The following is a 55,171-nucleotide window of genomic DNA, read 5'->3' on the forward strand; positions in this document are numbered from 1 at the left end:
GGGGCCGCGCGGTCGGTGGTGTCGCCGAGTCCGAGCTGGCCGGCGTCGTTGGCGCCCCAGCACCACAGCGATCCGTCCACGCGCGTGGCGCACGTGTGTGCCACCCCGGCGGCGACGGAGGCCCAGGTGGTCGCGGCACCCACCGGCACGGGTACGTCCCGGACGGCCAGGTCACCGAGTCCGAGCTGCCCGGCGCTGTTGGCACCCCAGCACCACAGGGTGCCGTCGGAGCGTACGGCGCAGGTGTGCCGGCTCCCGGCAGCGACCGCGGTCCAACCGGCGCCGGTCAGCTGCACCGGCCCGGCGTTGCGAGCGACGGTGTCGCCCAGTCCGAGCTGGCCGTCACCGTTGGCACCCCAGCACCACAGCGAGCCGTCGGTGCGCATGGCACAGGCGTATCCGTTGCCCGCGGTGGGCCGGATCCAGCCGGAGGCCGTGCCGACCCGGGTGGGCGTGCCACCCCAGCTGTACAGATCGCCCGAGCGGAAGCCGGGCGCGGCCCCGAACGTCGACGCGGTGCTGGTGGTGGCCGTGAAAGCGGCATCGACCCGCCCGAGGCCGAGGAAGGCCGCCAGGGCCGCCACGGTCACGGCCGTCGCCATTAGCACGCGTCTCACGCCGCTCCTTCTGTGCTGAGCTGTTCCTGTTCTCTCGTCGGCTGCCGGCAACCGAAGGTGAGAGTTTGCTAGCGGGGCCGCCGTGCCGGGCGGAGGGCGAGGGCGAAGGCGCCGAGGACGGCAGCGCTCTGCCCCGCGAACGGCAGCGGGTTGCCGTCGCGCAGCTCCAGCGCGGCCCGGGCGATCCCGGGGATCAGCAGCCGGCCGATGCCTTGGACGTCGGCGGGTGCCGTATGGAACGTGTCGTCGCTGCCGTTGGCGTCGCCCCGGGTGATCAACAAGCCGTTCTCGTCGATCCCCGCGACGCGGTGGATGCGGGTCTGCCCGGGGTGCCGCGGGTCGGGGACGATCACCACCTGACCGACGTCCGGCTGCCAGTCCCGCGGCGGCGCCGAGGTGACGGCCACGTCGCCGCGGTGCAGCGCGGGGCTCATCGAACCACTCGTCACCACCGTGGGCGTCCAGCCCCAGATCGCCGGGAACGCGCTCCAGACCATGAGCGTGCCCACGCCGGCCAAGGCGGCGACCGCGGCCAGCCGCAGCACGACCGCGGCCAGCCGCAGCCCCACGGCGAACCTGCCGGTCACGGTCAGCTCTCCGCTTCCCAGGTGAAGGTGGCCGCGGCCGAGGCGCCCTGCGCACTGTCCGGCGTCGCGGCGTTCACCGTGTACGAGATGTGGTACGTCTCCGCGTGCGCGGGCCCGGCGGGGGCGAACGAACCGGCGCCGGAGGCGAAGTCGGTGCTGCTGCTCCCGAACGCGGCGAGCGTGCCGGTGAACGCCGTACCGGACGGGGTGAAGCCGGCGCAGCTGCCGGAACCGCCGCCGCTGCCCTCCTCGATCACCAGATCCACGTAGGGGGCCAGGGCGCCGGAGACGGCGCTGCTGTACATCTTGACCGAGGCGGACAGGCTGCCACTGTAGGTGACGGTGATGCACTTCTCGCCGGTGGAGCCGGGCCGCAGGTTGGTCGCGGTGAACATCGCCGTGCCGCTGTCGTCGTCGCTCAGCGCGACCGTGCCGGCGTCCCAGCCGTTGGCGCTGTTGCCGGTCTGGGCAGTGAACGCGGCGCTCGAGGCCTGCCACATGACACCGGAGCTGACCGCGATCCCACCGGCCACGGTGAGACCCACCGCTACCATCTTCATACCGCCAAGCTGCATTAACGTTTCCTCTCACCGGCGCCGGAACTTCGGCGTTGCCCTCGCCGTAGCAGTTCGGCGGCGTTGCTCAGGACAGGCTCAAGCCGTCGTCAGATTCGTGGCAAGCCCGCCGGGGCGGTGGAGCATAGTGGTCCCTTGTGACAGAGACACCAGCGCCGAGTTGCCCCACCCACACCCGGCTCTACGATGCCGGTGCCGTGATCGCCGAGGGCTTCGACCCGGCCGAGATCTCCGAGAGGTTGCGGTCCCATCCCGGCGCGGTGCTCTGGCTGGACCTCTTCGATCCCGACGAGGCCGATCTCAAGGCCGTCGCCGCCGAGTTCCGGCTGCATCCGCTCGCCGTCGAGGACGCCGTCCACGACCATCAGCGGCCCAAGGTCGACCACTATCCCGGGCACCTGTTCATGAACGTCTACGACGTGCGGGTCGACATCGACGCGCCCGGGCCGCGGATGCACAAGACCGAGATCAGCGCGTTCATCACCGAGCGGGCGCTGATCACCGTCCGCAAGTCGGAGAGCGACAACAGCGGGCTCATCCGGCGCTGGGACGCCGACGCCGGGATCGCGCCGGCCGGCGGTGTCGGCTTTCTCGTCTACGGCCTGCTCGACCTCATCGTGGACGGCCAGTTCACCGCGGCCCGTCGGCTCGACGAGGCGATGGACAAGACCGAGGACAAGCTGCTCGAGGAGGGCGGCGCGCCCCGCAGCGTACGAATGTACGGCTTCGCCCTGCGCAAGACCCTGGCCGCGCTGCGCCGGCCGGTCGAGCCGATGGCCGGGCTCATCGCCGACGTCATGCGCGCCGACCTCAACCTGGTCGACGAGCACCTCGCGCCGTACTACCGCGACATAGACGACCACGCCCAGCGCGCCACCGACACCATCGATCACGCCCGCGAGCGGATCAACGGGCTGATCGACGCCGACCTCAACGAGCAGAGCAACGCCCTCAACGACGTGACCCGCAAGCTCGCCGCGTGGGCCGCGATCATCGCCGTGCCCACGGCGCTGACCGGCTTCTATGGACAGAACGTGCCGTACTGGGGCTACGAGCGGTACTGGGGCTTCGTGACCAGCCTGGTCCTGATCGTGTTCTCCGCGGCGGGCCTCTATGTCTATTTCAAGCGACGCGGCTGGTTGTGACATCGCGTAGCCTGCCCAGGGATCGTTGTCGGGGGAGCGCTGATGCCATGGTTCGCTGGAGCCATGGAAAGACTGACGCATCAGGCCCGGCTGGAGTGGGACGGCTCGACGGGGGAGGGCTACCGGGTCTACTCGCGGGCGCATTCCGCGAGCGCGCCGCCGGCCGAGGCGGCGCTGCGGCTCAGCGCCGACCCGCACTTCCGGGGCGACGCCGCGCTGTTGAACCCGGAGCAGCTCGTGGTGTTGGCGGCCAGCTCGTGCCAGCTGCTGTCGTTCCTGTCGCTGGCCGCGCGCCGGCACCTGGACGTGGTTCGCTACACCGACGACGCGACCGGGCACCTCAGCGAGGACCTGCGCCGGGCCCGGATCGAGCTGATCGAGCTGGCCCCGGTCATCGAGGTCGCGCCGGGCACCGACGAGGCCCTCGTGCTCGCCCTGGTCGAGCAGGCCCACCAGGAGTGCTATATAGCGAACTCGCTGACCTCGACGGTGACGATCTCCGCGACGGTCAGCCGCCCGGGACCAGCGTGACCGTGCCGTTCTCGTGGTCGACCGTGAAGAGCGTGCCGGGCGGATAGATGTGCACGACCCGGCGGCAGGCCACAGCGAGTCCGTTCATCCCTGCACGCTAGCGAAAGATCCGCCCGTCCGAGGTACCCGCCCGCGTGCCCCGCAGGTCGCCCCCTGGTGCCGGAGACGTACCGCTTAGGGTGGTGCCCGTGCGTGACATCGCGGTTTTCACCGGGAGTGCCCACCCGGAGCTGGCAGCCGAGATCTGTGATCACCTGGGCGTGCCGCTGCTACCTACCAAGTCCTCCCGGTTCGCCAACGACTGCATCGAGGTGCAACTGCAGGGCAACTGCCGCGAACGGGACGTCTTCCTGATCCAGCCCCTCGTACCGCCCGTCCAGGAGAACCTGGTCGAGCTGCTCTTCATGCTCGACGCGGCCCGCGGGGCCTCCGCCGGGCGGATCACCGTGGTGCTGCCGCACTACGCGTACGCGCGCAGCGACAAGAAGGACGCGCCGCGCATCTCGATCGGCGGCCGGCTCGTCGCGGACCTGCTGCAGACGGCGGGCGCGCACCGCATCCTCGCCATGACCCTGCACTCCCCGCAGGTGCACGGCTTCTTCAGCGTCCCGGTCGACCACCTGCACGCCCTGCGTGAGCTGGCGCATCACTTCCGCGGCTACGACCTGAGCAACACCGTCGTGGTCTCGCCGGACCTCGGCAACGCCAAGGAGGCCGCGGCCTTCGCCCGGCTGCTCGGCATCGAGGTCGCGGCCGGCGCCAAGCAGCGCTTCGCGGACGACAAGGTGGTGATCAGCTCGGTGATCGGCGAGGTGGCCGACCGCGACGTGATCGTCCTGGACGACGAGATCGCCAAGGGCAGCACCGTCTTCGAGCTGCTGGCCCGGCTGCGCGAGCGCAACGTCCGCAGCGTCCGGGTGGCCTGCACGCACGGGCTCTTCGCCCAGGACGCGGTGGCCCGGCTGTCGGCCGAGAAGGACATCGAGGAGATCGTCTGCACCAACACGGTGCCGATCCCGAAGGACCACCACACCGACAAGCTGACGGTGCTCTCGGTGGCTCCCGCGCTCGCCGAGGCGATGCGCCGCATCCACAACGGTGAGTCGGTCAGCGCGCTGTTCGCCTGACCGGCCCGCCGCGCGGCAGGCGGCGGGACAAAGATCCGCTCGGCCGAGGCAGTGGCCGAGCGGATCGTCGTGGCCGGGCGCCGGTCAGCTCTTGGGTTGCGGAACCGGCTGCGGTCCGCAGAGCGAACGGATCGCGCCCAGCAGGGTCGAGCGGGTGAACGGCTTCTCGACCAGCATGCTGTTCGAGTCCAGGTGCAGTTGCGGGCCCAGCGACGCCGCGGTGTAGCCGGACATGTAGAGCACCGGCAGGTCCGGGTGGTGGGTGCGCAGGGCCGCGGCCAGCTCCGGTCCGGTCATCGCCGGCATCACCACGTCGGTGATCAGCAGATCCGGGTGTGCGCCGGCGGCGACCTGGGTGACCGCCGTCAGCGCGTCCGTGGCCACGGTGATCTCGTAGCCGGCCGGGGCGATCAGCCGCTGCACGAGCTGCGCCACCTCGGGCTGGTCCTCGACGATGAGGACCCGGCCGATCACCGACGGGGTGTGCTGCCGGTCCACCGACGGGCCGGTGCGCTCCTCGGCCGCGGGCAGGTAGAGGTGCACGGTCGTGCCCATCCGCGGCTGCGACTCCAGCGAGATGTGCCCGCCGATGCCCTGCACGATGCCCGCGGCGGTGGCCAGCCCCAGCCCGGCCGCGGTGGGCCGGGTGGTGAAGAACGGCTCCAGCGCCCGCCGACGGGTCTCGTCGCTCATGCCGGTGCCGGTGTCCTGGATGACCATGTGCACCAGCCGGCCGGTCGGCGCGCCCTCGGCGAGCTGGCCCGGCTCGATCATCTCGTTGGTCGCCGCCACCCGCAGCATGCCGCCGTGCAGCATCGCGTCCCGGGCGTTGGCCGCCAGGTTGACCAGCGCCTGCTCCAGCGGCCCGCGCTCGGCCCGGACCGGCCAGACGTCCGGCCCGAACGCCAGGTCGAGCCCGATGCGCTCACCCAGGGTCCGGCTGAACAGGCTCTGCACGTCGGTGAGCAGGTCGGGGATCGGGATGACCTCCGGCCGGTTCCCCTCGGTGCGGCCGAACGCCAGCAACTGGTGCGTCAGCGTCCGCCCGGTGCTGACCGCGTCCATGATGTCCTTGGCCATCTGGTGCTGCGGTGAGCCCTCGGCGGTCGTCGTCGCGATCATGTCGGCGGAGCCCTGCACGACGGTCATCAGGTTGTTGAAGTCGTGCGAGATGCCACCGATCAGCTGACCCATGCTGTCCAGCCGGCGCAGGTGGTCGAGCTGGCGCTTCAGGCCGCGGGCGTCGATGTGGTCGGTGGTGTCGGTGATCATGCAGAGCACCCGGCCGTGCTGGCCGTGCTCGTCCTCCAGCGGCATCATGCTCATCCGCACGCTGCGCTGCGAGCCGTCGGCGCGCATCAGCCGGGCGCCGCCGACCGTGGAACGCCCGGCCCGGCACTCGATCAGCCGCCGCATCAGCTCGGCCTGGCCGCGCTCGTCCAGGAAGCCGCGCAGCGACACCCCGACGAGCTGGGCCCGGGGCAGGCCGAGCACCACACCGATCGGCTCGTTGGCGTACGTGGCCACGCCCTCGGAGTCGAGCTGGAGCACGCCCTCGGGGATGGTCTCCAGCACCCGGCGGTAGCGCTCCTCGCTGGCCCGCAGCCGCTCCATGGCCCGGGCCGACGACAGCGCCAGCGAGAGCTCGCCGGCGATGTCGCGGGCCAGCTCGACCTCGGTCTCGGTGTAGAGCGAGCCGGGTTCCGCGCGGATCAGCACCAGATAGCCGGCGTACGTGTTGTCCACGATCACCGGACACAGCACGGCGGAGTGCACCTGCGGCCGGTCGCCGCCCGGGTCGAGATATGCCTGGTGCCGCGGCCGGGGCAGCTCGCTGAGCGGTTCGCCGCCGTCGCCGGCCAGCACCACGGGCCGCCGGCTCGCGGCCAGCCCGGTGGAGAAGTCGTCGTCGGGCAGTTCGCCGTCCCGGTCGAGCAGCTGCGCGTACGGGCGGGTGAGCTCGTCGTCGGGGTGGTGGAACGTGATCGTGCCGTACCGGCCGTCTTCGCGCAGCAGTTGGATCCCGGCGGCGTCGCCGAGCATGTCCGCGGCCGCCTGAGCGGCGGTCGCGCGCACAGTTGACGCGTCCTGGGACGCGCGACTGAGCGCCAGGGCCAAATCGGCCAGCGCATATCGGAGGGGATAAGCCATGACACCCATGCCGTTCACTATCTGCAATAGCGCGTGGCGTCGTGGGCGTTTCCCGCCAATGCAACCGTCCGGCCGAGGTTGATCCCTGGAGTCACACCCGTCCGGCGCGTCTCACCGGGTGGCGAACCAGCGGTCGGCGAGGGCCGCGAAGGTCGGTTCGGCCGGGGCCGGCAGCCGGGACAGGTACGCGGCCAGGTTGCTGTAGTAATGCAGCAACGTCCAGGCCATCAACCGCCGCCGCAGCTCCGCGTCCGGCTTGATCCCGTACGCCCGCAGCAGCCGGCCGTAGAACCGGGCGTCGCCGTCGGCGAGGAAGACCGCGGGGCCGACGAAGTCGTACTCGGGTGCGCCGCGCATGGCCGGTTCGAAGTCGATCAGCCCGGTCAGCCGGCCGTCGGCGACCAGCAGGTGCTCGTTCATGATCTCGGTGTGCAGCAGCACGGGCCGCTCGCCGCCGAGCGGGATCCCGGCCAGGAAGCCGGGGATCTGCCCGACCCATTCCGGGTCGAGCCCGAGGGCCCGGTGCCGTCCGGCGCACCCGGCGACCTGGCCGGCCACGAACTCCGGCCACCGCTCGGGCCACCAGTCGTCGATCGCCGGGATCGGCACGGCGTGCAGGGCGGCGACCGCCTCGCCGAGCTGGTCGGCGATGCTGTCGCGCTCGGCGGTGCCCAGCGAGGGCCAGCAGGTGGCCAGCGGCACGCCGGGCATCCGGTCCATCAGCACGTAGCCCCACCGCTCGAACGTGCCGGCGGCGTGCACGCCCGGTGTGGGCACGGGCAGCCGGCCCTGGACGGCGGCCAGCACGCCCGCCTCGACCGGCATCTCCTCGACGTGCACGGGCGGGAAGAGCTTCAGGACGAGGTCGCCGATCGCGTACACCGGCAGCGAGCCGCCGGGGTAGCGGGAGGGCACGCCGGTCACGCCGAGTGAGGCGCAGAGCGCGCCCACGCCGGGGCCGAGGGCGCCCTCGTCGCGGGCGATGGCGTCGAAATCCTCCTCATCGTCCGCGTCGGGCCAGGCCGTCGCGATGTTTTCCCTGCTCAAGCGCTATCAACCCCCAGGAACGACGGCGCCCGGCGGGGGTGACGGGCGGTGCCGCACAACTACCTTAAATGCGAACTCCGACGCTCGCACTTGCGTTTTGATCCGGACAAAAAGCATCATTCCGCCGGCACCTTTGCGGTTGATTCGCGGGATGGCCATCGCGGATGGCCTCGCGGGATGGCCACCGCGAGATGGCAGAGCTTCGCAGCGGCGGAAGGACACGACCACAGGTGGATCAGGATCCCACGGGCAGCGGCGTACGCCAGGATTCCGACGGCGCGTCGACCCTCGATCTGAGCGGGCGGTGTGTCGGCAGTTCGTACCTCCTCGTGCGCCCCATCGGGCAGGGCGCGACGGGCACGGTCTGGCGTGGGGTCGACCGGTCCTCGGGCGAGTCGGTCGCGGTCAAGCTGCTGCACGAGAGCCTGCTCCGGCAGCCCAAACTGGTCACCCGCTTCGTGCAGGAGCGCACGATCCTGCTGATGCTGCGGCACCGCAACGTGGTGCGGGTCCGGGACCTGTTCAGCGTCGGCGAGTCGCTGGGCCTGGTGATGGACCTGGTGCCGGGCGGCAGCCTGCGCGACTACCTGCGGAAGCACCACACCCTCGGGCCGGGCGCGGCGGCCCGGCTCGCCGCTCAGGTCGCCGCGGCCCTGTCCGAGGCGCACGACCTAGGCATCGTCCACCGCGACCTCAAACCCGACAACATCCTGCTGCACCGTACGGACGGAGAGCTCGACCCCCGGCTCACCGACTTCGGCATCGCCCGGGTGCTGACCACCCCCAGCCTCACCACGACCAACGCCGTCGTCGGGACCCCGCACTACATGGCGCCGGAGTCGTTCCACAGCTCCACGGTGAGCTCGGCGGCCGACATGTACGCGCTGGGCGTGCTGCTCTACGAGATGGTGTGCGGGCGGCCACCGTACGACAGCGACACCGTCCACGACCTGATGCGCCTGCACCTGGCGGGCGGGCCCGAGCGGCTGCCGGGCATCCCGGACGAGCTGTGGGGCATCATCACCGGCTGCCTGGAGCAGAAGCCGCGGCTGCGCCCGACCGCCGGCGAGCTGATCGCCGACCTCAGCGCCGTGGCCCGGTCGTCGGCCGGCGCACCCGCGCTGCCCCAACCCGCCGCCGCGCCGCCCCAACCCGCCGCCGAGCCCGCCGAACCGGCCGAGCCCGCCGAGCCCGCCGAGCCCGCCGAGCCCGCTAAGCCTGCTGCCGGGTCCGTTGCCGAGCCGGCCAAGCCTGCTGCCGAGCCTGCTGCCGCCAAGCCTGCTGCCGAGGCCGCTAAGCCTGCTGCCGGTGCCGGTGCCGGTGCCGGTGCCGGTGCCGGTGCCGAGCCGGCCGAGCCTGCTGCCGAGCCTGCTGCCGCCAAGCCTGCTGCCGAGGCCGCTAAGCCCGCCGTCGAGGGCGGTGCCGGGGCCGCCAAGCCCGCGCATCCCTCGCTGGTGGGTTTCAAGCTGCCCGTACCGCGGCGCCGTAACCAGCCGACGACCTGGCGCTGGGGCAAGCCCTGGGCCAGCATCGCGGTGATCTCGGCCGCGATGCTGGCCTCCGGCGTGGCCACCACCGCCTGGCACCTCGCCCGGACGGCCGGCGGGCAGTCGCGCACCACGACGGCGCAGCCGTTGCCCCCGGCGGCCCGGCCCGCGACGTCGGCGGCCGCGTCCCGCTCGGCGCCGGCAGCGCGGACCACTGCGCCCCGCAAGCCCGCCGCCGAGCAACGGCGCCCCGCGGCCGGACCGGCGGCGGCGGCCCAGGCCCTGGCTCCGGCACGGCCGGCGGCCACCCGCAAGAGCAGCACCCGGCCCCGGGTCCAGGAGGCCCGGCCGTACGGTCCGGAGGACTGCAAGGAGGGTTTCGGGCTGGCCGGTTTCACCCCGCTGATGGTCACCCCCTGCCACGCGCTGGGCAGCCGGGTCCGGATCCGGGCCTCGCTGACCGCGCCCACCCCCGGCGAGGGCCGGATCGCGGTCGCCCTGCGGGACGCCGGCACCGGGCGTACGGTCGGCGACCCGAAGGTCTGCACCGGCCTGACCTTCACCAAGGCCGCACCGACCCGGACCTGCGGACCGGTGACCGTCGGCCCGGCCAGGGGCCGCCGCTACCAGGTGATCATGTCGTGGACCTTCGGGCAGCGCGGCGAGGTGAAAGTCGCCAGAGGCAATGCTTTCGACTGGTGAGCGGTAAGGTCCGGGCACTATGCGAAGATCGCTCGCGATCGGCCTCGTTCTCGGCGCTGTGGCGGCCGGGCTCGGCGTGGTGCCGGCGGGGTCCGCCGAGGCCGCGGCGGTGCCGGCGCACCACCCGACGAGGCTGGCGCACGTCTCCGACGCCCGCCAGCTGATCGTCGTGACCGGCGTCTCGCGCACCTCGTCGTACGCGACGGCGTACACGTATCAGCTCGGTGCGAACGGCAGGACCTGGCGGGCGAAGTTCCCCCCGATGCGGGCCCGCAACGGATACGCCGGCTGGGCCTGGGCCGGCAAGCGGATCCAGGACACCGGCACCACGCCGATGGGCACCTTCCGGATCACGGCGACCTTCGGGCTGAAGGCCGACCCCGGCACGAGGATGAAGTACAAACGCGCCGACTCCAACGATTACTGGGTCGGCGACAACCGGGATCCGAAGACGTACAACATGTTCCAGCCCTCGGCGTCGAGCCGGCGGACGTGGCGCAAGGGCGAGGCGGAACGGCTGGCGGCGTACCCGAAGCAGTACGAATACGCGGCGGTCATCAACTTCAACCGCCCGGCCGCCGCCACGGTCAAGTGGAACGCCGCCCGCCGTCAGTACGTCACCAGCAAGCCGGCCGACACCAGGCGCGGCTCGGCCATCTTCCTGCACATCAACGGCAGGGGATCGACGGCCGGCTGCGTCTCGCTGCGCCGCGCCGACCTGCTCAAGGTGCTCAAGTGGCTCGACCCGGCGAAGCGGCCGCGCATCGTGATGGCCACCGCGGCGGACATCGGCCGGGCATGAAATAAGGTCGCCCCTGTTCGCGTTACGGCCTACTGTGATCGTCATGTTCGCCGCGCCCGGTTTGCAGCTGCCCGCAGGGTTCACCCTGCCGGTGGCTCCCGCGTGCGATACGCGAATTTGACCCTTCCCCAAGCCGCAGCAGAACCCGGGGAAGGGTAGCTGCGCGGTTCTGGCGCGCGTCCCTGGGCAAGGCTCGCGTTCCCCTTTTCCGACCCGACCGTTTCTCGCATCCAGTGAGGACAAGTACAACCATGGCCAAGAGCCAGTTCGTCCGGACCAAGCCGCACCTGAACATCGGCACGATGGGTCACGTCGACCACGGCAAGACGACCCTGACCGCCGCCATCACGAAGGTCCTCGCCGACCGCGACCCGGCCGCCAACCGGTTCGTCGCCTTCGAGGGCATCGACAAGGCGCCGGAGGAGGCGCTGCGCGGCATCACCATCAACATCTCCCACGTCGAGTACGAGACCGCGAACCGGCACTACGCCCACGTCGACATGCCGGGGCACGCCGACTACGTGAAGAACATGATCACGGGGGCGGCGCAGGTGGACGGCGCGATCCTCGTCGTCTCGGCGCAGGACGGTGCCATGCCGCAGACCCGGGAGCACGTGCTGCTCGCCCAGCGGGTCGGCGTGCCGTACCTGGTCGTGGCGCTCAACAAGAGCGACGCGGTCGCCGACGAGGAACTGCTCGACCTGGTCGAGCTGGAGGTGCGGGAGCTGCTCGGCGAGTACGGTTTCCCCGGCGACGAGGTGCCGGTGGTGCGCGTCAGCGCGCTCAAGGCCCTCGAGGGCGACCCGCGGTGGACGCAGTCCATCGTGGAGCTGCTCGACGCCGTGGACGCCTACGTGCCCGTGCCCGAGCGCGAGCTGGGGGAGCCGTTCCTGATGCCGATCGAGAACGTGCTCACCATCAGCGGCCGCGGCACCGTGGTCACCGGCAAGATCGAGCGCGGCACGCTGCGCGTCGGCGAGCAGGTCGAGGTCGTCGGCCTGGGCGAGACGATCAGCACGGTCGCGACCGGGCTGGAGACGTTCGGCAAGTCCCTGCCGACCGCCGAGGCCGGTGACAACGCGGCGATCCTGCTCCGCGGGATCAAGCGCGACCAGGTGCAGCGCGGCCAGGTCGTGGCGCTGCCGGGCAGCGTCACCCCGCACAAGAGCTTCAAGGCGACCATGTACGCCCTGACGAAGGAGGAGGGTGGCCGGCACACGCCGTTCGTGGCGAACTACCGCCCGCAGTTCTTCTTCCGCACCACGGACGTGTCCGGCGCGATCGACCTCGGCGACCTGCCGATGGTCATGCCGGGCGACACGGTCGACCTGACGGTGCACCTGGGCAAGGAGGTGGCGATGGACGTCGGTCTCGGCTTCGCCGTACGCGAGGGCGGCCACACCGTCGCCGCCGGCACGGTCAAGGAGCTGCTCGACTAGCTGACAGCGGGATCCCGGGGCGGGCGAGTCATCGCCCGCCCCGGTCTCGTCATTCCTGGCCGGGTTCCCGCTTGCGCAGCTCGTCCTCGCGGCGGCGCAGGTCTGCTTCCCACTGGTTCAGCATGCTCTGGTCTTCGCCCAGCTTCTTCAGGAACTCCGGATCGTCGTCCGGTGCGGGCGGGCCACTGCGCCGCGGCCGCTCGTTCTCGGGAAAGCCGCTGCCCGGCCGCCAGGTGGTGCCGTTGCTGAGCCGGACCGCCCGGGCCGGTCGCCCGGCGATGAACCAGGCGATCGCGCCGATCGGCGAGAACAGCAGAATGATGAAGACCCAGGCGATCCGCGGCAGGGCCCGGATCTGGAACTCCTCGGTCGAAAGACAGTCGATCAGCGCGATGACGAGCAGTGCCAGGTCGATCAGCACGAACAATGAATAGAGCCGGATCATGGCGAGAGATCCTCGCAGAGGGAAGACCGCCGGGTGACCCCGTTGGCACGCGATCACCCGATGGTCGCGCAAAACGGTCCGTACCGGTGGCCGGCTTCCACTCGTGGCTCAGCCAGCCTTCAGCGTGCGCTCAGCTAACCGGATTAGCGTCGGTGGCATGGATGAGCAACGGGCCCGGAGGGTCGTCGAGACACTGCGCGGACGCAACGTCTTCGCCCACGTGAAGCTGCCGTACGCCGGCATCACCCAGTACGGCATCCGGGTCGTCCTGCCGGACGGGCGCGAGGCCATCTGGGACAACGACGGCACGGCCGGGCTCGAGGCCCAGGTGATGCGCAACGGGATCCTGGTCGGCTTCGTCTCCTCGATCCCCGGCTCGGAGAATTTCGGCGACGAGCAGATCATCGAGGCGATCGCGGCCGCCGACTACGACCAGCCCATCGGCCGGTCCCGGCCCACGGCGCCGACGCGTGGCCCGGTCCGGAGCGACCGGATCGCCACGGCACCGCGCCCCCGGGGCCTGGCCGAGCGCCTGCGCCGGACCTTCGGCACTGACTGAGGTCGCGCTACGGTGCGGGGGCCGCGTCGTCCTCGGCGGGCGTGCCCACCGGCGGCAGCGCGAACTGCAGGCTGACCGCGCCGCGCAGGTCCAGCCAGGCCCGCTCCGGCCCGCGGACCAGCCGCAGCACCACGTCGTCGCAGGACGGGCAGCGGGCCACCAGGCCCGGAGCCGGGCCCCAGACCCGCAGCCGGGCGACGACATTCGGTTCGCCGCATCCGCCGCAGGTGGCCACCGCCGTGGTCACGTCGACCGCGAAGACCTCCCGCAGGTCCCCGGCCATCGCGTTGCCGTCCAACTCGTGTCCGGTCATGCGGTCCCTCCGAATCGTTCCGTACGGATCTTCTTCGGGTCGTGCCCCAGCGCGACGAGGATGTCCGCCGACGCCTCGACGAACGAGGTCGGTCCGCAGACGAACACGTCCGGCGTGAAGTCGGGTGGCCAGCCGTAGGTGTTCAGGGTCGCCACGGTGAGCCGTCCCGGCGGATCGGGCCAGCCGTCGGGGGTCTTGCGGGTGTAGACGAACCGTACGTCCAGCCCCGGGTCGTCGCGGACCCGGCGCGCCAGCTCGCCGGCGTACAGGGTGTCCCGCGGGGTGCGCACCGAGTAGATCAGCCGGAACGGCTGCCGGCCGCGGACGTCGCCGCGGGCCCGGATCATCGCCATCAGCGGAACGATGCCCGAGCCGCCCGCCACGAGCAGCACCGGTGGGGGCTCGCCGCGCCACACGAACCAGCCGCCGACCGGCCCGCGCAGCTCCAAGGGCTGCCCCACCTCCAGGTCGTCGGCCAGATACGACGACACCTCGCCGTCCTCGACGCGCTGCACGGTCAGCTCGACCGGACCGCCGGCCCGCCAGGCCGAGGCGATCGAGTAGCTGCGCTGGGCCGAATAGCCGTCCGGGGCGGTCAGCCGCACGTCGACGTGCTGGCCGGGCAGGTGTCCCGGCCAGTCCGGCACCCGCAACACCAGGGTGCGGGCGGACGGCGACTCCGCGCGGGCCGCTTCGACGGTGGCGACCCGCCAGCTCAATCTCCCTGGTAACGCTGTTCGCGCCATGGGTCTCCGTACATGTGATAGCCGGCCTCTTCCCAGAAGCCCGGCTCGTCCTGTTGAAGCATTTCAATGCCCTTGACCCATTTGGCGGATTTCCAGAAATACATGTGCGGAACCACCAGCCGCGCCGGGCCGCCGTGCTCCGGCGCGAGCGGCTCACCGTCGAACTGGTACGCCACCCAGGCCTTGCCGTCGAGCAGATCCTCCAGCGGCACGTTCGTGGTGTAGCCGCCGTAGCCGTGCACCATCGTGTAGTCCGCGCTGGTCTCGATGTCCTCGAAGAAGGTGTCGAGGGCGACCCCGCGCCAGGTGGTGCCCAGCTTGGACCACTTGGTGACGCAGTGGATGTCGACAGTGACGTCCTCGGCCGGCAGGGCCTGGAACTCCTGCCAGGACCAGCTGTGCTTGCCGCCGGTCTCGTCCGTGACGGTGAACTGCCAGCGGTCGAGCGGGATCCGCGGCGTCGGGCCCGCGGAGAGCACCGGGAAGTCGTGCGTGAGGTACTGCCCGGGCGGCAGATCGGGCCGCGAGGAACGGCGCCGCCCACCGAACCCGGGGGAGATGATGCTCATGCACTGCAGTAAACCCGATGATCATGAACGGCGATAGGCCTCCCCGGTAGGCTGCGAGGTGAGCGGGAGACTGTCGAAGGGGGGTCGGGTGCGTGAGTGCTGAACCAGTAGCCGAGTGGCCGCGGCCGCCGGTGGAGGGGTACATCGCTGATGACCTTGATGGAATTGTCGACCTTCCGCCGCATACGGAGCTCATTGACGGCGCTCTGGTAACCGTGAGTCCGCAGAAGCTGTTCCACATGAAGGCGCTTCGCCTGTTCGAGAATGCGCTTGCCCGGCTCGCGCCGTGGGAGCTGTTCCGGGTTCGGCGGGAGATGTCGGTGGTGCTGGGCCCTCGGCAGCGGCCGGAGCCGGACGTGCTGGTGGTGCGCGCGGATGCCGACATCGGTCCGGACGCCACCTGGTATCCGGCCGACGCGGTGGTGCTGGTGGTGGAGGTGGTGTCGCCGGACTCGGAGGAGCGGGACCGTAAGCGTAAGCCGCAGCTCTACGCCGAGGCCGGCATACAGTATTTCTGGCGCATCGAGAGCTTGTCAGGAAAAATCGCTCTCTACGCCTACGAGCTCGACCCGGCTACCCGGCAGTATGCCCTGAACGGCATCTTCCACGATCGGGTGAGTCTCACCTTGCCGTTCGACATCGACATCGACCTCACCGAGATCGACCGGATCTGATCCAGCGTTCGATCGTCGTGAAAGGTTAGTTCCAGGCCGCGCGGACCCGGTCGATCACCTCGGTGGCCTGGGCGCGACCGGCCCGCGCCGCGGGCGCGCGCCGGGCCGGATCGAGCGGGTTGCGCCCGATCGCGGTCAGGGCGGCGTCGGTCGGGCTGACGACGGCGGTACGCACACCGGGGCCCAGCGCGGCCGCCTGAGCGCCGGGCCGGTCGGCACGCCGGACGGCGGCGGTGAGCGGGGCGACCACCACGACTCGCTCGTATCCGCGGGCTAGGTCCACGTTGGCCACCGAGCGGACCCCGCCGTCGATGTAGCGGTGACCGTTGACCGTCATTGGCGGCCAGACCAGCGGCACCGCGCAACTCGCGGCCACCGCGTCGATGAGCGACGCACCGCTGTCCCGGTCGAACACGGCGACCTCCCCGGTCCGCGCCTCGACGGCCGGGACGAGTAGCCGGGCGGCCGGCCACTCGTCGCGCCGGACCCGGGAGGCGATCGCGGTTCGCCGCTCGGACTCGGGCACGGTGTGTGCCTTGAGCGCGGCTCGGCCGAGCCGGGCGCGGCCGCGGGCCCGGCCGCCCGGCCAGAGCGCGGCCAGCACGAAGCCGAGCAGCACCCGCGACCCGATGGTGGCGTTGGTGTCGCCGGTCTGGTCGGCGAGCTCCCGCTCGTAGAGCTCATCGACGCGCACGCCGTCGGTGAGCTGGGCGGCCACCACCGAGCCCGCGGACGTGCCGACGAACAGGTCGGCGGCGGTCAGGTCGACGCCCCGCTCGGCGAGGCCGTGCAGCAGGCCGATCTCCCAGGCGACGCCCGTGACGCCACCACCACCCAGCACGAGCGCGCGTCTCTCCATGCCCATCTATTTACCACTCGGCGCGTTCTCGTTGCTGTCGGCGCGGTAGATTGCTCGTTTTCGCCCAGTATGTCCGATCGGATGAGACGATGAAGGCTCGGGGCCTGCGCCCGCGAGAACGCGGGGCCGACCCAGTCGAGACCCGCAAAGGATTTGAGCATGCGCAACGAAGTGCACGACAACAACTCGGTGGTCGCGCGCCGCATCCGTCGCCGCAAGCAAGCATTCATCGGAGTGGCCGGTCTGGCAGTGCTGGGTGCCGGCTCCTTCCTGGTGACTTCGCAGGTGGCCGACAACGCCAAGACCGAGACGAAGGACGCTGCCGCCCTGGTGCCGGTCGCGCCGGTGGACGAGACCCCATCCGAGTCGGCACCGCCTGCCGCACCGAGTGCTTCGGCCGTGCCGTCTGCTTCTGCCGCCCCGTCGCCGTCCGCCTCGGCGAAGCCTCCGGTGGTGACGCCGTCGCCTTCTCGTTCCCACAGCAAGGCTGTGGACGAACGGATCAAGGCGGCCCGGGCGGCCGCCGCGGCGGACGGTCATCCGGTGCAGCGGGCGCTGACACCCTCGAAGGCGGCGAAGACGGGGCCGGTGACCGTGAAGACGATCGGCTCGATCTACGAGGACGGCGCCACGATGCGGGTGCTCTCGGCGAAATTCGACCTCACGGGTCAGCGTGAGATGCTCTGGGCCGCAGACGACGGCGAACCGGTCGGCGACGCGCGCTGCACCCAGAACTTCCACTTCAGCAACAACAGGGTGCCGGGTGAGCGGCCGACCATGTTGCTCTGCTGGCGGACGTCCGCGAAGAAGAGTGTGGTCACGGTGGCGGTGGTCAAGGAGGGCCGGCCGGCCAAGCCGGCCAGCGCGGCAATGATCGAGAAGGTGTGGCGCACGCTCTGACCTGACCGTCGTGCGCGCGGAAGCGGCCCGGAGCCAGTCTGGCTCCGGGCCGCCTTCGCGTGGGTCTCCTTGTTGCGCCGGTCGCGTCAGCCGCGACGTGGCGGGTGGTTCATCGGATCAGTAGGGCGCGACCGTGAACGTCGAACCGCTGGTGACCGCGGTGGCGTCGATTGTCTCCGCGCTGGGGGGACCGGTGTCGAGGCCGGTCTTGATGACTTGCAGGGTGTATGCGCCGGTGGGCACGTCGGCGCTGGTGTCGATGGTCGCGTCCGCAGCGTTCGTTGAGTAAACGCCTCCCAGTTGGAGCTTGCAGAGGAGTTCCGTGTCGCTGAGCACCAGTACGTCAGTGCAGACAGTGATGGGGCGGCCCAGGTTGGCGGGGACCGGGTCATAGCCGGTGCTCTTGTTGACCAGCACGATGTGTGGGGTCGCAGCGGCGGGGCTGGTGCCGGCGGCCGTGTCAGCGGAGAAGTCCATGGCCGCGAAGCCGACGCCGAAGATGTCGAGGTCCGGAGTGCTGCCCTCAGTGGCGGTGTTCGGCGTTACGACAATGCCGTTGCTCAGTGTGAAGTTGTTGGGGGCAGCGGTGTTGGTGGGGTCGTTGTCCGGGTCGTTGCTGCTGACGGTGCCGCCCTGGCTGACGATGACCAACTGGATGCCCGTGCCGGCAGCCCGCGGCGGCGCGGTGCCGGTGAGCAGCGTACCGCCGGTGTTCACCGTGACGCCGGTGAGAGGAACGTTGCCCAGCGTCGCCGTGCTGCCCGAGGTGAAGCCTGTTCCGGTGACGCTGATCTGGTAGCCACCCAGCGCCGGACCGGCAACCGGCGCGATGTTCGTGATGGTCGGCTTGGTCGCGATGGTGTAGGGCGCGCTTGCCAGCAACGTGCTGCCAACCGTGATGTCATCGTCGTACGCGCACATGTTGAACTTGAAGAACGCGTTGGTTCCCGTAAGCGCCAGCGCCACGGGGATCTTGACCGCGATCCGGTACGCGTTGATCCGGGTGACCGTGACCGCGTCCTGGACGCCCGCGGTCAGCACGTTGGACGCGCCCGCGATGGGTGCCACGGCCTTGTAGGTCAGGCTGCAGGTGGTGACGCTGGTCGTGATCGCCTGGAACTGCACGACCGGTGGGGTGGTGGCGAGGAACGGCGCGGTTCCGGTGGTCGGTGCCTGACCCGTGATTGTGTTGCCGCCCGCAGAGGGTCCCGAGGCGGCGCTCAGGACGAGTTTGGCTTCCGCATAGGCGGGCACAGCAGTGATCGCGAGGGCGGTGACGACCACCGCTCCTGCCGCGAGTCCCCTGCGGATGAACCGCGAGCGGATGGTTGAACTGGACTTGCGCATGCGAGGTCCTCCTACGGTCACGAAGACCGCGTCGGTTGGGTAGGTGGGCCCGCGCGTGAGAACCATCGTCGGGCCGTCTCGTCAGGGAGCGTAACGTGGCGTGCATGTGCAATTGCGTAGAGTGATGAAGTTCAGTGGATTTACCCTCTAAGTGCGGAATAGTGAGCGATACCGGGTCGCCGACGTCGGGTTCTGCAGGCATGCCGCATCGGTGCGGAACAAGCTGGACTGCACCCCGCCCTCGCCGCAGTCCGAGAAGTACGCCTCATACGCCAGATGCGACGCGTGCGCGGCGAACCACTCGTGCATCCACGTCACGAACGACGGGTTCTCCTTGCCCGCGTCACCCGTCGGCACCACGCCCCACTCGCCCACCGAGAACGGCTTGCCGTGTTCCCGGGCGAAGTCGTAGAGCCAGGTGAGACCCTCCGGGTCCGTCGCCGCCTTGTCGAAGGCGGCTTTCGTCGGCGACCAGGGGTAGTGGTCGTAGTTGTCGATGCCGATGATGTCCACGTAGGCGTCGCCCGGGTAGCAGTTCGTGCTCACCCCGCCGCAGGTCCCCTTGGGGGTGCCGTGCGCGTTGATCGTCCAGTCCAGCAGCACGTCCGGATTCGTGGCGCGGATGTTCGTCGCCGCGCGCCGGTAGCAGGCGATCCACGTCTCCGGCTCGTCCGCGCGCCACGGCGAGGTCTTCTCGTTGAACTCCCAGCCCAGCCGCACCACCGAGTCGCCCCGGCCGTACCGGGTCATCAGGGAGCCGAAGTTCTTCCAGTCCTGGTCGTGGTCGCCGGCCGCGCACGCCGCCAGGTCCGCGCTCGCGCCGATCGGCACCAGGCCCTGCGAGACCACCAGCATGCCGTCGAAGTCCGAGAACAGGTCGAAGGTCCAGCCCGTGCCGGCGGTCATCGTCGCCCACGAGGTCCGGTCCGTGTAGGTCTGCGCTACCCGGCAGGGCCGGCCGCGGGCGGTGCAGAACGCTTTGACATGCGCCGTGTCGAACAGCGGGTCGCCGTTGACGCCCGACATGCCGTTGGCGCCCGGCCACGCGCCGTCCGTGCGGGGCAGGGCGATCAACGTGCGCGCCGACCGGATGGCGGCAGACTCGGAAACGGAAGGGGCGGCCGCGACCGAAACCGAGGCGGCGGGGGATGGGGCCGGGGATGGGGCGTCGTCGTCCGTCGCCAGGCCCACGGTCGTGGCCGCGAGCGCGATCGACGCGGCCCCGGCCCCCAGCCACAGCCGCCGGCGGGGCGGTCGTTCGTCGGCCATCGGCGGGACCTCCGGGGCGGTTAGGACGCTTTGCCCTACTCTGCCAGCTTCGCCGGGCGGCCGTGGGTGAGTCGGTCAAGTCCTCGGTAAGCGAGGATTGCCTTACCTAAAGAATGGCTATCCTCATTTAATGAATCCGTTGAAATACCTTTGTTCCACGCCGCGCGGAATCATGGTCAATGGTTTATGGTCAACCTGGAGAAAGGGAGGCCTCACCATGACTCAGATGATGGCCATGCCGCGCGTGCAGACCTGCACGGTCAGCGGATGCGGATACAACCACGACGGCTGCACGGCCTTCGCGATCACCATCGGCCGGGCCAGCTCGGCCTGTGACACGTTCATCGACACTGCCGACAAGGGTGGCATGGGCCAGGCGGAAGCCCAGGTCGGCGCCTGCAAGCGGGCCGAGTGCGTGCACAACACCGAGCTCGAGTGCCACGCGCCGTCGATCGCGGTCGGCGCCGGCCTCGACCGCGCCGACTGCCTCACCTTCGAGGCGCGCTAACAATCAGCCTGCCTTACCAAAGGCCGTCACCGCATTGTCGGTGACGGCCTTTCTCGGCGCTCAAGAGCAATTACCGACAGCACGGTCAAGAGCCAGGTCAAGCTCCTGTCGTGCCTGGTTGCATGGTGCTGACCGTCGCTCCCGCCGAGGTCGGGCGAGGGCGGCCAATCGCCTGGCGGCTCATGGACGGCCGCCCTCGCCCTGCCGGCTGATTGCATGGAGCAAACCCCCACGGGGGTTGACCTCAGGGTGAGAAGGAGTTAGGTTGTTCTCAGGTTGAGTCCTACTCAAGGCGAGAACAACGAGGTCACCATGAGCGACGAGCAGGACTTTCTCGATAGCTACGATCCGGCGGCCTTCGCGCCGGTCGCGGTGACCGTCGATGTCGTCGCGCTGACCATCCGCGACAGCCGGCTGCATGTGCTGCTCGTCGAGCGCGGCGGGCACCCGTTCGCGGGGTGGCGGGCGCTGCCCGGCGGCTTCGTGCACGCCGAGACGCTCGATGCGGCCGCCCGGCGTGAGCTCGCCGAGGAGACCGGCCTGCGCCCCGGCGAGGGTGTCCTGGATCGGGTGCATCTCGAGCAGCTTCGCAGCTACGGCGACCCCGGGCGGGATCCGCGGATGCGGGTCATCTCGGTGGCATATCTGGCCTTCGCGCCGAGCCTGCCGGATCCGCGGGCGGGTGGTGACGCCGCGGGCGCCTGCTGGGCGCCGGTCGACGAGGCCGGGGATCTTGCCTTCGACCATGCCGAGATCCTCGCCGACGGCTTGGAGCGGGCTCGGTCCAAGCTGGAATACACCCCGCTGGCCACCGCCTTCGTCGGCACCGATTTCACCATCAGCGAGTTGCGGGCCGTCTATGCGGCGGTCTGGGGCGAGGAGCTGCACGCCGGCAATTTTCACCGCAAGGTGCTGTCGGTGCCCGGGTTCGTCGAGAGCACCGGTGTGACGGCTGTCCGCGGGGGCGAGCGTGGCGGCCCCAGGGCCCGCCTCTACCGGGCCGGCGACGCTCGCTTGCTGCATCCCGCGCTGCTGCGACCGACCCGTGAGGAGGGTGTCCGGTGACTTTCGACGAGGCGGTGGCGGCCATCGCCGGCGCGGGCAGCTTCGCCGATCTCGTGGCAGCCTGTGCCCCACTGACTGACGCCGGCCCCGGTGTCGCGGGTGGGCAAGCCGGGCACGCGTACCGGATTCTGGTCAAGGTCGTGCATCCGGATGTCGCACCCGCGGGTCGCAGCCCGGCCGCGACGGCGGCCTTCGCCCGGCTGGGGACGCTGTGGCGCGAGCGGGACGGTCGGCTGCTCACGACGAAGCGGGCGACCTACCGGGTCGGCGGGCCGGTCGCCACCGGTGACATCGCGGAGCTGCGCGCGGTCGACGGCGACGCCGCGCTGCTCAAGCTGCCGCGCAGCCCCGGCGACAACGACCTGCTGCGGGCCGAGGCCGCCGCGCTGACCACCCTGGCGGCCGACGGCGATCCGAAGTTCCGGGCCTACGCGCCGCGGCTGCTGGAGAGCTTCACGCACGAGGACGCGGGCCGGGCGCGCCGCACGGCCAATGTCATCGCCCGCCAGCGCGGCTTCGTCTCGCTCGCCGAGGTGCACGCCGGCTATCCGGGCGGCCTCGATCCGCGCGACGTCGCGTGGATGTGGCGGCGGCTGTTCACCGGGCTCGGCTGGGCGCACCGCGCCGGGCTGGTGCACGGCGCGGTGCTGCCGGAGCACGTGCTCGTCCACCCGGATGAGCACGGCCTGGTCCTCGTCGACTGGTGCTATTCGGTGCCGGCCGGCGCGACGGTCCCGGCGCTGGTCGCGAGGCACCGCGCCGCCTATCCGCCCGAGGTGACGGCCAAGCAGCCGGCCACCGCCGCGACCGACATCTTCATGGCGACCGGCCTGATGCTGCGGCTCATCCGGAATCCGCCGGATGCGCTGCGGCGCTTCGCCCGCGGCTGCCGCTACGACAAACCCCGCATGCGTCCGCAGGACGCGTGGCACCTGCTCGGGGAGCTCGACGAGCTTCTCGACGACCTGTACGGCCCCCGCCGGTTTCGCCCCTTCGCGATGCCGGCCTGACTCCCCGGAGGAATCACCATGGGAAGCGGACGCTGGTCCACCGATGTCTACTCCGCCGCCGCCGGCTACCGGGCCGCGACCGGCACGAGCGCCTTCGCCTACAGCGACAGCGGCGCCCGCGAGGCCCACTCGGCCCTCGACCCGATGAACGTCGGCAAGCGGGAGAGCCGCGACAGCGACGAGCACCCGCACAGCACGCCGATCGCCGTCCTGTTCGACGTGACCGGCTCGATGGGCACCGTCCCGCGGGTGCTGCAGACCAAGCTGCCGCAGCTGCTGGGCCTGCTGACCCGCAAGGGATACGCCACCGACCCGCACATCATGTTCGGCGCGATCGGCGACGCCACCTGCGACCGGGTGCCGCTGCAGGTCGGCCAGTTCGAGTCGGACAACCGGATGGACGAGGACCTGGCCCGGATCGTGCTGGAGGGCGGTGGCGGCGGCCAGCGGAGCGAGTCGTACGAGCTGGCCATGTATTTCATGGCCCGGCACACCGACCTGGACTCGGTCGCCAAGCGCGGCCGCCGTGGCTACCTGTTCATCATCGGCGACGAGATGGCCTACCCACAGGTCAAGCCCAAGGAGGTGCGGCGGTTCATCGGCGACCGGCTCGGCGAGCCGATCGGCACCGAGGCGCTGCTCGCCGAGCTGCGCCGCAGCTTCGACGTCTACTACATCATGCCGACGGCGGCCGGCTGGGGCGGCGACGCGGAGATCCTGGGCTACTGGCGCACGCTGCTCGGCCAGCACGTCATCGAGCTCGACGACCTCGACGCGGTCTGCGAGACGATCGCGCTGACCGTCGGCCTCGGTGAGGAGTCCATCGACCTCGACGGCGGCCTCGCCGACCTGGTCGAGGTCGGATCGGCGGCCGGACCGTCGGTCGGTAAGGCCCTGGCCCCGCTCGGCGCGGGCCGCGGCGCGGTCGTTCGTTCCCCGCTGGAGCTGGGCGGCGCGGCAACGCCGGGCGGGAACGAACGGCTGTGAATCTCTCCGGCGGACACGTCGCCGTGGTCGATCTCGGCTACGGCGACGCGGGCAAGGGCACGGTCGTGGACGCGCTCTGCGCTTCGGGCCGGGTCACCGCGGTGATCAGGTTCAACGGGGGAGCGCAGGCAGCCCACAACGTCGTCATGCCCGCCGGCCGGCACCACACGTTCGCGCAGTTCGGGTCGGGCACGTTCCACGGCGTGCCCACCCACCTGTCGCGGTTCGTGGTGGTCGATCCGCTCGCCCTGGCGGCCGAGGCCGGCGCCCTGGGCAACCCCTTTCACCTGCTCACCATCGACGGCGAGGCGCTGCTCGCGACGCCCTGGCACCGGGCGGCGAACCAGGTCCGCGAGCGGCGGCGCGGCCGGGCCCGGCACGGTTCGTGCGGCATGGGCGTCGGGCAGACCATGGAGTACGCCCTCAGCCACGTCGACGCTCCCCGGGCCGCCGACGTGTTGTCGCCCACCCGGCTCCGCGCTCGCCTCGCAGCGGTCCGGGACGCGCTGGGCCCCTTCGACGACGTGCCGCCGCTGGAGGACGTCGTGGACGCCTTCCTGGCCTTCGGCCGCGCGGTGTCCATCGTCGACTCCGGGCACCTCGACCGGCTGCTGGCTCAGGGGCGGTGCGTCTTCGAGGGGGCGCAGGGCGTGCTGCTGGACGAGTGGCGGGGCTGGCATCCGTACACGACGTGGTCCACCACGACGTTCGCCAACGTGGCGGCGCTGTGCCCGTCGTTCGAGCGGCTCGGGGTGGTCCGGGCATACACGACAAGGCACGGTGCCGGGCCGCTCGTGACCGAGGCGCCGCTGGACCTGCCCGAGGCCCACAACGGCGTGGGGGAATGGCAGGGCGCGTTCCGGGTCGGCCACTTCGACGCGGTCGCCCACCGATATGCGGTCGAGGTGGCGGGCGGCGTCGACGGCCTGGCCGTCACCCACCTCGACGCCCCGCCCCGCGCCCCCGGCCTGCGGATCTGCACGTCATACGACCTGGACGGCGCCCGCTGGGAGCACATCCGGCCCGGCCCGCCCCGCGACCTGGCCTACCAGGCGGCGCTGACCGCCCTGCTGTTCCGGGCCCGCCCCGGCGACCTGGAAAGCCCGGACGACTGGGCGGGCCGGATCGGCGATCTGCTGAACGCCCTGGTGGTGCTGGAATCACGCGGCCCCCGCAGCTCCGACAAGCTGTTCCGCCTCCCGGTAGCCGTGTAGCCGATCGCCATCGCGTGGTCGTCGGTAGCCGATCGCTGTCGTGTGGTCGTCGGTGGCCGATCGTTGTCGTGTGGTCGTGAGAAGCCGATCGCTGTCGTGTGGTCGTCGGTGGCCGATCGCTGTCGTGTGGTCGTCAGTAGCCGATCGCTACCGCGTGGCCGGCGGTGGCCGGGTCGGTGGCTGCCGCCAGGGTCGCGGTCGCCAGGTCCGTGCGGGAGATCGCATTGCCGCGGCGCACGGTGTGGTCGATCGCCATCCGATACGGCCTGGGCCGGCCGTTGGTGAGGCGGGGCGGCCGCATGATCGTCCACTCCAGACCGCTGGCCGCGACGATCGTGTCGGTGGCGGTGAAGTCCGTGAACGAGGCGCGCAGGAAGCGCCACAGCATGGGCTTGGCGACCTTCGCGGTCAGGAAGCCATCGTGGGAATCCGTGACGTGACCCGCCGCGGTGACCACGACCAGCCGCTTGACGCCGGTCGCGCGCATCGCCTGAATGATCGACTCGGCGCCCGGCGCGCACACCGGATCGTCGGCGCCCGGCCGATGACCGAGCGCGGAGATGACAACGTCGCGGCCGGCCACGGCGGGCTCGATCGCGGCGGGATCCATGACATCGGCCCGCACCACCTCGACGCCGGCGGGAAACTCGGCGGCCGACCGCACCACGGCGGTGACGGAGTGGCCCGCGCGCAGGGCCTGCCGCACCACTTCGACGCCGGTGCCACCGGTCGCTCCGAACACAGTGATTTTCATCGATACCCTCCCGGTTAGTAAACGCTCACTACCTAGCTATGGTGGTGAGCGTTCACTAACCTGTCAAGGGTGGGAACCCGAGAAGTCATCCTCGACGCGGCAGCCGCCGTCATGCGCGAACGCGGCCTGGCCAACGTGACGACCAGGCAGATCGCGGCAGCGGCGGGCTTCTCCGAGGCGACGCTGTACAAGCACTTCGCCGACAAGGTCGAGCTGATGCTGGCGGTGCTGCAGGAACGCTCCACCGGCTACACCGAGCTGGCCGCCGCGCTGAGCCGGTCGGGCGCGCGGGGCCTGCCGGACGACCTGGAGGAGCGGCTCGCGGCGGTTGCCCTGGCCGCGATCGTCTTCTACACCGACAACTTTCCGATGCTGGCGTCGATCTTCTCGGACCGCACGATCCTCGACGCCCACACCCGCGGCCTGCGCAGGCACGGCCTGGGGCCGCACAAGGTCAACGAGGCGATCGCGGACTATCTCCGGGCCGAGGCGGACGCGGGCCACCTCAGCCCGGACGCGGATCTCTACGCGGGGGCGGGCCTGCTGGCGGGGGCCTGCATGCAGCACGCCTTCCTGGGCCACATGGGCTGGGCCGACCGCCGCGACGACCGGACGGCTGCGCTCTCCTTCGCGCGCTCGGCGCTCGCCGGCCTCCGGTAGCCCTCTCGCCGTGCCGCCGGCTCTGGCGGAGGTCGCTTGCCGTGCCGCCGGCTCTGGCGGAGGTCGCTTGCCGTGCCGCCGGCTCTGGCGGAGGTCGCTTGCCGTGCCGCCGGCTCTGGCGGAGGTCGCTTGCCGTGCCGCCGGCTCTGGCGGACGTCGCTTGCCGTGCCGCCGGCTCTGGCGGAGGTCGTTTACCGTTCGCCGGCTCTGGCGGGGGTCGCTTACCGGCCGCCGGTCGGCCACGGGGTCGCTTGCCGTTCGCCGGCTCTGGCGGAGGTCGCTTACCGGCCGCCGGTCGGCCACGGGGTCGCTTACCGGCCGCCGGCCGGCCACGGGTCGCTGTCGGCTCGGAGGCTTCGGCGCTCGTGACCGTGGCGGCGGCGGGTCAGAGGTACATACCGGTTGCCGGCGGGGTGGACGGGACCGTCACCGGCTGGGCGCCGGTGCGCAGCGCGTACAGCTCGGCCAGGGTCGCTCCCTGCGACCCGATCCCGTTCGGGGTGCCCAGCCAGGCGACCGCCTCGGCGTACGGCAGTCGACCGACCTCGATGCTGGCCAGGCACCGCCCGGGCCGGACCACCGCGGGGTGCAGCGTGGCCAGGTCCTCGTTGGTGGTGATCCCGATCAGCGCGTGGCGGCCCTGCCCGAGCAGGCCGTCGGTCAGGTTGAGCAGCCTCGACAGCGACTGCCCGGCGCTGGCCTTGGCGTCGCCGCTGATCAGCTCGTCGCAGTCTTCCAGCATGAGCAGTCGCCAGCGCGGCTCGTCGTCGTCGCCGCTGCCCAGCGCGACGCTCATCAGGTATGCGGGATCGCCGAACAGCCGTTCCGGGTCGAGCACGCAGTCGACCTGGCACCAGGAGCGCCACTGCTGGGCCAGGGCGCGCAGGGCGGTCGTCTTGCCGGTGCCCGGCTCGCCGTGCAGGAGCAGCAGCCGCCCGTTGACCGCCGTGCCGTCGATGGCCATGAGGCGTTCCAGGGTGCGTGCCACCGGCTGGGCATAGTTGGACCGGATCTTGTCCCACGGTGCCGCGTCGATCTCGCGCTGCACCCGGCGCGGGCCGTGCGCGCCGTAGTGCCAGAAGCCGATCCCCACGCTTTCGGCTGCCGGTTCGGGCTCCTCGACCGCGTTCTCGATCGCGACGGCCAGCACCGACTCGGCGAGTTCGGAGGTGGTCGCGGTGACCGTGACCCGGGCCCGGCGGCTCTGCTTCCAGCGGGTGACGTGCAGCGTCCAGCCGTCGCCGGCCGACAGCCGGCCGTGCCCGTCCTCCTCCACGGCGTCCCGGACGATGCGGGCGTCCTCGGTGGTCAGCGGCGCGTCGGCGCGCACGTTCTCCAGGTAGGTTGTGCGGCCGAACGGCTCCCGCCCGGTGACGAACCCGTCGAGCGCCAGCAGGTCGACGACGTCCACCAGCCGGTCGCCGTCGTCGACGGCACCGGACAGCGGCAGCACGGCGGGAGCGGCCGGGGTGACCGCCGGCTCCACCGGGCGGCCGGCGATCCGGTCGACGGACTGATGGGGGGTACGCATTACCTCATGATCGACCCGAAGTGGGGGATGAGCATCCGGTTTTCCACCAGGTTGGCCCGAACGGGGCGCCGCGCTCCGGTTGCCCAGGAGCGCGATCACCTCGCGGCCGTCCCCTGACCGCGTCGCCACGTCAGGCGCGGGCGAGCACGAAGACCGGGATCAGACGCTCGGTCTTCTTCTCGTATTCCGCGTATGTCGGGAAGGCCGCGACGGACCGTTCCCACCACACCGCGCGTTCGTCGCCGGTGACCTCGCGGGCCACGTAGTCGTGCTTGGTCTCGCCGTCCTGCAGCTCGACGCGTGGCTCCGCGCGCAGGTTGTAGACCCAGACCGGATTCTTCGGGCCGCCGCCCAGCGAGCCGACGACCGCATAATTGCCGTCGTGCTCGACGCGCATCAGCGCCGTCTTGCGCAGCAGGCCGGTCTTGGCACCGACCGACGTCAGCACGATGACCGGCCGGCCGCTGATGTCTCCGGCCCGCTCGCCGTTCGTCGCCTCGTAGGTCTCTGCCTGCTTACGGGCCCAGGCGGAAGTGCTCGGTCCGTACTCGCCGGACAGCGGCATGAAGAAACCCTCTCAGTTGGACAGTGGGGTGAGGACGAAGACCGGGATGATCCGGTCGGTCTTGGTCTGATAGTCGGCGTACGCCGGCCAGGTCTCGAGGGCCCGCTCCCACCACACGGCCCGCTCGTCGCCGGTGACCTCGCGGGCCGTGTAGTCGCGCTTGACCTCGCCGTCCTGCAGCTCCACATGCGGGTTCGCGGCCAGGTTCCAATACCAGACCGGGTGCGTCGGGGCGCCGCCCCGGGACGCCACCACCGCATATTCGCCGTCGTGCTCGACGCGCATCAGCGGGGTCTTGCGGAGCTTGCCGGTCTTGGCGCCGACCGACGTCAGCAGGATGATCGGCTTGCCCTGCAGCTCGGCGGCCTCGGTGCCGCCACTGGCCTCGAACTTCTCGGCCTGTTCGCGCGCCCAATCCGACGGGCTCGGCGCGTATTCCCCGGTCAACGGCATGAGATTCCTCCTGGGTGTGACGGATGGATCAGAGAGCGATCAGGCCCGCGGCGGTCGGCCGGAAGCCGCAGGCATCGAGATAGAACGGCGCGAGGTGGGGCTCGTAGTCGACGTGCAGCCACTGGCAGCCCGCCGCCTTGGCGCCGGCCACCGCGGCCGCCACCAGCGCGGTGCCGACGCCGAGCCCGCGGGCCTGCGGGGCCACCACCGTGTCCACGAGAATCGCGTGTGCACCACCGTCCCAGGCCAGGTTGACGAAGCCCACCAGCGCCTCATCGTGATAGGCACAGACCCAGCCGAGACTGTGCCGTTCAAGCCTGCCTCGCCAATCGATTCCCTGGGCGGCATAGCCGAAACCGGCGGCATGCAGGGCGTCGAGGGCGGCATTGTCGAACCCCGCCCGCCAGCCATAGGTGATCGTCACGCCGCGAGCCTCGCCAGCGTCGCCGCGAGCTCGGCGTTGCGCCGGGCGAAGCCCGCCCACGCCGCCGGTGGCTCCTGCGGAGGTCGCGCGCAGGGGCGCTGGCTCCACGAGCGAACCCGGCCGGCCCGCACGGCGAAAGACACCAGCCAGCCGTCGGCCCAGCCCCGCACGGCGAGATCAACCGGCTCCAGCGTGGTGACCCGCTGGGCGGCGGTGACCCAGCCGAGCGCGCGGAGCTCCTCCTGCACCCGGCCGGCCAGCTCGAAGGCGAGCACGGCGGCGGCTCTGTCGCGCGCCCGTTCCAGCTCTCGCCGGGCCGCCTCGACCGCGACCGGATCACGCCGCAGGACCGCCGCGATCGCCTCGGCCAGCTGCTCGCGGTCGGCGGCGCTGATGCCGCGCCGCGCGGCCAGCTCGCGCTCGGCGCCGGTCAGGCCCGAGCCCGTGGCCGAGAGCGGATGCACGCGATGCAGGGCGCTGACCGCCAGCCGGGCGCGCGTGCCACCGAGATAAGGTCCGAAGATCCGCACTCCCGCGACCGGCTGCCCGGCCTCGTGGGTGAGGCGCAGCCCGGCCGTCGCGGGCCGGGCATCGAGCCGCAGGTATGCCGGGATTTCCTCGCCGCCGGCCGTCCTGTTCCACCGGGGGAGCGATTCTTCCAGCAGGTTGCGCTCCAGCCAGGCGGCCTCGTGCACCGAATCGCAGGCCACCGCCTCGATCCGGGTGACCTGCGGGATCATCCGGCGCAGATGCCGGCGGTCGCGCAGGTCGCCGCCGTAGGACCCGACGCGGGCGCGCAGCTCGGTGGCCCGGCCCACGTAGAGCACTCGCCCGCGGGCGTCACGGAACCGGTAGACCCCGGGCGCGCTGGGCAGCCCGGCGGCCAGCCGGCGGATCTCCGGTCGCATCCGACCATTATCCGCCCGGCCGGCTCGGCTAGCCTTCCGCACATGCCTGCGATCGGTGTCGGTGACATCACGTTGCACTACGAGGAGTCCGGCCGGGGTGCCCCGGTGCTGCTGATACCGGGAACGGCCGCGAGTGGCCGTTCCTGGTGGTTGCACCAGGTCCCGGCGCTGGTCGGCGCCGGATACCGGGCGATCACCCTGGACAACCGCGGGGTCGGCCGCAGCGGACCGGCCGCGCCGGGCCTGACGGTCGGGGACCTGGTGGCCGACACGATCGCGATGATCGAACGGGTGGCCGGCGGACCATGCCGGCTGATCGGTACGTCGATGGGCGCGTACGTGGTGCAGGAGTTGCTGCTGGTCCGCCCCGAGCTGGTCAGCCAGGCGGTGCTGATGGCGGGCCGGGCCCGGCCGGACGCGATGTCGCAGGCGGTGGCGGCCGCGGATCGCGTCATGGCCGCCGCCGGGGTCGCGCTGCCGCCGGAATACGACGCGGTCAACCGGGCCCTGCAGAATCTGTCGCCGCGCACCCTCGAGGATCCGGAGAGCGCGCAGGACTGGCTCGACATCCTGGAGATGTCCCCGACCGACTGGGCAGACCCGGGCCAGCGCGCGCACCTCGGCGTCGTGGTGGACACCGACCGGCGCCCGGCGTACCAGGCGATCCGGGTGCCGACCCTGGTGCTGTCGTTCGCCGACGACCTGATCGCGCCCGAGGCCCGCGGCCGCGAGCTGGCCGACACGATCCCGGAGTCCCGGTACGTGCGCATCGCGGACGCCGGCCACTACGGCTACCTGGAGCAGCCGGCCGCGGTGAACGACGCGATCCTAGGGTTCTTCGCCGGTGCTTGAGCGACTCTTGCCGCCGGCGGTGCGGTCGGCGCACGCCCGCACCGATCCGCCGGGCGCCGTCCTGTTCCCGGCCGAGGCGGCGCTGCTGGTGAACGCGGTGGCGAAGCGGAGGCAGGAATTCACCACGGTCCGGCATTGCGCCCGGCAGGCGCTGGCCGAGCTGGGGGTGGCGCCGGCACCGATCCTGCCCGGGGTGCGCGGTGCGCCGGTCTGGCCGGACGGCATCGTGGGAAGCATGACCCACTGCGCCGGCTACCGGGCGGCGGCGGTGGGACGGGCCTCGCAGGTCGGCGGGCTCGGCATCGACGCCGAGGAGCACGGGCCGCTGCCGGACGGGGTGCTGAGCCTGATCTCGTCGGCCGGCGAGCGGGCGCACCTGGCCGAGCTTGCCGCGGCGCGCCCGGGGGTGCACTGGGAGCGGCTGCTGTTCAGCGCGAAGGAGTCGGTCTACAAGGTGTGGTCGCCGCAGACGGGCGAATGGCTGGGCTTCGAGGAGGCCGAGGTGAGCTTCGACCCGGAGGGCGAGACGTTCACCGCACGGGTGCTCGTGCCGGGGCCGCTCCCGACGCTGACCGGCCGCTACCTGGTCGAGGACGGCCTCGTGGTGACCGCCATAGCCCTGCCCGTGCCGTGACCTCGCATCTGGCGGTGCGGCGCCGGGGTTGTCTGGCGGTGGGGCGCTGGGCTCATCCGGCGGTGAGGCGCTGGGCGAACGCCATCAGGTCGCGGCGCTCGATCGCCGCCGCCATGAGATCGGGGAACGCGTCCGGCGTGCACGCGAAGGCCGGCACACCCAGCGCCGCCAGCGCCGCCGCGTTCTCGTGGTCGTAGGCCGGTGCGCCCTCGTCCGACAACGCCAGCAGCACCACCACCTGGACCCCGGCCGCCGTCATTTCGGCCACCCGGCGCAGCATCTGCTCCCGGACGCCACCCTCGTACAGGTCGCTGATCAGCACGAAGATGCTGTCCCGCGGCCGCGTGATCAGCTGCTGGCTGTAGCCGATCGCCCGGTTGATGTCCGTGCCGCCGCCCAGCTGGGTGCCGAACAGCACCTCCACCGGATCGCTCAGCTCCTCCGTCAGGTCGACCACCGCCGTATCGAAGACCACCAGCGACGTCCGCAGGGACCGCAGCGAGGCCAGCACGGCCGCGAACACCCCGGAGAACACCACCGAGGCGGCCATCGAGCCGGACTGGTCGACACAGAGCACGACGTCCCGTTGCACCGCCGTCGCCCGGCGGCCGTAGCCGACCAGCCGCTCCGGGACGATCGTGTGGTGCTCGGCCTGGTAGTGCTTCAGGTTGGCCCGGATCGTCCTGTCCCAGTCGATGTCGGCGTGCCGGGGCCGGTTGATCCGCGCGGCCCTGTTCAGCGCGCCGCTGACCGCCGCCCGGGTCTGCTGCGTGATCCGCTGCTCCAGCTCGCCGACGACCTTGCGCACCACCTGGCGCGCCGCGTCCTTGGTCCGCTCCGGCATCACCCTGTTCAGCGAGAGCAGCGTGCCGACCAGGTGGACATCCGGCTCGACCGCGTTCAGCATCTCCGGCTCCAGCAGCAGCCGGGTGAGGTCGAGGCGCTCGATGGCGTCCGCCTGCATCACCTGCACGACGGTGCTGGGGAAGTACTCGCGGATGTCGCCCAGCCACCGCGCCACCTTCGGCGCCGAACTGCCCAGCCCGGCTGACCGGGCCGGGCGGCCACCCTCGCTGTCGGCACCACCGCTGTCGGCACCACCGTCGTACAAGGCCGCCAGTGCCGCATCCATCGCGGCGTCGCGACCCTGCGCGGCGCCGAGCGAGTCGTCCGCCGGGCCGCCGAGCACGAGCCGCCAGCGCCGCAGCCGTTCGCGGCGCGCGGGATCTTCGATGTCCGTCACAGGATCTCCCGGCCCAGTAGCGCACTCAGGGTGGGCAGCACCAGGGCCGCCCGGTCGTGGTCCAGCACCAGCGGCTCGGCGGCGGTGCCTCCCGCACCGGCCGGAGCCGCGATCCGCTCGCCGATCGCGCGGCGCTCACCCGCGGCGAAACCGGAGAAGGTGCGGCGCAGCAACGGCAACACGTCACCGAAGGCCTCCGCCGGGATGTCGGCGAGCCAGCCGTCCAGCAACTCCAGCAGTGCGTCGTCGTGCACGAGCAGCAGGCCGCCGCCGGCGAGGAAACCCTCCACCCAGGCGGCGCCGTGAGCGGGCGGCGTGCCCACGGTCAGCGGCAGCCGGAGCCGCCGCAGCACCTCGGCGGCACCGAGCCGGCCCGCGTCGAGCAGCAGCCGGGTGACCCGGCCGGCAAGCAGGCCGTGCAGCTCCGCGCGCCGGGACACCGACTCCAGCGTGGTCAGCCAGCGGTCGCGCAGCTCGGGATCGTCGAGCAGGCTCACGGCCGTGTGCACGCCGTCGAGGCGGCCGCGCAGCTCCTTCGCGGCCTCGTCGGACAGTGAGCCGACCGCGGCGGGCAGACCAGCGCAGACCCGGGTCAGCAGGCTCGCGGTGACGGTCGCCAGTCCAGCGACGTCGGTGCGCCGGACATCGCCGTACCGCAGGGTGCGGGCCAGCGCCGGGAGGGCGGCCATCAGGTGGTTGATGTCGGCGTCCAGCGCGGCCCGGGTGTCCAGCGCGGCCAGCACCGGCGGGTACGCGGCTGCCAGGTCGGCCAGCAGGCACACCTCGACCAGCGCGGTCACGTCACCGAGCGAGGATGCCTGGCGAGCCGCGTCGGTGACCTTCGTGGTCGCCGCGGCGAGCACGGTGGTGCCGTACATGCTGCCCTCGACCAGCTGGACGGCGAACTCCGGCTGCCAGCGCAACCGCCACTGCTCCCGGAACGTGCCGGTGCCACGCTGGGCGGCGTCGGGCTCGCCCCACGGCACGCCGATCGCCCGCAGCCGGTGCAACAGCCGGCTGCGGGCCAGGTCGGTGTCGCGGCGCAGGTCCAGATCGAGAACGCGTTCGAGCGCCTCGGGCTTGAGCCGCACGGAACGCTGCTGGGCGGCGAGATCCCGGGCGAGCGGCACGGCCGGCATGGCGTCGGGGACCCCGCCGAGCCGCTCGCCGACCACGAGCCGGCGACCGATCAGCTCGACCCGCAGCGGCTCGCCGTCGCACATGACGGCCTCGGCCGCGTCGGTCACCTCGGCCAGCCCGGCGAGCGGGCGCCCGCGCACGGTCGCCAGCGCCTCGGCCAGCCGGGTGGCCTCGATGACGTGCGCGGAGGAGGTGGGCACCCCCTCGGCCCTGAGCACATGAGCGGCATCGACCAGCCAGCGCGGCACGACGTCGTCACCGGTCGTGAACAGGTGGTGATACCACCCCGGTGACCGCACCCCGGCGCCGTAACCGGACCAGGAGGCGAGTCGCCCGTACGTCCACGGCACCCACGTGAACGCGACCTTGGCCTTCCGCCGCCCCTTGAGCAGCGCGGCGTCCTCCCGAGCGGTGACCTTGCGGGCGAGCGCGGGCACATGCCAGGCACCACAGACGACGGCGATGTTCTCGTGGGTGCGCCGCATCTCCCGCAGCACCGTGCGCATGTAGGCCTCCCGCAGCAGATCCTCGGGATCCTCGGGGGCGTTCTCCCGGATGGCGGTCATCGCCTCCGCGATCGCCTCGAAGGCGGGCATGCCCCGGTGCTCGACGACGTCCTCCCACCAGCGCTCGGGATCGTCGTAACCGGCCGCGGCGGCGAGCTCCCCGATGGGATCCACGGGCCGCAACCGTCCTGTTGCCGCGTCGCCGTCGCCGACGGTCAGCGGCTGGGCGGCCGCGTCGCTCTCCTGGCCCGCAGCGGACTCAGCGCCCGGCAGATCCTCGGGCTTCGCTTGGTCGCCGGGCGGCGCGTTGATCGTTACCGCCGGATCCGGATCCGGATCCTGGTCTGGACGAGTCGTGGCCGGAGCGGTGGCAGGGGCCGGGATGGCCGGTGGGCCGGCGGACGGTGGGGAGTCCGGGGTCCGATCGTCGGTCAGGCGGTAGGCATACGGCAGGTCGAAGAAGCGGACCGGCACCCCGTGTTGCACCGCCCAGCGCATCGCCTGCCACTCCGGCGAGAAGACCGCGAACGGCCAGAACGCCGCCCTGCCCGGGTCGTCCGCGGCATAGCCCAGCAGCGCAACCGGCGGCTCGAGACCGGTGTCCGCGACCCAGCGGACCAGGTCGTCGGCCTCCGGTGGGCCCTCGATCAGCAGCACCTCCGGACGCTGGCGGTCGAGCTCCTGCACCACCGCGCGGGCTGAGCCGGGGCCGTGGTGGCGGATGCCGTAGAGCCGTTCAGGCATCTCGGGCGGCACGGTAGAAGTCGCGCCAGTCGGTGCGTTCGCGGATGACGGTCTCCAGGTATTCGCGCCAGACCACGCTGTCGGAGACCGGGTCCTTGACGACCGCGCCGACGATGCCGGCGGCCACGTCGCCGGGGCGCAGCAGGCCGTCGCCGAAGTGGGCCGCCAGCGCCAGGCCGTTGGTGATCACCGAGATCGCCTCGGCCGTGGACAGGGTGCCGGTGGGGGACTTCAGCTTGGTGCGGCCGTCCTCGGTGAGGCCGGTGCGCAGCTCGCGGAAGACCGTCACGACCCGGCGGATCTCGTCGAGGGCGGCGGGCACCTCGGGCAGGTCGAGGGACCTGCCGAGCTGGGCCACCCGGCGAGCGACGATCTCCACCTCGTCGTCGGCCGAGGCCGGGACCGGCAGGACCACCGTGTTGAACCGGCGGCGCAGCGCGCTGGACAGCTCGTTGACGCCGCGGTCGCGGTCGTTCGCCGTGGCGATCAGGTTGAAGCCCCGCTGCGCCTGGACCTCCGTGTTGAGCTCCGGGACCGGCAGTGTCTTTTCCGACAGGACGGTGATCAGGGCGTCCTGCACGTCGGACGGGACGCGGGTGAGCTCCTCCAGCCGGGCGATCGCGCCGGTGCGCATGGCCCGCATGATCGGGCTGGGCACGAGCGCGGCCTCGGACGGGCCGTCGGCGATCAGGCGGGCGTAGTTCCAGCCGTACCGGATCGCTTCCTCGGGGGTGCCGGCCGTGCCCTGCACGAGCAGGGTCGAATCGCCGGAGATGGCGGCCGCCAGGTGCTCGGAGACCCAGGTCTTGGCGGTGCCGGGGACGCCGAGCAGGAGCAGCGCGCGGTCGGTGACCAGCGTGGACACCGCGACCTCCAGCAGGCGGCGCGGCCCGACGTACTTCGGGGTGATCTTGGCGCCGTCGCCCAGCAGATAGGTCACCACCGCCTGCGGCGAGAGCCGCCAACCGGGCGGGCGCGGCAGCTCGTCCGTCGCGGCGAGCAGCGCCAGCTCCTCGGCGTATTGGTCCTCGGCGTGCGGTCGCAGTGCGGTCACTCGAACTCCCTGTTTGTCCCACGATCCGGCCGGTGCGCCGGCCGGCCGTCGGCGATCCGATGCCAGGCACGTTACCGACAACCTCCGACAAGAATCGCCCGTCCTGTTCAGCGCAGTTCTTGCAGCATTTCGTAGCGGAAGTCGAGGGTCCGGGCCAGTTCGGCCACCGGCCGGACCCGCGATTGGTCGCCGGAAAGCTGATCGAGCTGCTCCGCCAGCGTCGCGACCTGCGCCGCGTATCGGGCCGGCATGGCCAGGGCGGCGGCCCGGCACAGCTCCGCCAGCTGCCAGCTGTGCTTGTCCGTGCGGGCCCGGAGCGCGATCGTCTCCACCACTGCGACCGCCAGCTCGTCCGGCCATTCGCCCGGGTGCACCGCGAGCAGCCGGTGGGCGAGGTGGTCCTCGCGCCGCAGGAAGTCCGCCGCGATCCGCGCCAGGTCGCCCGGCGGCAGCAGCAGGTGCAGATCCCACCGCACCGCCTCACGCAGCTTGCCGGCGCCGTCCCCGGCGTCGGTGCCGACCAGCGCCGCAGCCCACGCGGAGGCGCCCTGCACGATGGCGGCCTTGGCCCACCCGTGCAGCAGCGGCGTCTCCCAGTCGTGACCGCGAGCCAACTCCACCACCGCGGCCGGTTCGCGGTCGAAGGCAGCCGTCCAGCTCTCCAGCGGCGTTCCGGCGATGACCTCCTCCAGCAGCCAGGCCTGCACGCCTGTGCCGCGCGCCGGCTGCGCCGCGACGCCATCACGCTGCAGCTCCGGCGTCAGCTCCGGGGGCGGATGGACGACGAGCCGGCCCGCCAGGCGCACAGCCCGGTGGGCGCGCGCCGTCATCCGCTGCGCCAGCGCCGACCCGGGGAGCCGTTGCAGCAGGTCGAGGGCGGCTTGACGAACCTCCTTCCGCCGATCGTCGAGCGACTGCTCCAGGAAGGGATCGTCGGCAGTGGACAATCCGGCCTCGAGGACGGCCACGAAGCGGGCGCGATCCTCCGGCGCCTCCGCCTTCCAGGTGCTCCGCAGCAATGCGAGCGCGGCGGCCGGGTCGGTGCCGCGCAGCTGGGACAGAAAGGCGAGCCGCTCGCCCACCGTGCCGGTCTGCCACACCTCCGGGTCGGTGGGCACTCCCGCTCCGGGAGCTTCGTCGCGCAACCACCGCCAGTCGGGCCGCATCCCCGCCAGCCAGGTGCCGCGATTGCCCGCGACCTTGCCGAGCGCGGGCCGGATCGCCCCGTTGCGCCGGCCCGCGTCCAGCAGCGCGGGCAGGGTCTCGGGTGGCACGTGGCCGCCGTGCGCGGCGGCCGCCGTCAGCCACTGGGCCAGCAGCTCCTGAGTCTGCTGCGCGCCGCCGGGCGCCCCGCCGTCGGTGAGCAACCGCACCAGCCGCTCCCCCGCGGCGGGCGGGAGCGGCTGGTCGATCTCGGCGGGCGCGGCCTCGACCGGCGGATGGCCGGCCACGGGGATGGCACCGGCCCGGCGATAGGTGAGCGCGGCCGCCGCGGCCTCCAGCAAGGTGAGCGCGGCCGCGGCGGGCTCCGGCGAGGTGAGTGCGGTTGCGGCGGGCTCCGGCGGGGAGGGCGTGGTTGCGGCGGGCTCCGGCGAGGTGAGTGTGGTTGCGGCGGGCTCCGGCGAGGTGAGTGTGGTCGCGGCGGGCTCCGGCGAGGTGAGTGCGGTTGCGGCGGGCTCGCCCGATCCGAGCGCGGTGGGGGCGGGCTCCGGCGAGGGGGATGCGGTCGTCAGAGCTCTTTCGCCGATGTGGACGGTCTTGGACGCCCACGGCCGGCGGGCCGTCCCCACCAGCGCCGCCGCCAGCAGATCGGCAGGCAGCTCGGGCTGCTGCGGGCCGCCTCCCGGGACCGGTGCGGGCGCCGGCACCTGGCGCCCGTCGGCCCAGGCGGCGAGCGGTCGCAGCCCGGCCGGTGACCATTCACCCGCGACGGCGGCCGGCGCCCCACCCGCCGCGGCCAGCAACCACCAGGACTCGCGATGCCCGGGCGCCAGCGGCAACGACTCCCCGGACGCGTCGGTGAGGAACCCGTCGGCGCTGGGCATCACGCCGGCGAGCAGCATCGGCGCGTCCGTGCGCCATGGCTCGGCGGCCACCGTCGTCGTCCATCCCGCCAGCGCGGCCCGCAGCCCCATCGCCCCGGCCGGCGTGCTCAACGGCTGCGGCGTGCTGAATCTCTCCCGCACGAGCGCCCGCAGCGGCGCGGCCCCCGGATAGAAGCAGAGCGTCGCGTCGATCACCGTCCCCGGCAGCACGTCGGCGGCCGGCGGCTGGCCCGGCGCCGCGAACGACAGGATCAGCGCGAACCGCCCCGTCGCGGCGCCCAGCAGCCAGCTCCGCCGGGTGGTGATCGCTCCCTCGTCGCTGTCGACCTGGCCCAGGACCTGCCATCGGTCGCGGACCGGCGGCGTGGCGAGCACCTCCTCCTGGGCGACCGGGAAGCCGATCCGGGAGCGGACCGTCGCGGCCAATGCCGGGGGAAGCTCGTCGAGCCGTTCGTGACCGGAGACCAGCAGGCGGATCATCGCGAGCCCGCCGAGGAGCCGGTCGGCCCAGTGCGGGCCGATGCCCGCGACACCGCCCAGCCGCCGCACCGCCGAGGCCGCCCCCGGGGCCTGCGCGTCCACGAGACGGGCGGCCATCGTCTCGTACGGCTGGCGGCCGGCCTGCTGCGCCCCGGCCAGCCCCTGCTGCACCTGGTCGTCCAGCCAGCGCCGCAGCTCCGCCATGCCGGCCGCGACCCGCTCGGCGCGCTGTTGCCCGCGTTTGCGGGCTGCCTCGGCGTTGACCGGCCCGGGCTGCCGGGGAGCGGCCCGCGCCGCGCGGCCCGCCAGCCATTCCGTCACGAAGGCCGGTGGCGTGGCGGCCGGGTCGACGGCGGCGCCCTCGGCCCAGAGCAGGAGCAGGCCGAGGGCGTGCTTGCAGGGAAACTTTCGGCTCGGGCAGGAGCACTTGTAGGCCGGGCCGGAGAGGTCGACGCAGACCTGGTAGGGATTTCTGCCGCTGCCCCGGCACAGCCCCCACAGGACCTCGTCGAGCAGCCCGGCCTCCTGCCACTTCGAGGCGCTGCTGACCCCGCGCGCGCACTTCAGGGAGCTCGCGTCGGGGGCCAGCGCGATGACTTGGGCGGCGGACCAGCGTTCAACGGGCACTGGAGCACTGTAGAAGTGGGGTACGACATCAGTGAAGGAGCGGAAATGAAGGTCATCATCTTCGGCGCCACCGGCATGGTCGGCCAGGGCGCGCTGCGCGAGAGCCTGCTGGCCGCCGACGTCGAGGAGGTGCTGGCGGTGGGGCGCCGGCCCACCGGGGTGCGGCATCCGAAGCTGCGCGAGGTCACCCTGGCCGACTTCGCCGACCTGACGCCCATCGAGGACCGACTGCGCGGCTACGACGCCTGTTTCTACTGCCTCGGCGTCTCCTCGGTGGGGCTCGACGAGGCGGCGTACAGCAGGATCTCGTACGACTATCCGGTCGCGGCCGCGCACAAGCTCGCCGAGCTCAACCCCGCGATGACCTTCATTTACGTCTCAGGCGCCGGCACGGACCCCGACGGCCGGGCGAGGTGGGCGCGGGTCAAGGGCCGGACCGAGGTCGAGGTGATCAAGACCTTCCCGAACGGGTACGGCTTCCGCCCCGGCATCATCCAGCCGACGCACGGCGCCACCTCGAAGACCAGGGTCTACCGGGTGGGCTACACGCTCGCCGCGCCGCTGATCTGGTTGCTGAACAGGTTCGCGCCGAAGCTTGTGACCAGCACCGATCGCCTCGGTCAAGCCATGCTGCGGGCCGCGCGCACCGGCTTCGCCACCCACATCGTGGAGAACGCGGACCTGCGCTGACCGCGCCCCGACCAGCACCGCGCCGAAGGCGAGCGCCATGCCCAGCACCTGCACACCGGTGAGTGCCTGACCCAGGGCCGCCCACCCGACGACCGTCGCGACCAGCGGCGACAGCAGACCGAGCAGGGAGACCCGGGCGGCGTTCAGGCGCTCCAGACCGCGGAACCAGATCGTGTACGCCAGCGCGGTGCCGACCAGCGACAGGTACGCGTACCCGGCGATGTTGCTGCCCGTGAGCGTCGCCGGCAGCCCTTCCACCCCCAGCGCCAGCGGCGCGAGCAGCAGGCCGCCCGCGGTGAGCTGCCAGCCCGTGGTGGTGAGCAGGGACGCGTCCGGCCGCCCCCAGCGCTTGGTCAGCACCAGCCCGAGCGCCATCGAGGCCGTCCCGGCGAGCCCGGCCACCAGCCCGATCGGGTCGAGCCGGGCCTCGGCGGTCAGCACGGCCAGCGCCACCCCACCCGCGCCGACGACCGCGGCGAGCACCGTCCGCAGGGCGACCCGCTCGGTCAGCAGCAGCACGGTGAGACCGGCGACGAGCAGCGGCTGGGCAGCGCCGAGCACGGCCGCCATCCCGCCCGGGAGCCGGTACGCGCTGACGAACAGCAGGGCGAAGAACACCCCGATGTTGAGTGCCCCGAGCACCGCCGAGCGCCACCACCAGTCGCCGCGGGGCAGCCGGCGGGTCAGCGCGATCAGCAGCAACCCGGCCGGCAGGGCGCGCAGGGTGGCGGCGAGCAGCGGCCGGCCCGGGGGCAGGAACTCGGTGGTGGCGGCGTACGTCGTGCCCCAGACGGCCGGGGTCAGGGCGGTGACGAGCAGGACCGGCGGGCGCATCGCAACTCCCTCGACGAAAAGTATCTCGACATCAAGAGACTTGCTCAGGATTCCCTTCTTGTCAAGAAGCTCGATATCGAGAGAATGGATCCGTGGCACACACCGACGGCGTCGACCGGATCATCGAGCAGTGGCGGCACGAGCGTCCCGAGCTGGACACGGCCGCGATGGCGGTGTTCGGCCGGATCTTCCGGCTGGCCCGGATCGCCGGCGACGAGATGGAACGGGCCTACGCGGAGTTCGGCCTCGGCCGGCCCGAGTTCGATGTGCTGGCGACACTGCGCCGGGCGGGGGAGCCGTACGAGCTGTCGCCGGGCGCCCTGGCAGCTTCGATGATGCTCAGCACGGGCGGCACCACCGCGCGGCTCGACCGCCTGGAGAAGGCCGGCCTGGCGCAACGCCGCCCGTCACCCACCGACCGCCGGGGCGTGCTGGTCCGGCTGACGCCGCACGGCCGGGACATCATCGACCGCGCCCTCGGCGCCGGCCTGGCCCGGCAGCAGAGCCTGCTCTCCCACCTGTCACCGGCCGCCCAGCGCCAACTGGCCGATCTGCTCCGCGAGGCGCTGGACGCCCACGACAGCTAGCTAGGGCTTTCGCCCGACCCCGGCGTACATCGAGACGTAGGCCGGGTTCGGGCGCGGTTCCGGCTCGTCCTGCGCCCGCCACTCGCTGACCGGGGTGACGCCGGGCTCGACCAGCTCCAGCCCGGCGAACAGGTCGGTGAACTCGGCCCGGTCCCGCGGCCAGATGTTGGTGATGCCGGCCGCCAGCGCCGCGTCGTAGTCCGCCGCCATCTTCGCCGGCAGCGGGTCCTTCGTCGCGTTCGTCACCACCAGGTAGCTGCCGCTGGGCAGGGCGTCCATCAGGGTGCGCACGATCGGCGCGCCGGCGCCGTACCCCGCTATGAAGTGCAGCACCGCGACCAGCATCAGCGCGACCGGCTCGCCCAGGTCGAGGGTCTCGCGCAGTTCGGGGTGCGACAGGATCTGCTCGGGCGACCGCAGGTCGGCCTCGATGTAGGTGGTGCGGCCCTCGGGCGTGCTGGTCAGCAGCGCCCGGGCGTGCACCATCACCATCGGGTCGTTGTCGACGTAGACCACCCGGCTGTCCGGCGCGATGCGCTGCGCGACCTCGTGGGTGTTGTCGGCCGTCGGCAGCCCCGTACCGATGTCCAGGAACTGCCGGATGCCCGCCTCCGCGGCCAGATAGCGGGTGACCCGCTGCAGGAGGCGGCGGTTTTCCAGGGCGGCCAGCCGGGCCGTCGGGAAGGTCTTGAGGATCTCGTCGCCGGACGCGCGGTCGACCGCGAAGTTGTCCTTGCCGCCGAGCCAGTAGTTGTATCGGCGGGCCGGCTGCGCGGTCGTGCTGTCGATCTGGTCGCTCACGACGCCTCCAGGGTGGACACCCGGAGGATCTTATGCGGCGGCGCCATGCCCGGTGGGAACCACCTCCGCCTCCTTCGGCGGCGGCGGTGGGCTGCCATCGCCGAACGGCCGGCCGCCGAGCGCCGCCCGCCCGTGCTCGGTGAGCCAGTCGCCCAGCTCGGGGCCGGCGGGCACGATCCCGGTCGGGTTGATGTCGCGGTGCACCTCGTAGTAGTGCTGCTTGATGTGCACGAAGTCGATCGTGTCCCCGAAGCCCGGTGTCTGGAAGAGGTCGCGGGCATACGCCCACAGCACCGGCATCTCGGTGAGCTTCCGCCGGTTGCACTTGAAGTGGCCGTGGTACACGGGATCGAAACGCACCAGCGTGGTGAACAACCTCACATCGGCCTCGGTGATCGTCTCCCCGGCCAGGTAACGCTGACCCGCCAGCAGCTCGGAGAGCCGGTCCAGGCGGTCGAAGAGCCGATGGTACGCCCGCTCGTAGGCCTCCTGGTCGCCGGCGAAACCGGCCCGGTAGACACCGTTGTTGACGTCGGCGAAGACGACCTCGTTCACCTTGTCGATCTGCGCGCGCAGGTGCTCGGGATACAACTCGGGCGCGCCCGCGCGGTGATACTGCTTCCACTCCAGGCTCAGATCGATGGTGATCCGCGCGAAGTCGTTGGTGACCACCTGCCCGGTCGGCACGTCCACGATCGCGGGCACGGTGATGCCCTTGTCATAGCCGGGGAACCGGGCGAGGAAGGCGTCCCGCAGCCGCTCGATGCCGAGCACGGGGTCCCGCCCGCCCGGGTCCAGGTCGAAGGTCCAGCTTCGCTCGTCGTGGGTGGGTCCGGCGACGCCCATGGAGAGCACGTCCTCGAGCCCGAGCAGCCGCCGTACGATGATCGACCGGTTGGCCCACGGGCAGGCGCGGCTGACCACGAGCCGGTAGCGGCCGGGCTCGACCGGGTAGCCGTCGCGGCCGTCGGCCGTGATCCGGGTGCCGATGTAACGCTGGTCCCGGGAGAATTCACCGGACGGGTTGACGTAGGCCATACCGCTCATCGTGCCCGCAGCCGTGGTTTCTGGCAGGGTTGACAGATGAATGCGAAGGTCAGCAACTACCTGTCCCACTGGACGGCATGGGTCCCGGTCCTTGCCGTCGCCACCCTGATCCTGACGTGGGGCCGCGACCTGCCGCCGCCGGTGGTCGTCGTCAGCGGCCTGCTGCTGGCGGGCGCGGTGCTCGCGGCCGTGCACCACGCCGAGGTGGTGGCCCACAAGGTCGGCGAGCCGTTCGGCTCCCTTGTGCTGGCCGTGGCCGTGACCATCATCGAGGTCGCCCTGATCGTGACCCTGATGATCAGCGGCGGCGAGAAGACCCAGGCCCTGGCCCGTGACACGGTCTTCGCGGCCGTGATGATCACCTGCAACGGCATCCTGGGCCTGTCCCTGCTGGTCGGCGCGATCCGTCGGCGCATCGCCGTCTTCAACTCCGAAGGCACCGGCGGCGCCCTGGCCGCGGTGGCGACCATCGCCACCCTGAGCCTGGTCCTGCCCAGCTTCACCACCAGCCGCCCGGGACCCCAGTTCTCCCCGGCCCAACTGGGCTTCGCCGCGGTGGCGTCTCTCGCCCTCTACCTGCTCTTCGTCCTGGTGCAGACCCGCCGGCACCGCGACTACTTCCTGCCGATCACGACGGCCGGCGAGGTCATCGAGGAGGAGGCCCACCTCGACCCGCCGACGAAGAGGGCGGCGCTGACCAGCCTCGGCCTGCTGCTGGTGGCGCTGGTGGCGGTCGTCGGCCTGGCCAAGGGCGTCTCACCCTCGATCGAATCGGCGGTGGCGGCGGCCGGCCTGCCACAGGCGGTGGTCGGCGTGGTGATCGCCCTGCTGGTCCTGCTCCCGGAGACGATCGCGGCGGTTCGGGCGGCCGCGCGCGACCGCATGCAGACGAGCCTGAACCTGGCGCTGGGCTCGGCGATGGCCAGCATCGGCCTGACCATCCCGGCGATCGCCATCGCCATGATCTGGCTGCCGGGGCCGCTGCTGCTGGGCCTGGGCGGCACCCAGATGGTGCTGCTGGCGCTGACGGTGGCGGTGGGAACGCTGACTGTGGTCCCCGGCCGGGCGAACGTCCTGCAGGGCGGGATCCACGTGGGATTGCTGGCGGTCTTCCTCTTCCTGGCCGCGAGCCCATGATCGCGTTCACCCTGCCGAGACCGCTCACCAGACCTTGCCGGCCTGTTGGCGGATCGCGCGGTTGATCCGGTTGAAGAAGTTGGTCATCGCGATCTCCAGGATGATCGCGTTCAGCTGCTTCTCGCTGAAGTGGTCGGCGGCGTCGTCCCAGATCTCGTCGGTCACGCCCGGCGCGCCGTCCTGGAGCCGGGTGGCGGCCTCGGTCAGGGCCAGGGCCGCCCGCTCCTCCTCGGTGTAGAACGGCGTGTCGCGCCACGCGACCACGTTGTGCAGCCGCTCGTCTGTCTCACCGGCCTTCCGCGCCGACTCGATCGAGGCGAAGACGCACGGGCTGCAGCCGTTGATCTGGCTGGTACGCAGATGGACCAGCGACAGCAGGTGGTTGTCCACGCCACCGGCGTGAATCGCCTTGTAGAGGTGCTGGATCGCGGTGATCACATCGGGGCTCGCCGAGCCGTTCATGCGTGCTTCCATGGGTCTTGCTCCTTCATCGGTTACCTGCGCCCCTCCGGGCCCGTCATCACCCATGACGGAGCAGAGCCGAGGAAGGTAACAACATGTCCGACACCAGCCCGACGGACCCGCTGGCCGAGACGTTCGAGGCCCAGCGGGGCCGGCTGCGCGCGGTCGCCTACCGCATGCTCGGATCGCACGCCGACGCCGAGGACGTGGTCCAGGAGACCTGGCTGCGACTCTCCCGCCAGGACGCGGCGACCATCCACAACCTCGCCGGCTGGCTGACCACGGTGGTCGGCCGGATCAGCCTCGATGTCCTGCGATCGCGCCAGGCCCGCCCGGAGGCGTCCTACGACGACCGCTCGGCCGAGCTGGTGGCGACGCTCGACGACAGTCCTGTCCCCGAGGACGACGCGGTGCTCGCCGACTCGGTCGGGCTCGCGCTGGTCGTCGTCCTGGAGTCGCTCGGGCCGAGCGAGCGGCTGGCGTTCGTGCTGCACGACCTGTTCGCGGTGCCGTTCGACGAGATCGGCCAGATCCTCGGCAAGTCGACCGCCGCCACCAAGATGCTCGCCAGCCGCGCCCGCAGGAAGGTGCAGGCGATCGAGCGGCCGGCCGGCGTCGGACGGGAGCAGCGAGAGGTGGTCCAGGCCTTCCTGGCGGCGGCTCGCGGCGGCGACTTCGAGGGTTTGCTACGGGTGCTCGATCCCGAGGTGCGACTGACCGCCGACACCCCGTCCGGCGTAGTCGTCATCCTTGGCGCCACCAAGGTCGCAGCCGGCGCGCAACTGTCCGCCGGCGCAGCCGCACAGGGGTGGATGGCGCTCGTGAACGGCCTCCCAGGGATCATTTCCTGGCGCGAGGACGGCACCCCGCTCGCGGTCATCGCGTTCACCGTCGTCGACGGCCTGATCACCGACATCGAGGTCGTGAACGACCCGGCCAAGCTCGCGCTGATGGAACTGCCGGATCCGGCATGAGGCCCTGCCGGGGAAGGCCGCCGCTGATCGCCTTGCTCGTCGGAAGCCGGGTTGACGCTTCTGCCGCCAGCGGATGCCGCACCGTCGATCCGAGCCGGGCTTCCGGCAGCTCAGCCGCCGAGCACGGCCCGCAGGCGCGTCGCCTCCCTCGCCAGGCGGGTGCTGCCGGGCTTCGCCGCCGCTTCCGCCAGGTTGGCGATCTCCGCCTGGGCGCCCACCTCCGACGCCACCAGGGTGGCCAACTCCAGCAGATCCGGCAGGCCGCGCGGCGTATGCGGCAGCAACAGCGGAACGGCGACCGCCAGGACCTCCCACACCGCCACGGAAGCCCCGGCGCGGTGGGCGTCGGTCAGGGCGAGCACCACCCTGTTGAGCTTCACCGTGCCGTCGGCGCACAGGTCGCCCACGTCGGCGCCCATCGCCGCCGTGAACGGGGCGTCGCCCCCGGCAAGGGCGAGGAAGGCGTCGACGGCTGCCACCCGGTCGGACTCGTGGCGGGCACCGAACGCGTATGTCATGGCCAGGGTCATCGCCGGGCCGATCGGGCCGGCGCCTTCCGCCAGCTGAAGCAGCACCGAGCCGCCGCCGCGGTTGTCCTGGTCGGCCAGGCCGGCCATCGTCGTCAGGCTCCAGGCTGCCGAGATCTCCCGGTGGTGGGGCGACACCATCGGCAGGATGCCCCAGTGGTCGATGAGGTCGTATCCGAAGTGCTGCGGCTGCGGTCGCCGTTCCAGCGACGTCAGGTGGTTCTCGAGGAGGCCGCCGGCGCGGGCCGGCTGCAGGTTGACCATGACGCGGCGGCCGGTGGGGGACTGCTGCACCATGCGGGTGCTCGTCGGGTCGGGCAGGCCGCCCGCCGCCAGCCACCCGGCGAACTGCCGGCCCGCTGCCGAGGTCAGCCTCCCGGCACCGGCCAGCACTGTGTCGTCGACCGGGCGGGGCACTCGCAGCAGGGCCTGCTCGAAATCCGCCGGCCATGGCTGCCAGCCTTCGGACTCCGCGCGGCGCAGCCGGGACAGCAGGGTCTCGGCGTCGAGGCTGCCGTTGACCAGGCTCGGCGTGGCGACCAGCTCCGGCACCGGCTTGCGCATCACCTCCACCGCCAGCTCCGCGATGCGCAGCGCCAGGGCGCCGCCCGGGGTGGCGATCAACGGGTTTCGGGTGACCGGGGCCTCCTCGCGGGCGGCGCGGACCGCGGCGAGCAGGCGGTGCCACGCGTTGCCGTGGCGATGGGGTCTCAGGATGCTGTTGAGGGCCTCGCCGAGCAGGACCAGCCGCGTCTCGTTCCACCTCCGGTCGGCGAGGTCATTCGCGTGGCGGTCGAGGATGGGATCGAGCACGTCGGCGAGGGCGGTTGTCCGCAGCGCGACGATGCCTGCCAGGACGCGTTCCCAGCGGACACCCGACTCGTCGTGGAAGAGGGCGACCACCTCCTCGGCCAGCTCCACCGCGTCGGCGATCGGCGGTGGCATCGCGGCGGGCGGCGCGGGCGGGGGCAGCGTGCGGTTGGCCGGCGGGCGCGCGGGTGCGGGGAGGGCGGGCTTCGCGCCGTGCCGGTCGAGCAGGGTCTGTGCGCGTTCTTTGATGTCGAGGGCCGGGTGGTCCAGCGCGACGGCGACGGTCTCCAGCACCTCGGCGGCGCGGTCCGGCTCGCGGCGGGCGACCTTTTCCAGCCAGCTGAGCTGGGCCTTGACGAGGCCCTTCTCCTTGCGGACCAGCACGGGACGACTCGCCTCCAGCACCGTCTCCAGCTCGACGCGGCCGTCGTCGTCGAGAGCTCGCAGCGCGCGCTGGGCGAGGGTGGCGATGGTGGCGGGCGCGTCGGGCAGCAGCTGGGCATAGTCGAGCGTGTGGCCGGCGAGCTCGTCGGCGGTCGGTGCCAGCGCGTCGTGCAGCATGGCGAACGGGCGCAGCCAGGCGGGCCGGTCACCGCGGACGAGACGGTCCACGGTGGCGCCGATGATCTGCCGGCGGTCGAGCCGGCCCTCGGCCACGAGCCGAGCCACGGCGGACGGGAACGCCGGGGCGCTCTGCCAGCTGCCGCTTTCCGGGCTGTGGTGACCCACGTTGAGGTCGCTGCCCAGGCCGTCGATGGTGAACAGCGAGGGCAGCAGGAGGTCGAGATAGGGGCTGTCCCGGAGCCGATCGACCATCGGGACCGGCTTGCCGTCCGTCTGGAAGAGTCGCATCTCGTTGAACCAGCCTCGGACCACGCCCTCGGTCACCGGCGGGTCAACGTTTCCCGCGCGCAGCAGGGCCGCGGCGAACAACCACTCGCCCGACCAGGGCTCTCGCGGCGAGACCCGGTCGGCCAGCCGGACGCCGAGGTCGCCCAGCCACGGCAGCGCCCGGGCGTGGGCGATCTCGAGGAAGCGGTCGGTGGGGACCATGCTCCAGTTGTCACGCATCTGGCGGCGGCAGAGCATGGCTGCCGCCCGGGCCGCGGTCGGCAGGCAGCCGACGGCGATCAGGGCATATCCGCGGACGGGATTCTCACCGGCTTGCCACCACTGCTCGGGGCCCATCGCCTTGATCCGGGTCTCGAACTCGCCCGCGAACGCCACGCGTCGCTCCTCGGCGGCCTCGACGAGCACACCGGTCAGCTTGTCGAGCTCGCCGTCGCGGGTGAGGCGTTCGAGCGTCTCCCACTCGAGACTCACGCCATCGCCTCGTCGCCGGCGCGGACCATGCGGACGGCCAGCGCGTGCTTGCACGGCCCGCGTTCGCCCCGGTGTTTCGCCCACCACGGGCAGGTGCAGGAGGACAGCCGGACGTGGTATTTCTCCTCGCCGCTGCGCACGACCGCGACGTCCCCGTCGAGACTCACCGCACCCGCCGCCACGAGGGCCCGGGCGCCGATCAGCCGGGGATTCATCTTCTCCACCACGTCGGCCGCGTAGGGCAGGGTGCGGTGGAAATAGCCCGCCTCGGCCACGTCATAGCCGACCCGGCCCGCCGCGCCGAGCTGGGTCAACGCCTCCAGGATCCGGTCTCTCCCCAGGCCCGCGGCCTCGGCGAGCGCGTCGACGTCGATCGCCGGATCCCAGGAGAGCAGCGCGCTGACCAACTCGGCGTCGTCCGCTGCCTCGTCGCTCGCCAACGACTCGAGCACCGCGCCCTCACCGGAGAAGCCTCTGTATGGCTCCGGTGACAACGTCACCGACAGCCGCATCGCGGGCATGCTCAGCTCCCAGGTGCTCGCCACCGGGCCGCTGCCGGTCGCGATCGCCGGACCGTACACGCGCAGCGCCGTCGCACTCCGCAGGAAGGGCTTGAGGGCGGCCAGCCGGCCCGCGCCCGGCAGGCAGATCGCGCCGGGCACCGGCCGGGACGTGAGGCGCAGCGTCCGTCCCGCCGGCAGCGCCCACAGCACCGAGCGGTCGCCGGCCGGCAGCCGGTTGAGCAGGGTGCGGGTCTCGGCCACGCTGATCTCGGCCCGCGGGTCGAAGCGGGCCGTCAGCACCTGGGCCTCGGCGAAGCCGCGCAGCCAGCGCGACGGCAGCGGCACTTTGCGCTCGACGAGCGGGCCGTCGAACGTGGTCACGGTGAGGTCGTCGGGGCCGACCGCGAGGTGCAGCGGGTCGGCCGCGCCGACGACCCGGGTGAGCGCGCGCCGCAGCGGCAGGTTGACGTCGACGTTGGTGGTGCCGTGGGCGATGATCTCGCCGTCGATGCCGGCGGGCAGCACGTCGAGCCGGGCGTAGACGCCGCAGCAGCCGGAGAACGACTCGAAGCGCAGCCGGTCGGAGCCGGCGGTGACCACCGGGTCGAGGCTGGCCGGGCTGACCGGCCGGAAGTAGCGGGTGCGGGCGACCTCGGCGACGGCCAGCAGGCCGGTCGCCGCGGCGGCGGGCTCGGTCAGGAAGCCGGTGAAGAACCGTGGATGCGCCGCCGGGCCACCGGAGGTCTGCAAGGTGAGCCCGGCGGCCGGGGCCAGCGCCGATGAGCCGAGGTAGGAGTATGCCGCGGAGACCATGCGGAGAAGGTAGACACGGGGTACGACAACTTCGCCGCGCGGGTCCAGATCGGCACCGATCGCGTCCGGCTGGTACGTCCGCAGGGTGACTCTGATGCCCGCGGCCCGGTCCCGCCGGTTGCCGCCGAAGCGCCACCATGGGTTCCAGGTCAGGACCCGCATGGTCGGACCGCAAGCCCGCCGGGTTTAGATGGCACGGTGAGCCGACCCGTGCTGCTGCTGGATCTCGACGGGGTGCTGAACCCCTTCGCCGCGTCCTCCTGCCCCGACGGATATCTCGAACACGAGTTCTACCCCGGTGAGGGCCCCGAGCGATATTGCCCGGCGCACGCCGCGTGGATCACCGACCTGGCCGCGGCCGGTGACCTGCACTGGGCGAGCGCCTGGGGCGAGGACGCCAACACTCTCTTCGGCCCCAGGCTGGGCATCGGGGCGCTGCCGGTGGTGCCGTTCCCGCCGCTGCCGTTTCCGCCGGAGGCCAAGGTGCCGGCGGTGTCGGCGCTGGTGGGTGATCGCCCGGCCGCCTGGATCGACGACAACCACACCGAGGCGGGCCGTCGCTGGGCGGCCGGGCGATCGGCGCCCACCCTGCTGGTGCCGATCGACTCGGCGGTCGGCTGGACCCGCTCCGACGTGGACCGGGTGCTGGACTGGGTGGCGGCCCTGGATCGATGAAGGGCTCAAGCGTTTTGCCAGAGGCCGATCAGGTTGCCCTCGGTGTCGTTGACGTAGGCCGCGAAGCCCATGTCACCGACCGGCTGCCGGCCGATGGCCACCGAGCCGCCCAGCTTTTCCACCCGGGCCACCGCGTCGTCCAGGTCGTCGACGCCGATGACGATCACCGGGCCGGTGATCGGGCCCTGCTTGGCGAGCATGCCGCCGTTGATGCTGCCGGGCTCGCTGGGCCGGCCGGACTCGTCGCCCGGGGTGGTCGTCGCCAGCGTGTAGCCCATCTCGGGCATGGTCTGCAGCTGCCAGCCGAAGGCCTCGCGGTAGAAGGTGTGCGCCCGGTCGGCGTCGTCGAACGGGACCTCGAAGTGGACTACTTTGTCCATGACCCCTCCTCAGGGGATGCGGGTTTACGCTCCCTGACGACGCTAGACCCGGGCACCGACAAAATCGCGGGTTCACTCCCGGACGCGCAGTTCCCGTTCGAGTTCGGCGATCACCGTGCGCAGGTCGTCCAGGCGCTGGCTGATCGCGATGCGGTCCAGCTCGTCCGGCACGCCGTCGCCGTCGGAGTCGTAGTCCGCCGCCAGGCCCTCGGTCATCTCCAGCCGGCGTACCTCCTCCATCGAGTTCACGATGACCGCGATCAGGATGTTGACCAGCAGATTCACCGTGATCAGGATGTAGCTGACGTAGTAGACGAGGGTCCACGTCGAGACCGCCAGGCCCTGCTCGATCAGCTCCGGCAGGTTCTCCTGGGAGAGCAGCACGAAGAGGGTCAGCACGGCGCGGCCGATCGTGCCGTACTGCTCGGGGTAGCGATCGGCGAAGATCAGCCAGCCCGCCATGCCGTACACGTAGAGAGTGACGAGCGCGAGCGCGAGAAAGCCGCCCACGCCCGGCAGGCTGCGCAGCAGCGCCGAGACGATGGTCCGCAGGCCGGGGGAGAAGCGGACCAGCCGCAGCACCCGGGCGATCCGGATGATCCGCAGGGCGGTCGTTTCGCCGTGCAGGGCGGGTATGAAGACGGCCAGCGTCACGGCGAAGTCGAAGACGTTCCAGCCGTTGCGGAAGAAGTCCTGCGGCCGCCGGCCGTACGCCAGGATCCGGACCGCGATCTCGGCCAGGAACAGGATGCGGAACGACCATTCCAGCCCGTGCAGCAGGGGGAGGGCATGCGCCAGGTGCGGGTACGTCTCGAGGCCGAGCACGATCGCGTTCGCACCGATGACGACGATGATCAGCACTTCGAACAGGCGCGAACCGGTGATCCGCGCACACCACCGGGTGACCTTCGACATCTGTCGACCCTACAAACGAGGCTGCCGCACGGTGCGGCCACGAAGCGCGCGAAGATTTCCCCCGGGGCGTGTCGAGAACGGATCGAGGACTCCGACTCACCCGTGGAAGTGCCCCACCCGGGGCGCCCGAGGGCTGGGAGACTGAGCCATGAAGTACATGCTGATGATGTTCGGCGACGGCGCGACCATGATGCGGACCCGCAGCCAGGAATGGGTCGGCGAGATGATCGAGTTCATGGGTTCGTTCAACGCCGGCCTGGAGAAGGCCGGTGAGCTGGTCGAGGCGCGCGGGCTCGCCGATCCCACCTCCGCCAAGACGGTGAGCCTGGTCGACGGCCAGGTCGTCGTCACCGACGGGCCGTTCGCCGAGGCCAAGGAGTCGCTGGCGGGCTACTGGGTCCTCGAGGTGCCCGGCGAGCAGCGCGCGATCGAGCTGGCCGGCGAGGTTGTCGTCTGGGCCGAGCGGGTCGAGCTGCGCGAGGTTCCCGATGGGCCGCCCGAGCAGTGACCACGGATCAGCCCGGGGTCGAGGACCTGCTGCGTGAGCTCGCGCCGCAGGTCCTCGGGGTCCTCATCCGCCGGTACGGCCAGTTCGACGCCGCCGAGGACGCGGTCCAGGAGGCGCTGCTCTCCGCCGCTCTCAAGTGGCCGGTCGAGGGCGTGCCCGACAGCCCGCGCTCCTGGCTGATCACCGTGGCGGGCCGCCGCCTGGTCGACGAGTGGCGCAGCGAGAGCGCCCGGCGGGCCCGCGAGGAGCAGGTCGTGCTGCTCGAGCCCGCCGACCCGGCCGCCGCCGTCGACCAGGACGACACCCTCGCGCTGCTGTTTCTCTGCTGTCATCCGTCGCTGTCGCCGCCCTCGCAGCTCGCCCTGACCCTGCGCGCGGTCGGCGGCCTGAGCACCGCGGAGATCGCCCAGGCGTTCCTGGTGCCCGAGGCCACCATGGCCCAGCGGATCAGCCGGGCCAAGCAGCGGATCCGCGGCAGCGGCCTGGGCTTCGAGGCGCCGCCGCCCGCCGAGCGGGCCGACCGGCTGCAGGTCGTGCGGCAGGTGCTCTACCTGGTCTTCAACGAGGGTTACACGACCAGCGCCGGACCCGAGCTGCAGCGCGCGGAGCTGACCACCGAGGCGATCCGGCTGGCCCGGATGCTGCACCGGCTGCTGCCCGGCGACGGCGAGACGGCCGGGCTGCTGGCGCTCATGCTGCTCACCGACGCCCGCCGCGCGGCGCGGACCGACGCGCACGGGGCGCTGGTGCCGCTGGACGAGCAGGACCGCAGTGTGTGGAACGCCGCGTACATCGCCGAGGGCGTCGCGCTGGTCTCCGGGACGCTGGGGCGGGGGCCGCTGGGGACGTACCAGTTGCAGGCCGCGATCGCGGCGGTGCACGACGAGGCCGGCACCGCCGAGCAGACCGACTGGCCGCAGATCCTCGCCCTCTACGAGGTGCTGGAGCGGGTCTCGCCGGGGCCGGTGGTCACGCTGAACCGGGCGGTGGCCGTGGCCCGGGTGCGCGGTCCGCTGGCCGGGCTCGCGGCGCTGGCCGAGCTCGACGGCGACGCGCGGATGGCCGGCAACCACCGGCTCGAGTCCGTCCGCGCGCACCTGCTCGAACTGGCCGGGCAGCAGGCCGCCGCGCACGATTGCTACCTGCGGGCGGCCGAGATGACGGCCAGCCTGCCCGAGCAGCGGTATCTGACCCTGCGGGCCGCGACGCTGGCGACCCGTACCTCATCCGAACATTGACCCGGCCCGGTGCCGGGCATGATGGTGCGGTGACCGACGTTCCCAAGGGCCTGATCCTGCTGGTCGAGGACGAGCGGCCGATCGCGGACCTGGTCCGGCTCTACCTGAGCCGGGACGGCTTCGGCGTGCACGTCGAGCACGACGGCGCGGCCGGGCTGGCGGCGGCCCGCCGGCTGCGGCCGGTCGCGTGCGTGCTGGACATCGCGCTGCCCTCGATGGAGGGCACGGAGATCTGCCGCCGGCTGCGCGCGGAGGGTGACTGGACGCCCGTCGTCTTCCTCACCGCTCGCGACGACGAGGTCGACCGGATCCTCGGCCTCGAACTCGGCGGCGACGACTACCTCACGAAGCCGTTCAGCCCGCGCGAGCTGGTCGCCCGGGTGCGCGCGCTGCTGCGCCGCGCGGCCGGGCCACCCGACGGCGGCCGGGTACGGACCCTCGGCCCGTTGCTGCTCGACTCGGGCCGGCACGTGGTCACCGTGCACGGCTCGCCGCTGACGCTCACCCCGACCGAGTTCGACCTGCTCGCCCACCTGCTGGGCCGCCCGGGGCGGGTCTTCACCCGGGAGGAGCTGCTGGCCAGCGTCTGGGGGTACGCCTCGCACGCGGGCACCCGTACCGTCGATGTGCACGTGGCCCAGGTCCGCGCGAAGCTGGGGCCGGCCGCGAACCTGATCCGCACGGTCCGCGGAGTCGGTTACACCGCCGATGCGTAGCATCCTGGGCACCCTGTCCGGCCGGACCGTCCTGGTCACCGCGGCCACCGCCGTCATCGCCGTCATCGTCACCGCCCTGGTCGCGCTGCCCATCGCCGTGCGCTCGGCCAACAACGCGGCCCGCGACGAGCTGGTGGAGAAGTCGGCGCTCGCCGTCGAGCTGCTCGCCACGGAACGCCAGGTCGCCCGCGAGCGGATCGTCTCCCGGCTGCGCGCGGACGGCGTCGACGTCTACCTGATCCGGCGCGGCGCCGTCGACCGGGCCGGCCTGCCGGACCGGGTGATCAGCCAGGTCGCCGGCGGCGCGGCCGTCGAAACCCGGGGCGTCATCGGCGGGCAGGCGGTGCTGATCGTCGGCCGGCCGCTGCGCGGCAACACCAGCGGGGTCGTGCTGACCCGCGACGTCGCCTCCGGTACGGCCGCCCGGGTCCTCGGCGGCGTGTGGGTGGCGCTGCTCGCCGGGTTGTTCGGCGGTGTCCTCGCCGGTGCGCTGCTGGCCCGGTTCATCGCCCGGCCGCTGCGGCAGGCGGCGGTGGCCGCGGGCCGGATGTCGGCCGGCGACCGGTCGGTGCGCCTGGTGGTGCGGCCGCCGGCCGAGGTGGCCGAGCTCGCGGCGGCCCTCAACCAGCTCGGCGCGGCGCTGCAGATCAGCGAGGGCCGGGAACGGGATTTTCTGCTGTCGGTGTCGCACGAGCTGCGGACCCCGCTGTCCACGATCCGCGGCTACGCCGAGGCCCTGGCCGACGGGGTCGTGGCGGCCGAGGGCGCGCCCCGGGCCGGGCAGACGATGCTGGCCGAGGCGGACCGGCTCGACCGGCTGATCTCCGACCTGCTGGTGCTCGCCCGGCTGGAGGCCGCGGACCTGCCGGTCGACATCGTGCCGGTGGACCTGGCCGACCTGGTCGGCTCGGCCGCCGAGGCGTGGGCGCCGCGCTG

55 protein-coding genes (1 of these 55 cut by a window edge) are annotated in these 55,171 nt (G+C 72.1%); 25 read left to right on the forward strand and 30 right to left on the reverse strand.

Annotation, left to right across the window (positions count from 1 at the left end):
• From DMB66_RS36980 to DMB66_RS36990, 3 genes are all read right to left on the reverse strand, one after another.
• The coding region (locus DMB66_RS36980; protein ID WP_370319924.1) for an RCC1 domain-containing protein at positions 1-617 on the reverse strand (617 nt) is incomplete at its 3' end.
• Positions 618-685: 68 nt separating this feature from the next.
• Entirely contained in the window at positions 686-1,204 is a 519-nt protein-coding gene (locus tag DMB66_RS36985; RefSeq protein WP_125808780.1) for a S26 family signal peptidase, read from the reverse strand.
• Between the two features lie 2 nt (positions 1,205-1,206).
• Positions 1,207-1,764 carry a hypothetical protein gene (locus DMB66_RS36990; protein ID WP_125808781.1) on the reverse strand — a complete coding sequence of 186 codons (558 nt, stop codon included), beginning with the start codon at positions 1,762-1,764 and terminating at the stop codon, positions 1,207-1,209.
• Between the two features lie 152 nt (positions 1,765-1,916).
• On the opposite strand from DMB66_RS36990, the gene DMB66_RS36995 reads away from it, so the two are divergent.
• The 3 genes from DMB66_RS36995 to DMB66_RS37005 all read left to right on the forward strand — a co-directional run bounded on the left by DMB66_RS36995 (position 1,917) and on the right by DMB66_RS37005 (position 4,582).
• Positions 1,917-2,924: a magnesium transporter CorA family protein gene (locus tag DMB66_RS36995; protein ID WP_125808782.1), complete on the forward strand. Its 1,008-nt coding sequence runs from the start codon at positions 1,917-1,919 to the stop codon at positions 2,922-2,924.
• A gap of 63 nt (positions 2,925-2,987) precedes the next feature.
• Positions 2,988-3,455 (forward strand): OsmC family protein, encoded by a 468-nt coding sequence (locus DMB66_RS37000; protein ID WP_125808783.1) that lies wholly within the window; start codon positions 2,988-2,990, stop codon positions 3,453-3,455.
• 188 nt (positions 3,456-3,643) lie between these two features.
• Positions 3,644-4,582: a ribose-phosphate pyrophosphokinase gene (locus DMB66_RS37005; RefSeq protein ID WP_125808784.1), complete on the forward strand. Its 939-nt coding sequence runs from the start codon at positions 3,644-3,646 to the stop codon at positions 4,580-4,582.
• Positions 4,583-4,666: 84 nt separating this feature from the next.
• Here DMB66_RS37005 and DMB66_RS37010 read toward each other — a convergent pair whose 3' ends face one another.
• Positions 4,667-6,742, reverse strand: coding sequence for a PAS domain-containing sensor histidine kinase (locus DMB66_RS37010; protein ID WP_125808785.1), 2,076 nt, complete (start codon positions 6,740-6,742; stop codon positions 4,667-4,669).
• A 102-nt stretch (positions 6,743-6,844) separates the two neighbouring features.
• On the reverse strand, positions 6,845-7,780 hold the full coding sequence (locus tag DMB66_RS37015) for an aminoglycoside phosphotransferase family protein (protein WP_199752848.1): 936 nt from the start codon (positions 7,778-7,780) through the stop codon (positions 6,845-6,847).
• A 230-nt stretch (positions 7,781-8,010) separates the two neighbouring features.
• On the opposite strand from DMB66_RS37015, the gene DMB66_RS62940 reads away from it, so the two are divergent.
• The 3 genes from DMB66_RS62940 (at position 8,011) to tuf (ending at position 12,210) form a co-directional block, all read left to right on the forward strand.
• Complete coding sequence (locus DMB66_RS62940; RefSeq protein ID WP_233625105.1) at positions 8,011-9,969, forward strand: serine/threonine-protein kinase; 1,959 nt, start codon at positions 8,011-8,013, stop codon at positions 9,967-9,969.
• Between the two features lie 19 nt (positions 9,970-9,988).
• Positions 9,989-10,771, forward strand: a complete 783-nt coding sequence (locus DMB66_RS37025) for a L,D-transpeptidase family protein (protein ID WP_125808786.1) — start codon at positions 9,989-9,991, stop codon at positions 10,769-10,771.
• Positions 10,772-11,022: 251 nt separating this feature from the next.
• Positions 11,023-12,210 carry an elongation factor Tu gene (tuf, locus tag DMB66_RS37030; protein WP_125808787.1) on the forward strand — a complete coding sequence of 396 codons (1,188 nt, stop codon included), beginning with the start codon at positions 11,023-11,025 and terminating at the stop codon, positions 12,208-12,210.
• A gap of 49 nt (positions 12,211-12,259) precedes the next feature.
• Here tuf and DMB66_RS37035 read toward each other — a convergent pair whose 3' ends face one another.
• On the reverse strand, positions 12,260-12,655 hold the full coding sequence (locus DMB66_RS37035) for a PLD nuclease N-terminal domain-containing protein (RefSeq protein WP_125808788.1): 396 nt from the start codon (positions 12,653-12,655) through the stop codon (positions 12,260-12,262).
• A 157-nt stretch (positions 12,656-12,812) separates the two neighbouring features.
• On the opposite strand from DMB66_RS37035, the gene DMB66_RS37040 reads away from it, so the two are divergent.
• Complete coding sequence (locus tag DMB66_RS37040; RefSeq protein ID WP_125808789.1) at positions 12,813-13,214, forward strand: hypothetical protein; 402 nt, start codon at positions 12,813-12,815, stop codon at positions 13,212-13,214.
• Positions 13,215-13,221: 7 nt separating this feature from the next.
• Here DMB66_RS37040 and DMB66_RS61625 read toward each other — a convergent pair whose 3' ends face one another.
• From DMB66_RS61625 to DMB66_RS37050, 3 genes are read right to left on the reverse strand one after another with little or no spacing between them, the layout of a single operon-like run.
• Positions 13,222-13,527: a DUF6510 family protein gene (locus tag DMB66_RS61625; RefSeq protein WP_158647494.1), complete on the reverse strand. Its 306-nt coding sequence runs from the start codon at positions 13,525-13,527 to the stop codon at positions 13,222-13,224.
• Positions 13,524-14,273, reverse strand: a complete 750-nt coding sequence (locus tag DMB66_RS37045) for a ferredoxin reductase (RefSeq protein ID WP_125808790.1) — start codon at positions 14,271-14,273, stop codon at positions 13,524-13,526. Before DMB66_RS37045 ends, DMB66_RS61625 begins: the two co-directional genes overlap by 4 nt.
• Positions 14,243-14,842, reverse strand: a complete 600-nt coding sequence (locus tag DMB66_RS37050; protein ID WP_125808791.1) for a sulfite oxidase-like oxidoreductase — start codon at positions 14,840-14,842, stop codon at positions 14,243-14,245. The genes DMB66_RS37045 and DMB66_RS37050 overlap by 31 nt, the downstream gene beginning before the upstream one ends.
• A gap of 92 nt (positions 14,843-14,934) precedes the next feature.
• Here DMB66_RS37050 and DMB66_RS37055 point away from each other — a divergent pair, with 92 nt between their 5' ends.
• Positions 14,935-15,516 carry a Uma2 family endonuclease gene (locus DMB66_RS37055; RefSeq protein WP_125808792.1) on the forward strand — a complete coding sequence of 194 codons (582 nt, stop codon included), beginning with the start codon at positions 14,935-14,937 and terminating at the stop codon, positions 15,514-15,516.
• Positions 15,517-15,541: 25 nt separating this feature from the next.
• Here the strand turns inward: DMB66_RS37055 and DMB66_RS37060 are convergent, their stop codons facing one another.
• Positions 15,542-16,375 carry a patatin-like phospholipase family protein gene (locus DMB66_RS37060; protein ID WP_233625106.1) on the reverse strand — a complete coding sequence of 278 codons (834 nt, stop codon included), beginning with the start codon at positions 16,373-16,375 and terminating at the stop codon, positions 15,542-15,544.
• A 159-nt stretch (positions 16,376-16,534) separates the two neighbouring features.
• Here DMB66_RS37060 and DMB66_RS37065 point away from each other — a divergent pair, with 159 nt between their 5' ends.
• Entirely contained in the window at positions 16,535-17,275 is a 741-nt protein-coding gene (locus DMB66_RS37065) for a hypothetical protein (protein WP_125808794.1), read from the forward strand.
• A gap of 117 nt (positions 17,276-17,392) precedes the next feature.
• Here DMB66_RS37065 and DMB66_RS37070 read toward each other — a convergent pair whose 3' ends face one another.
• Both DMB66_RS37070 and DMB66_RS37075 read right to left on the reverse strand, forming a co-directional pair.
• A complete protein-coding gene (locus DMB66_RS37070) occupies positions 17,393-18,622 on the reverse strand; it encodes an IPT/TIG domain-containing protein (protein ID WP_125808795.1) in 1,230 nt (409 codons plus the stop codon).
• A gap of 147 nt (positions 18,623-18,769) precedes the next feature.
• Positions 18,770-19,891, reverse strand: coding sequence for a glycoside hydrolase family 26 protein (locus tag DMB66_RS37075; RefSeq protein ID WP_125808796.1), 1,122 nt, complete (start codon positions 19,889-19,891; stop codon positions 18,770-18,772).
• Positions 19,892-20,021: 130 nt separating this feature from the next.
• On the opposite strand from DMB66_RS37075, the gene DMB66_RS37080 reads away from it, so the two are divergent.
• The 5 genes from DMB66_RS37080 (at position 20,022) to DMB66_RS37100 (ending at position 24,675) form a co-directional block, all read left to right on the forward strand.
• On the forward strand, positions 20,022-20,399 hold the full coding sequence (locus tag DMB66_RS37080; RefSeq protein ID WP_370319932.1) for a DUF1540 domain-containing protein: 378 nt from the start codon (positions 20,022-20,024) through the stop codon (positions 20,397-20,399).
• 312 nt (positions 20,400-20,711) lie between these two features.
• On the forward strand, positions 20,712-21,464 hold the full coding sequence (locus tag DMB66_RS37085) for an NUDIX domain-containing protein (RefSeq protein WP_125808797.1): 753 nt from the start codon (positions 20,712-20,714) through the stop codon (positions 21,462-21,464).
• Complete coding sequence (locus DMB66_RS37090) at positions 21,461-22,474, forward strand: molecular chaperone DnaJ (RefSeq protein ID WP_125808798.1); 1,014 nt, start codon at positions 21,461-21,463, stop codon at positions 22,472-22,474. The genes DMB66_RS37085 and DMB66_RS37090 overlap by 4 nt, the downstream gene beginning before the upstream one ends.
• 18 nt (positions 22,475-22,492) lie before the next feature.
• Positions 22,493-23,461 (forward strand): hypothetical protein, encoded by a 969-nt coding sequence (locus DMB66_RS37095; RefSeq protein WP_125808799.1) that lies wholly within the window; start codon positions 22,493-22,495, stop codon positions 23,459-23,461.
• On the forward strand, positions 23,458-24,675 hold the full coding sequence (locus DMB66_RS37100; protein ID WP_125808800.1) for an adenylosuccinate synthetase: 1,218 nt from the start codon (positions 23,458-23,460) through the stop codon (positions 24,673-24,675). The genes DMB66_RS37095 and DMB66_RS37100 overlap by 4 nt, the downstream gene beginning before the upstream one ends.
• 133 nt (positions 24,676-24,808) lie before the next feature.
• On the opposite strand, the gene DMB66_RS37105 is transcribed toward DMB66_RS37100, so the two are convergent.
• Positions 24,809-25,429 (reverse strand): NAD(P)-dependent oxidoreductase, encoded by a 621-nt coding sequence (locus DMB66_RS37105; protein WP_125808801.1) that lies wholly within the window; start codon positions 25,427-25,429, stop codon positions 24,809-24,811.
• A 69-nt stretch (positions 25,430-25,498) separates the two neighbouring features.
• On the opposite strand from DMB66_RS37105, the gene DMB66_RS37110 reads away from it, so the two are divergent.
• The gene (locus DMB66_RS37110; protein ID WP_125808802.1) at positions 25,499-26,089 is read left to right on the forward strand and encodes a TetR/AcrR family transcriptional regulator; all 591 of its coding nucleotides are present in this window, start codon (positions 25,499-25,501) and stop codon (positions 26,087-26,089) included.
• Positions 26,090-26,474: 385 nt separating this feature from the next.
• Here DMB66_RS37110 and DMB66_RS37115 read toward each other — a convergent pair whose 3' ends face one another.
• The 5 genes from DMB66_RS37115 to DMB66_RS37135 all read right to left on the reverse strand — a co-directional run bounded on the left by DMB66_RS37115 (position 26,475) and on the right by DMB66_RS37135 (position 29,970).
• Positions 26,475-27,620, reverse strand: coding sequence for a DUF5925 domain-containing protein (locus DMB66_RS37115; RefSeq protein ID WP_125808803.1), 1,146 nt, complete (start codon positions 27,618-27,620; stop codon positions 26,475-26,477).
• A gap of 130 nt (positions 27,621-27,750) precedes the next feature.
• Positions 27,751-28,185 carry a nitroreductase family deazaflavin-dependent oxidoreductase gene (locus DMB66_RS37120; protein WP_125808804.1) on the reverse strand — a complete coding sequence of 145 codons (435 nt, stop codon included), beginning with the start codon at positions 28,183-28,185 and terminating at the stop codon, positions 27,751-27,753.
• Positions 28,186-28,197: 12 nt separating this feature from the next.
• On the reverse strand, positions 28,198-28,638 hold the full coding sequence (locus DMB66_RS37125) for a nitroreductase family deazaflavin-dependent oxidoreductase (RefSeq protein ID WP_125808805.1): 441 nt from the start codon (positions 28,636-28,638) through the stop codon (positions 28,198-28,200).
• A gap of 28 nt (positions 28,639-28,666) precedes the next feature.
• Positions 28,667-29,062: a GNAT family N-acetyltransferase gene (locus tag DMB66_RS37130; protein ID WP_125808806.1), complete on the reverse strand. Its 396-nt coding sequence runs from the start codon at positions 29,060-29,062 to the stop codon at positions 28,667-28,669.
• Complete coding sequence (locus DMB66_RS37135) at positions 29,059-29,970, reverse strand: GIY-YIG nuclease family protein (protein WP_125808807.1); 912 nt, start codon at positions 29,968-29,970, stop codon at positions 29,059-29,061. Before DMB66_RS37135 ends, DMB66_RS37130 begins: the two co-directional genes overlap by 4 nt.
• Positions 29,971-30,012: 42 nt before the next feature.
• On the opposite strand from DMB66_RS37135, the gene DMB66_RS37140 reads away from it, so the two are divergent.
• On the forward strand, positions 30,013-30,822 hold the full coding sequence (locus DMB66_RS37140) for an alpha/beta fold hydrolase (protein ID WP_125808808.1): 810 nt from the start codon (positions 30,013-30,015) through the stop codon (positions 30,820-30,822).
• Complete coding sequence (locus tag DMB66_RS37145) at positions 30,815-31,456, forward strand: 4'-phosphopantetheinyl transferase (RefSeq protein ID WP_125808809.1); 642 nt, start codon at positions 30,815-30,817, stop codon at positions 31,454-31,456. The genes DMB66_RS37140 and DMB66_RS37145 overlap by 8 nt, the downstream gene beginning before the upstream one ends.
• Before the next feature lie 52 nt (positions 31,457-31,508).
• Here the strand turns inward: DMB66_RS37145 and DMB66_RS37150 are convergent, their stop codons facing one another.
• From DMB66_RS37150 to DMB66_RS37170, 5 genes are all read right to left on the reverse strand, one after another.
• Positions 31,509-32,699 (reverse strand): VWA domain-containing protein, encoded by a 1,191-nt coding sequence (locus DMB66_RS37150; protein ID WP_125808810.1) that lies wholly within the window; start codon positions 32,697-32,699, stop codon positions 31,509-31,511.
• The gene (locus DMB66_RS37155) at positions 32,696-35,089 is read right to left on the reverse strand and encodes a DUF5682 family protein (protein ID WP_125808811.1); all 2,394 of its coding nucleotides are present in this window, start codon (positions 35,087-35,089) and stop codon (positions 32,696-32,698) included. Before DMB66_RS37155 ends, DMB66_RS37150 begins: the two co-directional genes overlap by 4 nt.
• Entirely contained in the window at positions 35,082-36,143 is a 1,062-nt protein-coding gene (locus DMB66_RS37160) for an AAA family ATPase (protein WP_125808812.1), read from the reverse strand. Before DMB66_RS37160 ends, DMB66_RS37155 begins: the two co-directional genes overlap by 8 nt.
• A 107-nt stretch (positions 36,144-36,250) precedes the next feature.
• The gene (locus DMB66_RS37165; RefSeq protein ID WP_125808813.1) at positions 36,251-39,295 is read right to left on the reverse strand and encodes an SWIM zinc finger family protein; all 3,045 of its coding nucleotides are present in this window, start codon (positions 39,293-39,295) and stop codon (positions 36,251-36,253) included.
• Positions 39,296-39,673: 378 nt separating this feature from the next.
• Positions 39,674-40,819 carry an EamA family transporter gene (locus DMB66_RS37170; RefSeq protein WP_125808814.1) on the reverse strand — a complete coding sequence of 382 codons (1,146 nt, stop codon included), beginning with the start codon at positions 40,817-40,819 and terminating at the stop codon, positions 39,674-39,676.
• A gap of 92 nt (positions 40,820-40,911) precedes the next feature.
• Between DMB66_RS37170 and DMB66_RS37175 the strand changes: the two genes are divergently transcribed.
• A complete protein-coding gene (locus DMB66_RS37175; protein ID WP_233625107.1) occupies positions 40,912-41,406 on the forward strand; it encodes a MarR family winged helix-turn-helix transcriptional regulator in 495 nt (164 codons plus the stop codon).
• Here DMB66_RS37175 and DMB66_RS37180 read toward each other — a convergent pair whose 3' ends face one another.
• Positions 41,407-42,207 carry an SAM-dependent methyltransferase gene (locus DMB66_RS37180; protein WP_125808815.1) on the reverse strand — a complete coding sequence of 267 codons (801 nt, stop codon included), beginning with the start codon at positions 42,205-42,207 and terminating at the stop codon, positions 41,407-41,409. It abuts the gene before it with no gap.
• A 30-nt stretch (positions 42,208-42,237) separates the two neighbouring features.
• Entirely contained in the window at positions 42,238-43,254 is a 1,017-nt protein-coding gene (locus tag DMB66_RS37185) for a glutathione S-transferase family protein (RefSeq protein WP_233625108.1), read from the reverse strand.
• A 36-nt stretch (positions 43,255-43,290) separates the two neighbouring features.
• Between DMB66_RS37185 and DMB66_RS37190 the strand changes: the two genes are divergently transcribed.
• Positions 43,291-44,391 (forward strand): calcium:proton antiporter, encoded by a 1,101-nt coding sequence (locus DMB66_RS37190; RefSeq protein WP_125808817.1) that lies wholly within the window; start codon positions 43,291-43,293, stop codon positions 44,389-44,391.
• A gap of 24 nt (positions 44,392-44,415) precedes the next feature.
• Here DMB66_RS37190 and DMB66_RS37195 read toward each other — a convergent pair whose 3' ends face one another.
• A complete protein-coding gene (locus DMB66_RS37195) occupies positions 44,416-44,865 on the reverse strand; it encodes a carboxymuconolactone decarboxylase family protein (protein ID WP_125808818.1) in 450 nt (149 codons plus the stop codon).
• Between the two features lie 83 nt (positions 44,866-44,948).
• Here DMB66_RS37195 and DMB66_RS37200 point away from each other — a divergent pair, with 83 nt between their 5' ends.
• Positions 44,949-45,827 (forward strand): sigma-70 family RNA polymerase sigma factor, encoded by an 879-nt coding sequence (locus DMB66_RS37200; RefSeq protein ID WP_125808819.1) that lies wholly within the window; start codon positions 44,949-44,951, stop codon positions 45,825-45,827.
• 110 nt (positions 45,828-45,937) lie between these two features.
• Here DMB66_RS37200 and DMB66_RS37205 read toward each other — a convergent pair whose 3' ends face one another.
• Both DMB66_RS37205 and DMB66_RS37210 read right to left on the reverse strand, forming a co-directional pair.
• A complete protein-coding gene (locus tag DMB66_RS37205; RefSeq protein WP_125808820.1) occupies positions 45,938-48,487 on the reverse strand; it encodes a DUF6493 family protein in 2,550 nt (849 codons plus the stop codon).
• On the reverse strand, positions 48,484-49,965 hold the full coding sequence (locus tag DMB66_RS37210; protein ID WP_233625109.1) for an SWIM zinc finger family protein: 1,482 nt from the start codon (positions 49,963-49,965) through the stop codon (positions 48,484-48,486). Before DMB66_RS37210 ends, DMB66_RS37205 begins: the two co-directional genes overlap by 4 nt.
• A gap of 36 nt (positions 49,966-50,001) precedes the next feature.
• Between DMB66_RS37210 and DMB66_RS37215 the strand changes: the two genes are divergently transcribed.
• Positions 50,002-50,478 carry a hypothetical protein gene (locus tag DMB66_RS37215; protein ID WP_233625110.1) on the forward strand — a complete coding sequence of 159 codons (477 nt, stop codon included), beginning with the start codon at positions 50,002-50,004 and terminating at the stop codon, positions 50,476-50,478.
• A 5-nt stretch (positions 50,479-50,483) separates the two neighbouring features.
• Here DMB66_RS37215 and DMB66_RS37220 read toward each other — a convergent pair whose 3' ends face one another.
• Both DMB66_RS37220 and DMB66_RS37225 read right to left on the reverse strand, forming a co-directional pair.
• Complete coding sequence (locus tag DMB66_RS37220; RefSeq protein ID WP_125808821.1) at positions 50,484-50,858, reverse strand: VOC family protein; 375 nt, start codon at positions 50,856-50,858, stop codon at positions 50,484-50,486.
• A gap of 72 nt (positions 50,859-50,930) precedes the next feature.
• Positions 50,931-51,773, reverse strand: a complete 843-nt coding sequence (locus DMB66_RS37225; protein ID WP_125808822.1) for an ion transporter — start codon at positions 51,771-51,773, stop codon at positions 50,931-50,933.
• A 148-nt stretch (positions 51,774-51,921) separates the two neighbouring features.
• Between DMB66_RS37225 and DMB66_RS37230 the strand changes: the two genes are divergently transcribed.
• The 4 genes in view from DMB66_RS37230 to DMB66_RS37245 are tightly spaced (at most 29 nt apart) and all read left to right on the forward strand, a layout consistent with a single transcriptional unit that may run on beyond the window.
• Positions 51,922-52,281, forward strand: coding sequence for a YciI family protein (locus DMB66_RS37230; protein WP_125808823.1), 360 nt, complete (start codon positions 51,922-51,924; stop codon positions 52,279-52,281).
• The gene (locus tag DMB66_RS37235) at positions 52,278-53,519 is read left to right on the forward strand and encodes an RNA polymerase sigma factor (RefSeq protein WP_125808824.1); all 1,242 of its coding nucleotides are present in this window, start codon (positions 52,278-52,280) and stop codon (positions 53,517-53,519) included. Before DMB66_RS37230 ends, DMB66_RS37235 begins: the two co-directional genes overlap by 4 nt.
• A gap of 29 nt (positions 53,520-53,548) precedes the next feature.
• Positions 53,549-54,235: a response regulator transcription factor gene (locus DMB66_RS37240; protein WP_125808825.1), complete on the forward strand. Its 687-nt coding sequence runs from the start codon at positions 53,549-53,551 to the stop codon at positions 54,233-54,235.
• Positions 54,228-55,171, forward strand: the 5' portion of a protein-coding gene (locus DMB66_RS37245) for a HAMP domain-containing sensor histidine kinase (RefSeq protein WP_125808826.1). 421 nt of this gene lie beyond the right edge of the window; 944 of the gene's 1,365 nt are visible here — the first part of the coding sequence; it begins with the start codon at positions 54,228-54,230; its stop codon lies beyond the right edge, outside the window. Before DMB66_RS37240 ends, DMB66_RS37245 begins: the two co-directional genes overlap by 8 nt.

It is taken from the genome of Actinoplanes sp. ATCC 53533, assembly GCF_003947245.1.

Excerpts from the sequence above, each read along its gene's own strand:
- DMB66_RS36990 (WP_125808781.1), bottom strand. The coding sequence starts at position 1,764 with ATGAAGATGGTAGCGGTGGGTCTCACCGTGGCCGGTGGGATCGCGGTC.
- DMB66_RS37000 (WP_125808783.1), top strand. The coding sequence starts at position 2,988 with ATGGAAAGACTGACGCATCAGGCCCGGCTGGAGTGGGACGGCTCGACG.
- DMB66_RS37010 (WP_125808785.1), bottom strand. The coding sequence starts at position 6,742 with ATGGGTGTCATGGCTTATCCCCTCCGATATGCGCTGGCCGATTTGGCC.
- DMB66_RS37025 (WP_125808786.1), top strand. The coding sequence starts at position 9,989 with ATGCGAAGATCGCTCGCGATCGGCCTCGTTCTCGGCGCTGTGGCGGCC.
- tuf (WP_125808787.1), top strand. The coding sequence starts at position 11,023 with ATGGCCAAGAGCCAGTTCGTCCGGACCAAGCCGCACCTGAACATCGGC.
- DMB66_RS37035 (WP_125808788.1), bottom strand. The coding sequence starts at position 12,655 with ATGATCCGGCTCTATTCATTGTTCGTGCTGATCGACCTGGCACTGCTC.
- DMB66_RS37040 (WP_125808789.1), top strand. The coding sequence starts at position 12,813 with ATGGATGAGCAACGGGCCCGGAGGGTCGTCGAGACACTGCGCGGACGC.
- DMB66_RS61625 (WP_158647494.1), bottom strand. The coding sequence starts at position 13,527 with ATGACCGGACACGAGTTGGACGGCAACGCGATGGCCGGGGACCTGCGG.
- DMB66_RS37045 (WP_125808790.1), bottom strand. The coding sequence starts at position 14,273 with ATGGCGCGAACAGCGTTACCAGGGAGATTGAGCTGGCGGGTCGCCACC.
- DMB66_RS37050 (WP_125808791.1), bottom strand. The coding sequence starts at position 14,842 with ATGAGCATCATCTCCCCCGGGTTCGGTGGGCGGCGCCGTTCCTCGCGG.
- DMB66_RS37060 (WP_233625106.1), bottom strand. The coding sequence starts at position 16,375 with ATGGAGAGACGCGCGCTCGTGCTGGGTGGTGGTGGCGTCACGGGCGTC.
- DMB66_RS37065 (WP_125808794.1), top strand. The coding sequence starts at position 16,535 with ATGCGCAACGAAGTGCACGACAACAACTCGGTGGTCGCGCGCCGCATC.
- DMB66_RS37070 (WP_125808795.1), bottom strand. The coding sequence starts at position 18,622 with ATGCGCAAGTCCAGTTCAACCATCCGCTCGCGGTTCATCCGCAGGGGA.
- DMB66_RS37075 (WP_125808796.1), bottom strand. The coding sequence starts at position 19,891 with ATGGCCGACGAACGACCGCCCCGCCGGCGGCTGTGGCTGGGGGCCGGG.
- DMB66_RS37080 (WP_370319932.1), top strand. The coding sequence starts at position 20,022 with ATGAATCCGTTGAAATACCTTTGTTCCACGCCGCGCGGAATCATGGTC.
- DMB66_RS37085 (WP_125808797.1), top strand. The coding sequence starts at position 20,712 with ATGAGCGACGAGCAGGACTTTCTCGATAGCTACGATCCGGCGGCCTTC.
- DMB66_RS37095 (WP_125808799.1), top strand. The coding sequence starts at position 22,493 with ATGGGAAGCGGACGCTGGTCCACCGATGTCTACTCCGCCGCCGCCGGC.
- DMB66_RS37105 (WP_125808801.1), bottom strand. The coding sequence starts at position 25,429 with ATGAAAATCACTGTGTTCGGAGCGACCGGTGGCACCGGCGTCGAAGTG.
- DMB66_RS37115 (WP_125808803.1), bottom strand. The coding sequence starts at position 27,620 with ATGCGTACCCCCCATCAGTCCGTCGACCGGATCGCCGGCCGCCCGGTG.
- DMB66_RS37120 (WP_125808804.1), bottom strand. The coding sequence starts at position 28,185 with ATGCCGCTGTCCGGCGAGTACGGACCGAGCACTTCCGCCTGGGCCCGT.
- DMB66_RS37125 (WP_125808805.1), bottom strand. The coding sequence starts at position 28,638 with ATGCCGTTGACCGGGGAATACGCGCCGAGCCCGTCGGATTGGGCGCGC.
- DMB66_RS37135 (WP_125808807.1), bottom strand. The coding sequence starts at position 29,970 with ATGCGACCGGAGATCCGCCGGCTGGCCGCCGGGCTGCCCAGCGCGCCC.
- DMB66_RS37140 (WP_125808808.1), top strand. The coding sequence starts at position 30,013 with ATGCCTGCGATCGGTGTCGGTGACATCACGTTGCACTACGAGGAGTCC.
- DMB66_RS37155 (WP_125808811.1), bottom strand. The coding sequence starts at position 35,089 with ATGCCTGAACGGCTCTACGGCATCCGCCACCACGGCCCCGGCTCAGCC.
- DMB66_RS37170 (WP_125808814.1), bottom strand. The coding sequence starts at position 40,819 with ATGCGCCCGCCGGTCCTGCTCGTCACCGCCCTGACCCCGGCCGTCTGG.
- DMB66_RS37185 (WP_233625108.1), bottom strand. The coding sequence starts at position 43,254 with ATGAGCGGTATGGCCTACGTCAACCCGTCCGGTGAATTCTCCCGGGAC.
- DMB66_RS37190 (WP_125808817.1), top strand. The coding sequence starts at position 43,291 with ATGAATGCGAAGGTCAGCAACTACCTGTCCCACTGGACGGCATGGGTC.
- DMB66_RS37195 (WP_125808818.1), bottom strand. The coding sequence starts at position 44,865 with ATGGAAGCACGCATGAACGGCTCGGCGAGCCCCGATGTGATCACCGCG.
- DMB66_RS37200 (WP_125808819.1), top strand. The coding sequence starts at position 44,949 with ATGTCCGACACCAGCCCGACGGACCCGCTGGCCGAGACGTTCGAGGCC.
- DMB66_RS37210 (WP_233625109.1), bottom strand. The coding sequence starts at position 49,965 with ATGCGGGTCCTGACCTGGAACCCATGGTGGCGCTTCGGCGGCAACCGG.
- DMB66_RS37220 (WP_125808821.1), bottom strand. The coding sequence starts at position 50,858 with ATGGACAAAGTAGTCCACTTCGAGGTCCCGTTCGACGACGCCGACCGG.
- DMB66_RS37225 (WP_125808822.1), bottom strand. The coding sequence starts at position 51,773 with ATGTCGAAGGTCACCCGGTGGTGTGCGCGGATCACCGGTTCGCGCCTG.
- DMB66_RS37230 (WP_125808823.1), top strand. The coding sequence starts at position 51,922 with ATGAAGTACATGCTGATGATGTTCGGCGACGGCGCGACCATGATGCGG.